This window comes from Lacticaseibacillus baoqingensis (genome assembly GCF_003946165.1).
In the GTDB taxonomy this organism is placed as follows: Bacteria; Bacillota; Bacilli; order Lactobacillales; family Lactobacillaceae; genus Lacticaseibacillus; species Lacticaseibacillus baoqingensis.
In genome coordinates, this window is record NZ_RHOI01000026.1 from 1 (window position 1) to 40,626 (window position 40,626).

The following is a 40,626-nucleotide window of genomic DNA, read 5'->3' on the forward strand; positions in this document are numbered from 1 at the left end:
AAAACACTGGAATGCCTTGATATCAGGCTTTCCAGTGTTCTAACGAAATCAATAAAGTTCTAAAAATGGAGGTGAGGTCCACATAACCCCTGCGTCACTAAAGGCGCTAGAGTAGCTTAGTGTACCGGTCGTGTACGTACCAATTAGTCCCTATTATGGGGGCTTATTTTTTTGCAATCAAAAAGCCCACCGGATGGCAGGCTGCGAGCAAAAAAAATAAGCCCGAAGGCTTAAATGACGCTAATCTTTTTGACGTATAAATGCTGTTTATTCACAGTGACGTGCGGTTGCATCCGATTCTGTCCCGAACCGTCCAGTACGTCACATAAAAAGACCAGCGACTACCCTCATGGATAATCGCCGGTCTCAAGCGCCCTCCGAGAAGGAACGCCGCTATTGTATCTATATGATATCATAGCAAGTCTCTGTGTCAATGAGTTCTACAAACATTCCTTCAATTTTTTGATTTTGTTAAACACGCTAGTGGACAAAACTAAATCGAAGATGTCCTGTGAACCCACCGACTTCTGAAACTCAGTTACTGCTTCGGCATATTCCTTAATGAACCTAGAAATTTCCCGTTTAGGCATTCTGAGAGCTCTTAAATAATAAACAAGGAGGGCTACATAGTCTGTTAGGGTTTCGAAAGTTATTTGACTGACACCCAGCTCGGATTCCAACTGGTGGGTAACTGTGTCTCGGACCTTGTCCTTCTTGAACCGGCAATCAAATACAATATTATTATGCGCAATGGCATTCCTAAGGTCTTTCAGAAGAAAAACATGCCGCACAATAAAAGTAGCATCCGTATCAATTGAGCCATCATAAACGCCAACGTTCTGGGACAGCTCAATACGTTTATTACCATTCATTACGTCCAAAAATGAGCCGAATTCCGCCATGCTGAAAAGCTCAAATATGGCCCAAATAGGAACACCTTCACCCTTATGCATGTAATGCTGAATCATCACTGAACTCCCATAGCGCTGAGCAATTAATTCATCAATTGTATTCTTAAGCCTGAGTCGATCGGTTATGCGCTCCTTATACTTCTTCTTGCTGGTCTCTTCCTTATACCGGTTAAGGCTGGTTTGGAAAACCGCATCAATTGAAGGATCAATTCCATTGGACACAATAGCAATAGTACGGTTTTTGAGGGCGGTTTCTACCCGCATCATTCGAGGATAGAGAAGAGACTTAACCGAGCTATCAAACTCATAGATTGCCTGGACTTGTCTAAACTCCGACAACTCCATCTTCTGGTTGTTGGAAGTCAATCGATAAGCTTTATATCCATGATAATAGCCCATATCTAATAAGGCCCTCTTATCAGAGCTTCCGCCAACGTCTATGCTATGCTTATCGCGAATGTGGCGCATCAGAGCGTCAGTCGATTTTCCCTTTTTCATGAATTATCTCCAAGACAATGTATTTAGATTAAGTGTATTCCAAATCTCCGATTAAGTCATGATATCCGGCATAAAAAATAAGCCCCACCCCGCGTTAGCAGAGTGAGGCAATAATGAGCTTGATAGAGTTTTAATGAGCGTAGTAAAGTACGACGCTTTTTACTACGCAATTGCTACGCTTTACCGCTTACGAGTCGTCCCGTAGGCGCCTTCCGACCCGTCAGTCGGGCAGTAGACGTCATGAGCGCCGTCCATGTGGTGCACCCACATGTGCCCGCCTACACGCTTTTTGGAGTCATAGGCGAAGGTCCCGTGCGGTGGCAGGTAACCAGCCGGGGTGTCCGCCGTGGACGCTGTGTTGTAGCGCATCATCACCGGGGTGTCACCATTGATAAAGGTACCGTTCTCAGCGGTGAAGCCTTTCGGCACACGGAAGTGTATGCCAGATTGATCAGGCTTAGCAGCAGCCGCACCAGCCAGGCGATAGACGTAGAAGTAAGGTCCGCCGTTCATCTCCCAGCGCGCGTCGTGGTTCTGGATCGTCTCACCTAAGTCTTGCCATGCCGTGCATTCCAGCCAGCGCTGGCCATCGATACAGATGCCAGTGTGACCACCAGCACCAGCAGACTGACCCTTGCGACCCCAGATGACCACGTCGCCACGCTTCATCTGCCAGTCAGCGTTCTCGGCGATCAGCTTGAACCCGTTGCTGATTAGCCAGCCGTGTAGCGTTTCAGTGCTGGCGATGTAGCCGAGGTTGCTTGCCCCGCCTTTACGCAAAGCCGTGTAGACGGCCCCGGAGCAGTCACAGGTGCCGTCACTAAAGTTCCGGCTGCCGTACATTGAGTACTCCGTGTGCCCGATTTGGGCCTGCAAAAATGAGATGGCCTTCTCGATATTAATAGCCATTTACTTGTCCTCCTTAGTGGTCGTTGGTTGGTCATCTGCTTTGTCATCTTTTAGTTCGTCGAGTTGTTCCTGTAAGGCCGCTAGCTTAGCCGCCTTGGTGGTAATGAGTGGTGGGTAAGCCAACGCTCGCTCACTGTCACCGATTCCTTGGGTCGTTGGGTCAACTGCTACCCCTAAGATAGTTAGTACTGCAAACACCGCGTTGATCACCCCGGTTAGCTGTTGCCCTAGGTTAGCGAAGTCCCAATTGTACCCGAAGACTGCTAATACCGCTTGACCAACCAATAAAGCAGCTGGCACTAAGGCCAGCCAGAACTTGACACTCAATAAGCGCACTTTCCAGTTAATATTCATCATCATTATCTCCTTTGATGCCTACATGGTCTTCCAATCGAGTAAGCCTAGTTGAATGGCTCCCCAGTTCCTGACTATGAACCTTTTGCGTATTCAGAATGTCATCAATTACTTTCTCCTCATTCTGGAACCTTTGGTCAAACTTAAAGCCCAAATCTTTAATATCTTCTCGCAGCGGATCCAGTGCAATCCTTTTGAATATCCAACTACACAGGCTAACCAGTGTAGCGATTAAAGTTGCAAGCCCTACCCAATCGCCAATTCCATAACCTAAAAAATTCACATCATTTCACTTCCTTCCACAAAAATACCGCTAGGCATTTGCCCCAGCGGCGTAGTCATTACCAGTAATTTGTTTATACTCATCAGACGTGATTGCTCCAGATTCTACATAGCCCTCTATCGGGCAGCCCCACGCGTACATCTGTTTTACAAAGTCCCGCATCAGCTCTCGCCCCCTAACTTTTCTGTGAGCGCGGTGACTTGTGCCGCCAATTGTGCGTTTTGCAAGCCCAGTGCGTTGATCATCTGTTGCTCAGGAGTGGGAATCACCTTGTTAGCTTCGGCTTCGAGTTCTGCTTGCTTAGAGGTGTCCAACACAAGCTGACCATCTATAAGCTTAGTGGCGCTGAGTGAAATACCATTCAAGTCTGATTGAGACACCTCGATAGCATTCGTGGTATCAAATGGCGTTTGCCACGCTTTACCGTCGTAGAACTCTTGCTGATAGCCAATGATATAGCCATCAGCGTCGATGCTGAACAGCACCTCGATTTTATCTTTGGTTTCCATTTTGCCCTCCTATACTGCAAATACCCTGCTCATGATTGCATGAGGCGCCTGAGTGCCTGCGTTATTAGCTGCTACACCAGTAATCTGAGTGTTAGTCACAATCAGTTGCTTAAAAAATGTGCCAACCCCTGGCATAGATAGCTGCATCATTAAATCCCTACCTGTGTGGTATTCCGGCCAAATATTAGGCACCAGTGTGTAGTTGTAGTGGCTATCTTGTCTACCGGAATTAAAATATTGCCATTCAACTAGCCATCCCGAGAAAGTCTGGTCTAGATTGATTGACATTGTGGCTACATCACCTGCTTGGGGATAAATTGTTCCCTGCCAAGCTAAGGTACCGCTTCGCATCATCGCCAAAAGCTGAGATGCTGTTAGCGTTCCGGTTACCCAAGCGGCACTATTACCAGTAGGATTATATACTGCGCCAAGTGACATCATGCCTTGTCCAACATTGATTTCTGCCAGCTTTTGACCATTGGAAAAACCTCTGGCAATTAAGCTAGTTTGATTTAGCTCGGTATGTGAAACCTGTACGTTAGCGTCATTATAAGCATCGGTAATCAATGCCCCGCTTGCTAAGGTCGAAGTCCCATGCATTTTATAAGCAAAACCGTCCGGCTGAACATTGGCAAATGTGCTATTGAACGTAGACCCATTGAAGAAAACACCTGTAAAAGTTAGCCCATTGAACGTTGCGGCATTGATTGCAGAAGCTGAAATTTGTTGCTCAACCCATGCCGTGCCATTTGACTTGTAAAATTTGATTGCCACACCCGCAGAGTTCGTCAACCAGAATTGACTATTGGCAGGTGCAACAGTGGTTGGCAATGCAGTGCCACTAGCATAACTGGTAATGTCATTACCAGCAGGCCCTTGAGGCCCTTGCAACCCTTGAGCGCCTTGAGGTCCCTGTGGCCCTTGTGGTCCTTGTGCGCCAGTATCACCTTTGATTTGTGACCAGAGATAGGATGTCGGGTCTAAACTATCGGCTTGTGTATAGTCAGTGTAGGTTCCCATGTAGATAGGATGTGCTTCTGATGGTGCTGGTGACCATGGGGTAGCTACACTGCCTTGTTCCAGCTTAAGATGACTTACCGTCCCAGTCCCAGAGCCAGGAAATTCAATATATCCCATGCTTTCCTTGATACCCGTTATATTTTTTGGTACCACAAATGTTGCGGACATTCTTCCTGAACCCGAATCATTAGTAGGATAGTACCATGGGCCAACATATGGTAAGGTATCGCCTAATATATGTGCTTCCCACCCTAGACGGTCAGTATACGCTGTTGTGCCTCCAGCAACGAACCCTGAGTATTCATAATCAACTGATACAGTTACAGTTTGACCTTCTAGTCCTTTAAATAAGTTTAGCAGGTCATCAGTAGTTTCATTTGATAAGTAGCCTTGAACCATTGCTCCTGTACCTGTAACAGTATGACGCCCAGTACCAGTTAATAGATTAGTGCCGCCACCAACATAAAACCCACTCTTACCATCACTACTGTCGGCGTACGCAATGTGGAAGTAAGGTGTTCTGCCATCAGCACCCTTTGCACCCGGAATACCGTCAGCGCCATCGTTGCCCTTAACCAATACCCACTTGCCGGCATAATCAGCCGGATCATCACTAGGAACTGATGTCTTGTTTGACCAAACAACCGCCATATACTTTTTGCCAGCAGGCAAAGCGCTCATGTTTGTTCCTTGATCGTCATCAGCGTAGCGAACCCATGGATAGTATTGGATCGTCTTAGAGATATCCTTTAGCCTTTGAGCCAGATCTTGATACTGCTTAGCCACCTGACTCGTTTCAAGCAAATAGTCGCCAACAACCATTGTGCTGTTTGAAGGATTGCTATAGCACTTGTCTAATTCCAATACACGTGCGGATAAATAGAGTTGCCTATCTTCTTGCTCGATCTGAACGGTATCGCCGCAGTGAATATTTTGCGGCATCTTTGCCAGCTCGATTGTGTAGTTGACTGCCGGATGATTATTTTTCTTCAAATCTGCTAAAGCAGACTGCAATAATGAGGCTTGTGTTTTCGCTTCATAGTCAATGACGTGGTTAAGATAACTGCCATAAATCGTCGCAGTGCTGTTCTGGCGTAAGCGCGAGTATACTCGGTTGCTAACGGTGTCCAGCAAGAATCCTTCTTTAGTAAGCACGAATTGCCCTGTTGGGTCTGTGTAGCTATAGCCAACTAAATTGATAGGTGTGTTACTTCCGTCTGGTGTAGCACCTCTAGCATAGATGGCTGTCATCAAGTTGGTGCTATCACTGTCAACTGTGATTCGGTTGATTTCGTCGCCAACGCGAAGCGTGACGCCACGGTCAGCTCCACGTTTCTTGACTACATTCAGATAGCACTTCACCATTGTTGTTCCAACGATGCTAAAACTGAAGTAAGTTTCTACTCCAAACTGAGTAGCAACAGAGTTCATTCGGTCATAGCTGGTTTCTTCACTGTCAAAAGTGAGTGTCCGCACATCGGTGGGGATCTCATTGACGCCAATATCCCAGCCACTGTCGTCAGTAAAAAGGTTGAAATACTGCTCAAATGTCATCTGTTTGGTAGCTGTATAAGCACCCAAAATTTCATTTTTTAGATCATTACCGGCATCGGTGCCTTCAAAAGCAATGCTGTATCCAGTGCCATCAGCATGTGATGCCGTAATGGTGATCATTCTGCCATTGCCATCATCGTCCATATAAAGCATGTAGTTTAAATCTCGGCACATCGTTTCTGCTTTGGAGAGTTGCTTTTTAGGAAAGTATAGTGTCCCAGTAAAAGCAACCATAGCAACATCAACGTTGGTACGTTCAATTTCACCGCTAATTTTGAAATCATTTGTGTTATTGCTACCAGCAGTTGCAATTCCAAGCAAATTGTATGATCTATCAACAAAGTAAAAATCTTTCACAGCCACGCCTCCTGCCAAGATACTTCAGCCGTACACTGTTTTGCCCAGCTTGAAGTAAGCAGCTTGATTGTGTTACTTCCTGGCTGAACTTTGAACTCGTCCCAGTTGTTGCCGATTGTTTGTAACGTTGGGTCTTCTGCATCATTTACAAAGACACGTCGATTAGGAACATCAACTTGTACAACATCTCCATCTTTGAAGCGATTAGGCAAGTCTTTCCAGTAGTTGACATTAACCCATTGAAAAACACTGTCAGACCAGTTAATCGTCCACCCCGTCGTGTTGCTGAATCCAGCCATCCAAACAGTGAATGAATCAATTGGCGTGTCTGCCATTCCGTCAATAGTGACTGGTGGAAATACGGTTTGAGCAGACGAAACAATGCCAGAAGCAGTAAGTTGTTTGACTTTAGTTAGCCTGAACGTCGTGGTATTACCTAATTTAGATTCGACTATCTCATACATACCATTGGTAAAGAGTGCTCGATTAAGATTTTGCTTGAACACATTATTGCCATTTACCCACCCTTCAACGATCAACGTATCGGCGGCATAGGTGTTATCACGCATCACAAAACAAATCGCGATGTTATTACCAGATTGTAAGTTGAATTCAACTCGCCCTAGTGCGCCTACATTGGTTATAACGTTGAACCGATTTGACCAGATTAAGTTGCCCGTATTCACACCAGCCGCATTAGCTTTGATTGAGCCATGATAAGTTGGACCCGCCCAGTGCATTGCCACTGTGCGATTCAATATCGGTGTTGCAGCATCTTTTGCCTTCGCATAGTCCCAACTGCCCGCAATCGTGTTAGGACCGGGACTTGATCCATAAGGATATGTCGGGTAATTGATTGTCCCAGTATTAACAGCTACACCACTCGGCGCTGACATCAGATTGTAGTGAAACACAGTTTCCGAATCTGGAGCTTGAACCCCATCAACTTCCCCCGGATTGCCAAACTGTAGAATAGCGCCATTGTTCTCATTGATTAAAGTAAGCACCCCGTTGTCACCACGCATCGTCGCGTCAATGACGGGGTAGACGGGATAAGTGCCATCGTTTTGAACGGCAATTTCATCGGTCAAAGTGCCATTATCGCCCATGTTGTCAGCCGTCTGCGTGGCTACCGAGTGCGCAATGCCACCATCTGGACAGATAAAGGTGATAGAGATTGTCCCTGATCGGAAGCCTTCGGTGAAGGTAGGTTGACTGTCTACGATGGCAAGGTAATATTTATCAGGCTCGTCCCCAAAAATTAGTTGCTGTGGTTCGTCCGTATCAATAGCGGCGGCTAAGGAACGCCTTAGTGGTACCAAATCATCATTCATGACGATTCCAGTTACCACAATCGTCTTGACGTCACGTGACATGTACTGCCACATCTGACCATCGCTTACCCCAACTTTTTGCATTGTGCTGGCGTGCTTAGTCCCTATGTCACGTTGTACCATCTGCACATACATCCATTGGGTAATATATACCCCGGCGTATGCAATTTGCATACCTGCTTGTTTCAATTAAACGGTTCCTCCTTTCCAATAAGCATTGAACCTGTCTGTCCTGTCATTGTATTGCTTAACTTTTGGCGCAACTTTTGGATAAAACTGGTCATCACCAACTTGCAGTACAAAGCTAAGTTTCGTGAGAAGATCAGCAATATTGTCCAACTTCTTTCCTAAATCATCTGTACCGTTGTTTTTACTTTCAGCAACATCACCATTGCCCAAGTTGTGATTAATGTTGGTAACAGCCTGACCTAGTAGTTGCCAAGCACGACTCGTTTTGGTTAATGGCAAAATTGTCTCTGGCCCATCTTCACCAACAAGCGCATGAATTGGTCGTGTGATTAAGCCACCGTTGGCGTAACCGTGCCCCTGACCCAAGAAGCTAAGACTTGATCCATAGCGATGTTTCGCATAGTTTAGTCCTGCAAGCATGTTGTCATAGCCGTTCCAAATATTTCCATGTCCCGGAAAAGCATTAGCAAGAAACGTACTCATTTTGGTTTGCATTAACCCAAGTGCTGGGCCACTACCATCACCATCTGGATCTGCTCCAGGTTGCCGTGCTTTTTCGTTACCACCTGATTCTGTTTGAATTTGCCGTAACACACGGTTAACCATTGAATCACTAGTGCCTAAGCCATTAGCCTTTAAGGCATCTTTAACTTGACCAGCCCAACGCTGTACGCCAGAACCGCTAGGAGCACCTAGTGTGTCTTGCAACTTTGTCAGTTCTTTTTTAAACCAGTCAACGACACTGCCTGTCAACTTACCAATAACGCCACTAGCTAAGTTGCTAAACATTTCAATGCCACCGGAAATGCCGCTAACGCTAGATTTAATTAGCTTTCCAACATTTTGAATTGGGTGCGCTAACCAGTCAGCTACTTCTTTAGCTTTATCCCAAGCGCCGCTGAAGAACTTGCCAATGTTACCGACCACACCGCCAAGATTATAGTGTTCAATTCCAGCCATATTCATGATGGCTTTGGTTTCTTTCCCATTGAAAACACGTGTTCCTTCTGGCAATAGTCCTGTGGCATTACGCTGTTGACTCATACCAACTTGACCATTGGGAAGCTGATACAGTTCTTTCCAGTCAGGCCCATTGCCATCGTTGACCATGACCAGATGCATCTTGCGCTCAACAATACCGCCTTGTTCAAAGTGAACAGGTGATAATTTGTGCAGAGCGCTTTTGCCAGTAAACTTTTCCCAGACCCAGTTAATACCACTGATTGCGCCATTAATGACATTGATAACCGCATTCATGCCATCTGCTGCAGCATTTTTAATGCCATCCCATATGCTGCCGAAGAAAGACTTCATACCTGACCAAGCACTATTCCAAACATCACCAATTGCACCTAATACTGATTTGATAACATTATGAATACCGCCGAATACATCGCCAACAATCTTTTTCATGCCATTCCAGATATCACCCAGAGTGTGTTTTATATCAGACCATGCTTTCCCCCAGTTACCCGAAAGCAAATCCAGCCCGACTTTCAACACATCTGTGACAACTTTGATGCCAGAACTAATAACGTCTTTAATCAGCTTCCATGCGGCTTTCAATGCTGTTCCAACGGTGTCCCATGTGCCCTTCCACAGGCCACCAATAACTTTTGCTATTAGTTCAAAGCTGCCTTTCATTAAGCCAACAAGCAAGTCAACAATTGGCTTAATCGCTTTCCATGCCACTTGGATGACTTTAACAATCAAAGCCCACGTGGTCTTAAATAGTTTACCAATCTGGTTGAGAATTGGTTTAATACTTTTCCACATTGCTTGCATTCCAGAAATAACAGCCTTCAGAGCTTGTTTTAGAGCATTACCAATAGCTTTAGCAACGTTATTAACTGCATCGTGAAAAGGCTTAATGTGCTTGTAGGCTTCATAGAATGCTAGTCCAGCAGCCGCAATAGCTAAAACGATCCCACCGGGCCCAGTTAATAACAGCTTCAACGAGCCTAATACTTTACTTGCACCGCCCAATCCATTAGCGCTTGACAGCTTGCTAAGAGCGCCAAAGTCTTTGATACCTCTTAGAGCGGTTATCCCTTTGAAAGCTCCTGCAACCGCTGCTGTAAATTTAACAACTTTTGTCGTTGCCCATAACCCCAACAACGTTTTGGCAAGTGCCTGAATGCCGCTCTTATTCTTGGCAATGTTACTTAGGGCTGTTGCTACCTGATGTAGTGGGTTTACAGATTTTTGTGAATTTCCGGTTAAAGAGTTAAAACCTTTAGCCAATCCAGTTATGATAGATGCGATTGTTTTCCATACAGCTAATCCAAAAGTTTTTGCGATGTCCAACAAGTTGCTTGCGATGCCGGTTACGTCTTTCTTGTGAGCAGCGATGTAGTCTAGTCCCTTTTTCGCCATGTTCGCAATGTACGCCAGACCCTTGCCCAGACTGGTAGCCGCATTTTGTACGACTGGACTAGTAAGTATAGATGATAAGCTTTCCATACCCGTATTTTTTACGTCAAGAAGTGGCGTCGTCATCTTCTTCTTTAGTTGGTCCCAGCCGGCCGCCAGCTGTGCTTTTGCTCCCTCTGCGGTCTTGCCAAACTCTTTATATACCTCTCCTGAGTCCTTGCCTGCTTTAGAGACCAGATTCATAAAATCAGTACTTGAAACTTTACCGTCTGCAACCATTTTCGCAAAAGCATCTTGCGATACACCGGCTGCCTTAGCAAGCTGTGCACCCAGTGCGGGCGCTTGCTTTTCCATTCGTGCCAAAGCAGTAGAAGTTAGAGAACCGCTAGCGACCACTCTAGTCATTGACTTTGAGAGAGCTGATATTTGGTCTCCAGACATTCTAGACGCAGTGCCGATCGCGGTAACCCCGGCAGTGATATTTTCCGTCATCTGAGTGTTGCCATGAGTCATTGTATCAATGGTCTTTTGCATTCCACCAATCGTACTGATGGCTAAGCCAGACTTAGTAGTAAGGTCACTAACCTGACTACCTAATGATTTAACGTCACTAGCAGACTTGCCCATTGCTGACCATGCAGCAGCGGATTTTTCGCCTGCTTCAGCAAGGTCTAACCCACTGGAAATAGTTGTCTTCATCACGGATGTAAGAGAACTGAAGCCATTGCTAATTGCATTGGTGACTAGACCACCAGCGACTATCTTTTTGAACAGGCTTGGCGTCTTTTCTGCTTGTTTGTTTGTTCCTTCAATCGCTGACTTGACCCGACTGAACATAGACGGATTAGCCTTGTCCATTTCAGTTTGCAAGCCGGTCATAGAAGACTTAGCTTTTGCTAAACTGGTAGCCGTCTCATCAACACGCGTCTTCTGTGTACGCCATGCGGCTGAATCCTTACCACTAGCACTGGCAATCTTATCCAACTCAGCCGACTGCTTGGACAGTTGCTCATTCAGATTGGTAATGGATGACTTATAGCCTTCCATTTTGGCTTTGTTAGCATCTTGTTGCTTGCCTTCAGCCTCTAAGCGCGTCACATAAGCTTGGTTAGCACGTGCAGCAGCTGTGTACTCTTGCTGTAAACCAGCTAAACCGGACTTTTGATAGTCCATCGCTTGCTTAGCACGGTCTTGCTGAGCTTGCATACTGGCCAGTTGCTTAGTGGCACCATCAATTTGCTGTTGATACTTCAAAAACTGTTGAGCAGTTTCACTAGTGTTACCCTTGAGTTCACTCTGCTTAGACTTTAAAGCATCAATCTTAGCCTGTTGTGACTCAATAGATTTACTCAAGCCTTCATATTTAGCTTTAGCAGCGCCAACTGCATCACCAGCGGATTTCATCTCCGCTTCTTGAGCTTTCCAAGCATTTTGACTCGAACGAACAACCGCTGTTAATGATTTGACGGATTCGCTTGCCGACAATAGATCAAGGGCAATCTTGGTGCTCATTGTTGCGTTAATTTGTTGTGCCACTTTAATCACCCTTTCTCTTGGTATTGCTTCCACATAATTGCCGGATCAATTGGACGATCTTTCTTATCCTTGGCAGACATCATTTCCAGCATTTCAAAATAATCAGCATCATCAAAATCCTGCATTGACCAATGAAAATACATGACTGCCTGCTTTTTCATCCATCTAAAATCTTGCAGCTGATTTTCAAGCTCATAAACTTTGACAGCTGGATTAATCTTTGCTTTTGCTGGCGTCCTGCTTCTTGGCAGCTAAGTCAATATCCTCATCACTCATGCCCATCATGCGTTCAAAAGTGTAATTAACCACTTTAATGGTGTCAGCAAATTCTAGATCCCCAAGCTTGTCCGTTTCTTGCTTGTTCAGGTTTAAAACGGTGGTCAAGAAGTCGATTGAATCGTGCAGCATACCACGCTGCATTTTAATAATTTCTACCGGTTCCATATCAGCAATATCGTCTGCCTTGGCCATGAGCAATTGCAGATCATACATCTTTTCCATGTTGCGATTACTGGTTTTAACTTCGTGTACACGGTTGCTAAGTTGACTAACTTTAATTTTCATCTGTAATACCATCCTTTGTATTTGATAAGGTCGCTGTGGTGAATCGGACACCACCAAGTTCACCAGAAAGCGACTTTTGAGCATAAAAAAATAGCGCACGTTCGTGAGCCATTCATCAGTTGTTGCTATGAAATTGTGTCAGCATTATTTAGCTGGAGTTGTAGTGGTACCAGCTGGCAATACGTATCCGCCGAACACTTCTTTGTACATGTTGGCTTTATCAAACCCGCTATCAAGATCGCTATAAATCTTGTACGGCTGATTGTTAAAGGCCGTAGTAGAAAGCGCTGTGTAAGTCAAAGCGTCATCTACACGTTGTTCTGCTGCCGCATCAGTCTGAATGTTAGCTGCGGTTTCGGTCATGACGCCATCGCCAAAGCCATAGTAAACAAAGTGCAACCGATCAATGGTTTGAGTGGTAATAAGTAAGGCCACATGAGCCTTCAAATTCTCATCCGTATAGCCGCCCTTGCTATCACTGACAAATCCTTTGATTTGCTGCTTGATTGCAAAGTCCAAGTTGTTAATATCTAGAGCTACTGATGGCTCTGAAGTACCAACAGTAACGTCTTGGACGTTGTTGTTGCCATAAGTCTTAGCAATGGTACCTGCTAAGCCTGTAATGTTGGCAGTTTTAGCACCTAAATCTTTGTGATCGACAGTATAGATACCATCAGTGCCTAATCCTGCTCCAGTACCAGAAATAAGCTTTTGCGATCCATCTACCAAAGCTAACTGGATTTGATATAAACCTACTGTTGCCATTTGAATGCCTCCTAAATATTCTTTGTTCTGCTGAAATAAAACGTGTTAAAAAGTTGCTGTGTGTCTGGATCTAATGTACGTTGTCTAACCGCGGCTACCTGCCAATGCTGATGAGTAAAAGTCTTCATCATGGCTATCTCAATGGTTTCAGGATCAGAATCAAGCAATTGTGAGTACCAAATCTGTACTTCTACTTCCTGATTTAATGCCCATAAATCGTTGTCACCATATGCAGCCGGATCATTAGCAGCATCAGTAATCAGCACGACTGTTTTGTCCAAACTATCGACTAATTCTTGTGGCAAATTGTTGCCTTCAACTGCATCAATACCAGCAATACTTGATTGGCTAAGCATTTTTACCGCATCATCTACGGCGCTCATTCATCCCCACCACCATTCGCTTTGGCAATCATTGCCTGATATTTCTCAGCTTCAGCGGCAAATACAGCATCTTTGGCATCGTCACGGGCATCATCAACAAAATGGTCGCCATGAAGCTTCTTTGTCCCATCATTAAGGAAACGTGCAACGAATGCTTTCTTGCCAAATCCGACCGTTGAGCTGCCATTATGGTCACCGTCAATATCTCCCGCAGCACTACTGATGTCCTCGCTCAAATGTCCATACTTGCCACCGTCTCCCTTAGTGTTTGGGTGCTTTTCTTTGGTGGTCTCAGCTAGCTTTTTGGCGTAAACATCAGCACCAGCCTTGGTAATCTTCTCTTGGTCAGATACAGAAAGCTGTGCGGCCTTTGATACTTGCTTAAGCCACTGACCAAGTGCCTCATCCATATCCACGGTTACGCCCCCTTAGTTGTTTTGACTAGGGTCAGATAGTCATAACGAATAGCATCGTTACTGTCGTCCGGGCTAATATCCGAAATGTCATACACAACACCATCAAGGCGTGCCTGTTTCTGATTAATGTTTCTAGCATCATGACGGACTATGATGGTGATTGAATTATCCAAGCGTGTGCCCACAAGCGTGTACTGCTGTGTGAGTGTTCGTTTCTGCTGTTTGAAATGCAGGCTATAAGCCGGCACAAAGCTGGTTACATTAATGCCGGCACCAGTCTTGCGTGATTGTGGAGAGCCGAGATCAACCTTGCGGCTGAAATCTGCTACTTTAAATTTAGCCATTAGCCTCACCAGATTTCGCTGCTTGATCGCGCTGAATCTTCCAACGAATACTATTGATCATGTAAGCATAGCTGGGCGGATAGGCCTTGTTTTGATCGGATAGGGCACCGCGTGAGTAATACATGTAGTCAACAAGTACCCGAACCGCTTGATTAAACAACGGATATGCCCTATAAACATCAATCCCAATCGTGTCATCAATGGCCCCGGTAACTGCATCCTCTGCGGTACTGATCATATCGGCAAGAATTGAAGCATCGCCATCGGCGTCAAGGTTAAGATATTTTTGCATGTCTTCCGGGGTAACCCCTTGACCATCTGCCATATTCAGCCCTCCCTTAATAGCCGCCCGTCGTATCGACGAATTGTTTATTTCTTAGGCGACTAACAATCGTATTACTTACCAGCAACGGAACCAGATGCAGAATCTGTGTTGGTTACAAAATAGCCGGCATTGCTATCGGCCTTTTCGACGCCAAACCGGAAAGCAGCCCCAAGATATTGGCCCCAAATTTTGTCGTCAATCCATGCAAGCGTTACCTGTTGACGATCCGTAAACAGGACACCGCGCTTCAGATCACCAACGAATGCCTTTTGATCACCTGCAGCAGAGCCGAGAAGAGCATCGCCAACAACATATACGGGCACGCCAAGAACGGTGCCCTTAGCAGTTCCGTCAGTAATAGAATCGGAGGCGTCATGAAGCAAGTAACGGCCGTTCTTGTCCTTCAAAGTATCGAGTGTGTTGAACAAGGACTGAGTAACCACAAGCGTACGGCTATATGCTGGGTCAAGATCAACGTTCAGAATGTGCTTGAGGCTGTCTACCAAAGTGTCTGTGGTGGTAGCCTTGGCCGTGAACGACTGCAATACAGGCGCAATCATCGCATTGTAAGTGTTGACAGACTTTTCCTTAATAGATTGACCAACAAGCGCAGTCAAATCGACTTCTGAATCGGCGATGGCTTCTTCTGAAAGTGGGATGTCCCCGCGATACGTGGTCACCGACCAATCCACTTGAGTGAAATCAGGTTCAGCAAGCGCTGGGTTTTCAGCCAGCTCTGCCACGCTAGAAAAGCGATCGGTTGCCCGTTTCAAAATCGGGTATGTGCCCTTAAGAGTAGTAACCGGCGTCTTGGTAACCAAGGTGGACAAATCCACAACTGAATTTACTTCTGTGGTAGGGTCATAGATGATTTCTTCCGGAATCAGCACGCCTGCTTCTGTCGAAGTGACGTGACCGGCTGCAGCATCAACCACCTTGCCATGGCTATGGATGAAGTCGTTGATAGCTTTCTTCTTGGCGTCAATTGGCTTTTTCTTTAAGTCGGTACCATTCGGATTAGCCTTGTCGTTTGGCTTGCCAGAGTTAGAATCATCCTTATTTTCAGCTTCAAGTGCTTTAATCTGATCGTTGATAGCGTCCCGGCGTGCCTTCGCAGCGGTCAAGTCATCCTTGATCTTTTGAAAATCGTCAACCGAAGCGTTTTCGTCTTGTAGCTTTGCGTTAAGCTGAGCGTTCAAATCAGCGCACTTTGCGCTGACATCGTTAAAAAGCGTTTGTAATTTGTCCATTATTGGACCTCCTTTTTTTCATAAAAAATAGCCAGCTTCTTGTTTAGCAGATCGTTCTGCTTTGGAAGTTGACTACGTAGCTTTTTATTTTCATCTTTCAGATTCTTAATTCGTTGAACTGCTTGATGCGAAATAATCGGGCCCACCGCATTTACAATTGGCGTATCGAAGTCTAGCTTTTCATCTGCCAATCCTAGTTCGACAGCTTGATCAGCGTCTAGCCAAGTTTCTTTATCCATCAATGCTAAAAAGTCATCGGCAGGTTTCCCAGTCTTTGCAGAGTACAGGCTTGCAATTGCGCTATCGGTAGTTTGCAGCATTCCAGAAGCTGCATCCATCTCGTGCGAATTACCACTAGCATCACTTGATGCTCGATGAATCATCATCTTAGCACCGGGCGCCATCTGAACTTTGTCAGCGCCCATGGCAACAATTGTTGCGGCAGAATATGCATTTGATACGATCTTTGCCGTTACATTGCCTTTATAATCACGCAGTGCGTTGCATACTTCTGTAGCTGGGTCAACTTCCCCGCCATCTGACGCTATTTCTAATACAACATCAGACCCGTCATTTGGAAGTGATTGAACAATATCGGATGGAGATGTTACAGTCATTCCTAACCAATCACGATAAATAGGGGCAGAATCATCGCTTGTAATGTAGCCCTTAATAGGAATAATCACTTATCATCACCTCCCTTCGTTTGGTTAGTAAGTGGCTCGAACTCAGGTAAGTTGTCTGGCAAAAATCCAGATCGGGTGAGTATAAATTGTGCCTGTTCGGCACCTAGCACCCCAGACTTAGCAAGATTTGATACCTGGTTGATCAGTGTTGAGTCGTCAACATCCAACATGTCTTTGATATCCAATTCAAGGTCAGGTGCATTCATCTTCAAACGCAGCTCATCCACGATTGGATTTACATATGAGTTTAAGTTTGCCAGATATGTTGCCTTGATTTGGTCAATGTTGGAATGTTGGCTTTCAGTTGAAGTGCCGCCACCCAAAATATCGCTAGGTACACCAAAGGCCTTGGAGATTTGATCAGCAGAGTATGCTGAATTGTCAGCCAAGGCCTTAAATACATCCGTCTTCATTTCAAGCTGGGTGTAATCGAACCCATCGGGTAAAACCATCAAGCGACCGGAGTTATCACCAGTGTTGGCTTTCTCAAACTCTTCGCGGGCGGCTTCTAGGTCTTTACCATCGCTTAAATAGTTGCTGATTTTGAGCTGTCCGGCAGGATTAATCTGGTTTTCCATGGCACTCATGTTACTTTTAGAGGCTTTATCGTCCAAATTAAGAGCGTTTTGCAAGCTCTCTAAAGGCGATCGGCCAATCAAATACCGATATTGTGGGTCTGGCATGAGCCTAAAATGCAGCATTTGGTCTTGCCTAAGCACCATTTGAGGCCGATTATTGCTCTCTAAAACCGTGTAAATGATGCCTGTATTGCCTGGCAAGTAGTTAATTTGGACATCAGAGTTAGGAATATGCTCCAGATTCTGCCCAACTAACGGGATATAGTCGTTGCCCGACAAGCACAACTGCATCAACGCACCTTGCCAAAAAGAAAACCGGCCTATCAAGCCGCTAGGGCTCTCAAGTCGGTTCAATGTTGCGGTATTTTCGGTCTTGAAGTGCGCCGAGGCAACATCACTAGCAATACGGTTGATTACACTATAAACATTAGTGTTTTGCAAAGCCGACAGCGCCGAAACATAAGAAAGTTGCATACCGCCAACCGTTGTCGTGAAAAACGCAGGATTGCTTGGATAAGCCATGTTTTTGGCTTTACGTTTGTTGAAATTTTTAGGGGTTAGAAGTCCCATTTAGATTCACCCCCTTTCTTTGTCCAGAATATAGGCAGCTAAGCACAACTCAAAGCCCGATGCTAGATAACCAATAACAACATTAAAGGTGAATGCCGCCACTGCAATCAGTGCCAAGCCGGTGATGAATAGCATCACCGTGCCCCAACTGCTGAACAAATTGCTAATAATCTTTGCCATTATTTACCACCTCCAAACATTGCCTTGAAGAAGTCACGTTTTCCTTGTGTGTCTAGGTCATTCAGCGGGTTATATCCCTCATCATGATAGTTTTCGAAATAGAATTTTGCCTGCGCATGAGCATTAATAAGCGCATCAGTCGTATCAATATGATCACTCGTGCGATTTTGACGATCAATCTTGACCGAACCGCCGCGATCTTCTACCAATACAGCATTGTTTAGCCCATCGATCAGCAGCGGATCATTTAGCATCGAAATGTTGCCATTAATAAACAGATTCTGAAAGTCCTTAGTAGGCTCATTCAGCTTGAACGAGGTAGGAGGCAAAGGAAACCATTGCCACTGTGGTTGATAATTCTCCAGTTTCTTTTCAAGCCATTCACCATGGTTTGGATCAGCAATGATGAATTTGACCTTGAGCCGATGTTGATTAACATAATCAACCAACCACTGGTAAACCTGATCGGTGTTGATTACGCCTGATGCAAGATTGGTGATGTCAACGAATCCTTCATCTTGCAATTTAAGGTAATCTAATCCGTCCTGTTTCGACTTGGCTTCAATCGTTTTTGCCTGTGCGAAGGGAATAAAGCTGTGCTGCTGAACATGAAACATGTGTTTGTCATGATCAGTGTACGGATAAATGAAGCCAAAAGACGTATTATCATTTGTCTGTGACCCGTCAAACCCGATAAACACATCACGCCCGTTCACATCGAAGTGGTCAATAATACTGCGTTGAATGTTGTCTAGGGACAAATAGCTGTTCTGGAATCTCCGGCTCCACAGATTTAGTGACTTATTTACGAAGGTTTCAAGTGTTCCCTCACGTTCATTATCGTTGCGATCCTGATTAAGAGCATTTTGAAGGTTGTCCCGTTTACTCTTTTGCAGCTCAAGCAGATTAGGATTAGATTTTGCCCATGTTTCGGGTTCAAATACCTCATCCTCTGAGTCCTGAGCATAAATTACTTGGAATACGTTGTCAGCGTCTCGAACGGCGTCATGCTCAATGGCAGCCCTAGTTACGTCTTCATCATTCTTAAACTTAACCTTGATATCAGGGTAAGCTGTTGAAATCTTGACAAACATTCGGTTCTTAATGCCATTTTGTCCGGATGTAATCTGTTTTAAGGTCTCATTCAGTGCTGGCCTCAAGTTACCAATTTCATCATAAACAGCGATTGCATTGTGGAAACTATCAAAGCCACCACCTTGTGATGTGCCTTTTCGGATCGTATTCTTAGTGTTTTTTGCAATAACTTGCGTGGTATGAGCTTCCACGCCTCGCTCTCTAGCATCATCTGCAAAGTCCGGCAGAGACAAAATCGTCTTTGCCTGCAAAGACACGTCATTGAACAGCTTGGTTGCATGTTCACTATCGTAACTAGCCACTAGCAAATCCTGTGATGTCGCATTCCAGCAGACTACAAAGTAATAAAAGTTGATTAGAATTGATGCTAGCCAAGTTTTGCCTTGCTGCCGAGCAATAGAAATATTAGAGGTCGTGAATCGAGTGCCGTTGTCAACGGTTCGCCATCCAATCAAGCTATCAAGAATGAACGATTGCCATTTGAATGGTTGAATTGTTTTCGACGTATCGTCTGGATTAGGCAGCAGTCGTGAAAAGTATTCAATTGCGTTGACCATGTCTGAGTTGTATTGGTAGGGAAAATCATCATTGCCAATCCGCAATAAATCATTCAAGTGTCTAATACATGCCAGCTGAACATCTCTACCAGTCATGTATTTATTGCTGAACATAACGTCATAAGCGTATCTTGTTCCTGGATCGTGGTACTTATCAAACAGTTCTTGGTAATCTGATTGGTACGGCTTTACGTATCCACGAATATCAGTTACACCGGTAAAATCAAACGTCTGCACCGAACCCAACCTCCTTCAATGGACTGTTTTTCTTAGGCTTTTCCGGTTCTTCGACAGTTATCTGGCGTAATCCAGAGTCAAATGTAAGTCCTAAATCATGTCCTAACGACTTCATATTCTTCACACAAGAGTCCATTTGAACAGCTCCAGGAGAACGCTTCACCGCAACGTTATCGTTGTCATAAATCCACAGTCCCTGTTGTTCAATCAACTGCTCAGACTTAATGTAAAGTGAGTAATAACGGCAATACAGTTCAAGGCTTGGCTGGTCAATCTTTTTCAGGTAACCAAGTTTCTTGACTTCTGGAATAAGTGACTTCCACAATCGGCTTGCTTCGTCGTCAAGGTGAACAGGAGGCGTGTTCTGAATGTCCTTCATATCGTCGTTGCAATCAGAGCAACTTTTATCAGAATTTGCGGGTAAAATTGTCAATTTTGGGTGATTTTCGGGCACAAAAAACGCCTCCTTTCTATACTAAAATGGCTATGTTTCGGGATTTAAGGCTCAAAAAGTCTGAATTTTTTTGAAATTTGGTTTTTCGGCAAATGGACACTGGTGTGTGAGGTTCCCCTTAAACAACATAGGCCCCCCCTAATTTTTTGTGAGCGAGTACCCATTCGGAGATTTTGCTTTGCGTCCACTTAGTCGCGGTGTCAATATTTTCAATTCTGGACTGTGACGTGTATATCTTTTCCTCAAGCTGTGTCTTCCAATAGTGGCATCCCTTACAGAGCACCCATAGATTTTGAGGGTCTAGGCATCTCCGCCTATCAATTTTCAGTGGGACAATGTGATCAGTGACCAAATAGCCTGGTTTGTCATACGTTCTGCCACAGATTGCACATGTAAAAAATGATTTGGCCTTTACGGTACGTGCCGTGTGTTCCCATATCTTAGACTTATAGAATGCAGCAGACTCTTTGTCGCGCTTGTACTTGTCGTAATATGATGTGTCACGTTTAACATGCTTTGCAGTATCAGCGTAGCTAGGTTTATACAATCCTGTATGTTCAGAACAATATGGGTTTGCTTGAGCATAAGGGATTACATTATTGCATCCAGGCTTGCGGCATACCTTCACGCGCATAGCCTAGTCCTCATTCAATCCAATGACGATTGCCAGCCCAATCCAGAATACGATCCAGATGATCCAAGCAATCAACGGTACGAATACCAGTAACCAACTCCATGCAATCAAGCCGAATAGCTTGGCCAGCACAAAGACTAGCGTCAGCAGCAATAAAAAGTAATACATGGGTTCTTCCTCCAATATTGAGACAACGTGCTTTAAATAGACGATTTGTTTATTCTTCCTATTGCATCTGTTCACCTGCTGAAATATAATGAACCCGTGCAACACGATTAGGTGTTGTTCACCCCTGACGTCCGGTTTATTCACACGACGTATGCCCTTGGTCCCCCAACCGAGGGCTATTTGCTTGCATTATTTAATAAGTCTGTGAGATAATGCCAAGTAAATGGAGGTAATATCTATGAGCTTAGATGGTAAAATTGATAGCACTAAGGACAAGATCTCCGGTAAAGCAAAAGAAGTTGAAGGTAAAGTTACTGGTGATAAGGCCCGCGAAGCACAAGGCAAGGCTGAAGGCGTACTTGGCAAAGTAAAAGAAAAGTTAGACGATGCCAAAGATGCCGTTAAAGATACTGTTGATGATGTAAAAGAAAAACTTGATAAAGATTAGTCTTACGGCCGGCATTTGCCGGCTATTTGTTTGTATAAAAATAGCACCTCACCGTTTGGCGGAGTGCTTAGTATTCGACTATTATCAGCAACTATGCACGGATTTCCAGCAGTGCTCTCACTTTACTAGAAACCCTATTTGCGAGTTCGCTGTTTCCTTGATACCCATTATCATAAAACTCGGTATACTCAGACGAAATGTCCGCCGGAAGATGTTCACCATAATCTTCTTTAAAGCTTTCTCTGCTGCAAATTGTAATAACTTTTTTGCCAATTGTGTGACAAATACCGAGCTCATAAAACACATTTGGATTTTTATAGCTCAAATCAGCTATAGCAAAAGCCGATGTGCAAATATCTTGCCAAATATTTTCTACAATATCATTTCCTCTATTAGGATCGAACATATCCTCCGATTTTATGATACTGACGTCGTCTCCTACTTTATCAACAATCGCTGTCATTGCATTAAGTGGTTCTTCTTTAAAAGGCAATATATAAAAAATCTTATTCTTATTGACAACCATATTACGTGCCTTAAATTTCGGATCAATAATCATCATGTTGTTTTTCCTTTCGAAATACTTGATTATATTGGTAGAATTATATTCTAGGTTGGCTTTTAAATCTTTTGCATCATTTACTAGTTCTTTGAATTTTGCAAGCTTTGATTCGGTCGGTGTTACAGTAATGCTTGTCAATTGCTTAGAATATTTAGATATGAGGTTTACTGGTATTTGAACAAAGAATTGAGGACTGTACCCTCGGCATAGGCCCATATGAATACCTAATAATTCGTGTGCTTGAGATATGCTTTGTGCTTGCATATTCAAAAACGATATTTCTTCAAACCCATGTATGGCTTTTTGACTGGTTAATCCTAAAACCACCTGATTTGTCGCTAATAGCCCCCAAACATTATATGGTTGAACAAGCGATACTCTAGTAAGTCCCACTTGCATCAATGACGGGTCATTTTGAGCATAGTCAAGCAGACAGTCTAAATACGTGATTAAATTTTTAGCATCCAATCCATATATAAAATCATTTATTGTCGACACGTCTTTAATCCCGGATAAATTTGTTTTCATCATTTCTATCACCTCAAAAAAATAGTACCCCAGCACGAACTGGAATACTACATTGAGGTGATGTCTGTGCTTCATATCTAATGGTCTTGGAGTGACAGACTCCAAAGCGAGCGGGCGGAGTTGCACCTCCCTGTTTCAACATTGAGTAACCGGTATCAATGCCTTCCCTCATCTGTTGCTCGCATAATACGGTATTGGGTAATGTCAACCGCTTTGCCCTCTAGAAAGGCTCTAACCTAATGCAATCGCCGGGAATCGGACCCGGCACCATGAGGTGATCCATTTCGGTTGCACTGACACACTCCCGGATACCGCGCCGGGCCGCTAACGGTGGTACCACCATCCAGTGTGAGTGTGTCCGCCCACACTGGCCATTGTTGTGTTGATGGGCGAGATCTATACCAGTCCCATCATGGCCGCGTCCGGCACTTTCCAATCAGTCAATCGACATCATGGCTGCGGAGGTTAAAACTCCTAGCATCAAACATATGCAATCGGCAGGCATCGAACCTGCATCGTGTTCACATCGCGCTAACGTGCCGCTTTACTTTAAGCTACGATTGCACTCGGATTATCGCTACCCGAATCATTCAACACTATCAGAATAACAGTGAATTTTGTTCAAGTGGTTACTACTTAGTTGCAATTTAGTCACTTAGAAGTTGCTTGCTCGTCTCATTTCTTAACACGATCAGCTCATGATTTGGGTAAGATTCGGCAAACTCGAACAATGCGGCTGTCTTTTGGCGTTTAGCAGTGCCAACACTTCCAAACCCCATACGTTCTGCGACTTGCCACATTTCTAGCTCCTCTGGCGTGCAGTAGCAAAAGTACAATAACCATTTGCTTTGAAACTTGCACAGCGCTAACGCGTTATCAATCACTCCGATATGTGCCTCAGCATCCAGCACCTTATCCAGCCTAGCAACAAGGGCGGCTTCAGTACCGTTTTGAAATGATTGAGCTTTCGGCATCCCGTCCATAGATGGTGACTTGAGATCAGTCAACGGGCGACCTGCCAAGCGCGCATAGTGTCGATATTCTTTTAGCTTCTGGCGAGCCTTATCACAACTAGCCTTTTCATCAATTTCTGGAAACAATGCCATCAGTTAGCCACCCCTTGTGCTAGAATTAACTTATCGGGATAAATTCTAGGCTGCCATTAGGTGGCCTTTTTTCGTGTCTATTCATACGGATGCAGTGTCTTATAGACAAGCTCATCGATAGTCATCTTGCCGCCATACTTGGCACGCTCCTTGACTAATTCGATATGAGCTTCGTTATCGCGGCGTGCCTGCATCATACGGCGATGCTTCTTCTTGATAGCTGACTTATTTTTACCCATTCCGTTTCGCCTCCCTATATTTGGCAAGACTGTCGGGCTTGCCATTAGATCACCCCTCTACTTTTCCAGCCAATACAGCAAATTCGCACCAGCAATGAATGCCAGTATCGCTGCCGTTATCCAAAAGACTAAGCATACCCACCACATTGGATCGGCTATCAGCATCCATGTCAGAATTACAATGCCCCAGACAGTAAGAACGATTTCAGCCATGAAGATGCCAGCGCGAATTACCCGCGCAATTCCGTGTCTGATTTTGCGTCCCATCAGATCACCCCTCACCGCCACGCGCGCCATGCGACTAGGCAGATGGCTAAAGAAAGATTAATTACCATCATCGCCTGCCTCCTTCTCCAACGCATACCCTAGAATTTTGCTCCGTTCAAAAGCCGCGCGACGATGCTTGCTGGTGGATACACCGTCATACTCAAACTGGATGATCGTCTCAAAGCCACGGAACTCTGTCACATTTTCAAATTTCATCGTGTGGCCGTTTGGCATCCAAATAATCAAATCTTTTTTCATTCGACTTCCTCTTTCCTCAGCTTCTTGTCCTTGTGCATCCATATAACCGTCTTTGCGGGTTCAAACTAAACCGCGCCTATTCGTGTTGGTAGCTCGACAAAACCTGTTAGGCGCTCGCCTGTGGACGCTACGACGTGGTGCAGATACTCACGACCGACTTAACCATTAGGCTTCACCGCCATCAATAAAATCAATTTGCCCACTTGCCGGCGTTACATCGCGTGGCGGCTGTTGGTCATCTGGTTCATCATCAGTGTTAAGTTCCGTTTGCCGTGGTGTGAGCTTGAGGAACACCATGTCGGCAAGACAAGCGGCCAAAGCATCACGCTTGCCATCAAGTAGCTTAGCGTCAACTTGGAACTTGATTTCGACGAATTGACCATCTTTCGATTGTTTTTCTGCCGTGTTGACGATGTAGCCATAAACATCAATGCTGTTGTCTTTCATTTCAGTCATTATATTTGCCCTCCTAATAGGCCGTGGCATCTAGCCACGAATAATTTAAGTTGGTGCATATAAGTGGGTCGTCGTCTTTGCGCTTCTTCGTCACGCTTTGCGCAATTGACTTGAAGTCGTGCTTACGGACTACGACGGCTTCAACGGGGATGTCAAACTTGTGCAGGAACTCTGCAAACTTCTCTTTTGGCCCGCTATCAATGCCATACATGCCAAAGCTGTTTTTGACATCGTACACGTGAATCACGGCGTCCTTAGCATCAAAAATTACGAAGTCTGGCGTGTAGCGAATCTGTCGCGCTTTTACTGGCATCGAGATCACTTTCAGCGGTGCTAACTCAACCGTCGGATGCACGCGGAAATGAAAGCCTGAATTCTTAACGAATCGTGTGTAGAAGTCCGCTTCCTTTTGACTGTCGAACTTGTATCCGTCAAGACAGACTTTATTGCCACGTTTATTTAAAGCTGTTGGGCTTTTCATGAGGCATCCTTGATCCGTTCCGAGATTTCCCAAAGTGCGAATAGAATTGCCAATAGTAGCATGCAGATCATTGTATTCGCATTTGAATAGTTAGTTTTTACACCCAGTCGAGGGAACCACATTGCAAACATAAACACGGCAAACGAAGCTGCTCTAAAAAATTTACTCATCTCGTGCCTCCCCCTATATGAAAAAGTGTAGTACGAACATCATTATCCAAACGTACAGTGTCGTGAGTATGACGATTATTAGGTCTTCCCAAGTCATTCGGTTGTCGTCGGAGAAGTCTTTTTTCTTCATGATTAGGTAGTTTAAGAATACCAGAAGACCCCATGTACTGATTAACTTCATCTTTGGTACTCCGAAAGCGCTGACCATAAACGTGTTCCAGCCATACATCGAGACCACCGCATCAAGAAGACCCACAGGCACAATGACAAACAGCGTGCCAAGAATGCTAATTTCATGCCGTTTCTCTTTCATTTATCCGCCTCCATCTTGTCGTCCTTCATCATCTCGTGCTTGATTGCGTCGGAAGCTTTAGACCACATCGCCCAGACCACAATAATCGCAATCACACCCAAAACAACAATACCGCCGAAAATGATCAACACTACCGCTTGCCAGCTCATTTATCCGCCTCCAGCAGCTCCGGATTCTCAAATATATTCCCGATGACTTCATACTTTGCGCCTTCATCAGTCGCCCAGTCGCTCTGCCTGCAACGACGCTTGCCGAACCGAATTGAGTATCCATACTGAGCTGTGTATTCAACCCAACCAATCGTATCGTCCGGTGATAAAACCACTTGGTGCAGCTTCACGATATCGCCTTCGTAGATTTCCCGCCCGTTCTTGTCGCGAAGGCCGGTGTACTGCATGAGCACAAAATTGTGGTAAACGTCGCCGTATCCTTCTGCGGTATCAATGTGCCCACTGTCGTCAGCTTCAAGACGGACGACGTTATCCATCCACTCACTGTCTTTATCCCACACTCTGAACTTAATCTCTCTCATCTCGTGCCTCCACGTCATTTGTGTACACCTGCAGGATAGCAACGATCTCACCAATCGTGAACTCGTCAGCGTTCAGCCCAGCCAATGTTGTGTGACCGTCATTACAGTTGGCCCAAACTTTCAACTCGTTTACTGCCATCAGTCCTCTGCCTCAAATTTCACAATTTCTCCGCTTTCCTCAACACGCCAGACACCTAGCAACCATGCAATCGCGAAAGCATCGCTGTTGCTGATAATCCAATCCTCTACTTCATCGGTGAACTTACTAAATCCTTGCCTTCGAACGAACTTGAAGCTGTACATCATGTAGAGCTGAATATCGTATGACTTACCCCACTTGATGTATTCACCAACCGCTTTCGGAATCACCGGCGGATTATCTGGCAAGGCGGCTTCATAACGTTTTCTAAGGCCATCTGCAAATTCTGGACCATCTGGGGCAGAAGTCTCAATGTTGAATGCCGCGTCATCGAACACGTCCCGATTCGTCTCATTGCTCATCGTCAGTCACCTCCAACTGTTCCTTGTTGTCATCGATAATACGTTGATAGCCGTTGTGGGCTTGCCATGCGCAATCATACAGACCACACAGATCAAGCTTGCCGATTGCATTGTTCGCGGCATCGATGGCCTTTTGTGCCGCGTCTATGTCAGCTTTAGTCGTCATAGTGGATTACCTCTTCCCGTTCGCAGTCCTGCAAGCCCCATGTATTGATTTCTTCCATGGAAAACTTTTTAGCGAGATCTTGGATATAAGTAGCATCCAGCTTGTCGCTAGCATTGATTAAGAACCATAGGCCGCCTTGAGCCTGCACTAGTGGTACCTTGACGTTGTACAGGGCTTCTTTCCTAGCTTCCCAGCCGTAGCGGTAAGCGTCGGCGAGAATACCAATAAGCTGTTCACGATCACCGAGCATCCACACTCTCGTGGCGCGCAGTTCCTTCGAGTCAATCACGTCATGTAAGTAGTCGAGTAGATCGATGTCTTCATCCTGATAATCTTCGAGTTCTTCCCCCACCTCGCGCGGTAGTTTGACTTTTGGGTGATCAACGGTGAGACCGAAAATAATGTGCTCAAAATGTTCACGTAAGTCTGACTCCGTGATGCAGTTATCTGCCGCGATCATTAGCTCTTGAACAGCTTCTTCTTTACTGATTGTCATTTCGTTTCCCTTTTTTCGGCAATTCGCCATATTTACGGGCATCACTCACATGCCGCTGGACGACACTATAGCTGTACCCCATTTTTTCGACGACCAAGCTGAGACTGCCTAGCTCACGATACCCATTAACGATTGCCTCGTGCTTAGCCATTTCCCTTGCGCGATGAATAGCCGTCAGCCGTGCGATACGTTGCTGTGCCTCTGCGTGTTTTATCTATGCGTCAGTCCGACCACCGTTGGCAATCTTATGAGCTGCTAGTAAGTGTGGATCATCGTCGGGTGCATTTAAGATTGACCCATACACAGACTCAATCGCATGAATCTCGTGCATTAAAGGTGTTTCAGTGCTAATCATTCTCGCCATAATGACGCCTCCTGTGATTTTTATCTAATCTTGGCTAGATAGCCTTGCCACTTCTTTTCTGTCTCCCTAAGCCATTTCTCGGCCTTTGACGGCAAGTAGTCGAGCACTGGCTCAATCACTTGGCCGTGCTGTTTTTCAAACTCAGCCGTTTCCAGAGCGTCTAGCTGCGCCGCGTATGCCCTGGCGTACTCGGTGCGACTATCGTCACGCTTGGCTAGCTGCATGTGATCAGCCGCTTCATCTAGCTCGGCTATGACCAGGAGCGAGTACTTAAACCCGCCCTCGCGCATGTAGCCGTCAAACTCTTGCAGACTCATCTTTGGTGTACTAGCCATAAGCCACCCCAAAGCGCATCTTGTCGGCTTCAAAGGTCATGCGAATGTCTTGCAAGCTGCCTTCACGATTTTTCTGGACTGAGAAGATGACTGAACGAATCTTTTCATGCGTCTGGCTACGATCTTCGTTGTACAGGAAGCCCACCGCATTGCTGTCTTGCTCAATCGAACCTGACTCCCTCAGGTCGCTGAGCATTGGCCGCGTGCTTTGCCGTTGCTCGATATTGCGTGACAACTGGCTGAGTAACAGAATCGGAATATTTAGCTCATTTGTCATCACCTTGAGCTCACGTGTGATCTGCTCAATCTGCAAGCGCCGATCAGGCTGATGTGGCACGGTGATCAAGCCCAGGTAGTCGACTACTGCCAGATACTTGTCTTTAGCAGCCGCTGACCTTTGCCGGATCACCTTTTCAATTTGCTGTAAGGTGGTGACCTTATCCCAAAGTCGCAAGTCATACCCGCTTAGGACCGTCCCTGCTGTGCGCACGTCGTCTTTTTGCTTGGCCTGCAACATATCGGGATCAAGCATCGAGCGACCAGCTATGCCAAGATATGAGCTGATAAGACGGCTGTAATTTTGCTCGTTTGTCATCTCAAGGCTGAATAGGTCGATAGTCATTTCGGGTTGATGGCTCAGCGCCTGCAAAATCAGATTGATGGCAAACGCCGACTTGCCGACACCTGGTCGAGCACCGACTGTGATCAAGCGTCCTGGCATCAATCCACCGCCAAACACGGTGTCGATCGGAACCAGCGTCTTCACGCCGTCGTCGACGTGGTGGTCAAGTCGCTCATCCATCTCAGCGGCAAGGTCGGCCATTGTCACCTCGCGCACGTCGCCGTCATTGGCTGTGCTGTCCTGTGCGACCTGCATCAAGTCATCTAATCGCTCATCACTAGGGTCTTTGGCGTAGTCGATTGCCTTAGCCTTAGTACGCTCACGGAAGTACTGACGCTTGAGTGCTCGTGTCCAACTATGCAAGCCACTAATGACTACATCCCCAGTGATGATCCAATCCCACACCTCACGCGGCAATAAGCTTGGGTGAGTCGCATCTAATCGGCTGCGCATCTCGATGTAATCCATATCGCCGATGGATTCTTGCCGATTGATAAAGTCCACCAGCGTGCCCAGGGACTTGCTACGCATCCATTCCGGATCTATCCATTCGGACTTGACCAGCTCTGGCTTTTTAGTGATGCAGTAGAGCACGTGCCAGCGTGGATCATCTGGATTGTGATTCATTGTTCCCCGTCCTCCTTCGTCTGAAATTGTGTCAAAGCTGCGCGTATCTCAGCTTCTGACGCCGGCACTCCCTCGCTCTTGGCAGTTGCGACCACCTCATCAATCGAACGGCTTAGGCGATAAGCGTCAGTAGCCCACTCAGCCACAGAAAACGTGTGCGGGGTTTCAAGTACCGGTTGTTCAGGGACAAAGCCCCCACCCTCTTGATTCATCTTCGCAGTCAACTGATCGAATTTTTCTCGCAACTTTTTTGCGCTCAAGATGTTGGAACTCCAAAAGCTGTCATTCTGCGACCATTGGATCAACATGCCAATATCCTTCCACGATCGGTTATCACGTTCGTGCATTAGCCGGAAAACATCAGCCCACTTCTGCAAGTCCTGTTGCTTCGCCTTGGGATTATTACGTTGGATCAGCTCCCACAATTTGGTTGCCGCGCGAAGCTCCTTAGACTGTTCGTCGAAAGTCCGTTTTGCGGACTTGTGACTAGAAGGTTTTACTTCTTTACTTCTTACATTCTTGTTAGGTGTCAATTGATTGTCAGTTGATTGTCGATTAACTGTCAGGTCGTTTGTCGTTTCATCAGTTGAAAGCTGGTATTTTGCCCAGTTAGCAATGGTTACAAGGCGTCCTTGCTTTGTCGATTCGTTTGTCAAAAAACCAAGTTTTTCAAACTTGTCGAGAGATGTACGAATTGCCCTTACGCTGACACCGTTCCCCGCTTTTAGCTTGATTGAATCCAATGACGTTCGGAACTGGCCTGGCTTGGCATGAAACTTTTCGCCTTTCCACACCCACTTGCGTTCAGCGTGGTTTGCCATCAGCAGAAGGGTGATCATCACTGTTTTTTGAACCGGTGTGCAGTCCAGCCACAGCTCATCGTCAAGCAACGAACGATAAAGCTTTATCCATCCCCCGTCTGCCATGTGATCACCTCTACTTCCATTCGATTACGACCCGAAAGCCTAACACCTTGCCTAATGCGTTCAGGGTTTTCATCTTTGCGTTGCGTGTTGTTGTTTCAATTGTGCAGATAGTTGACTGGGGCACGCCGGACTTATCTGACAGTTCTGATTGCGACAATCCGAGTGCCAAACGACGGTTACGAATTTCATATCCTGTCATAGTTATTCACACTAACTTTTAGTAATTAAAACGGCAAATCATCATCTGACACGTCAATAGGTTGCCCGTCGTTTGCGAATGGGTCACTGGTGTTGGCGCTTGATTGCTTACCACCAAAACCACCATCAGCCACGTTACTTTGTGCTGGACGCTTAATGCCATCTGGCTTGCTGCCATCTTTGTCTAACTCGTTGAATCCAAAGACGTTCAGATAAATCTTGCCTTTGTTATTCGGCTTGCCCCATTCAGTGGTGACGTTGAGCTTCTTGCCACTGATTCCTTTGGCAAACGTTTCGATTGAATCAATCTTTGTGCCTTTCTTGACACCCATAGCTACAAGCATGGTGTTGAAGCGAGTTTCAGACTTCTTTTCAGTGTCCGTTGAAGTTTCATCCCAGACCAGATTTTGATAGCGAATTTGAGCGCCTTTGTAGGCACCATCTAAGACGGTGTAATCGATGCTGACCATCTCGTTACCGGACTGTGCCCGCTTAGGTTCTGCCTTCGATACAGTGACGTTGTAGGTGCCTGATTCTTCGACGAAACTCCCGAATGTGTTGTCGGGATCAACAGTAAATCCAAATGCCATGATTAATTACCTTCCTTTTCTTCTGTGCTTGGGTCTAACAGTTCATCGGCTGGAAACTCCAACCGGTCATCAATTCGGTTCTTGCCGTGATCACCTTGTTCAGTGTCACAGTTGATGGTGCGAACACCACCCTGTTTGTAAATGCGACCAACAAAGTCAAACGATGCAGTGAATCCAGAGAATGCGCCGAAATTCATGGCTGGCTCGAAGCCTGTACCATCTTTCTGATCGGCTTGGTGTGCTGTCGCATACACGGTCATACCGGATTCGCGCAAATAGGTGCCAAACTTGCGAAACCACATTTGCATATCACGATAGTTGGCTCGACCATCATTAGACGCCACCGTGTTGTCTAGCACCCAATCATGCAGAGCGTTGACACAATCGAAACAGATAGCCTGATATTTGCCACCGTCGATAGCCTTGGCCGTTGAGCGTTCCACCAGCTTGCGAATATTGGGCCCATCTGACTGCTCAAACACTAGTGCATCGATGTTGTCATCGGGCCTGATCGGGTTGGTTGACTGGTCAAAGCTGAACAGCATCTTGTGACCTGGAAACTTGCGAAACAGTGACGTCTTACCAGTGCCACCATCGCCATAGATGAAATACATGTGCGGCGTCACCGGTAGTTGTCCCGATGGATAATACTTCATTCGCGACCACCCTCTGACCAAAAGTCATAGCCCTTTAGCCGCATGTAGTTGGCAACGTCTTGAGCTTGGGCAAATGTGCCATTCATACCGAAGTGATAGTCGGTAACTACATCAGCCGCGCTCTTAGGCGTTTCGGTGACAACCTCACCCGTTTCAGCATCAATAGTCTTATCGCCTACCTGTTGCTGTTTTGCCTTGGCGATAGCTTCCTCAGCTTTCTTACGTTTGGCTTCTTGTTCAGCCTTGAGATCACGTTCATCAGCTGCCTGGGCGATGCCATCTTTGATGCGGTCAATCGAAACACCCTCATCGACTTGCACAAGCCAGCCACTAGGGTCAATGTTGTTGACCTTGGCGTACATTCCAACGAGTTCACGTTCAGTAGCCACGCGCTTACGTTCAGCGATCACACCATCCGCTGCGGCCGCCATCTGCTTGAGGCGTTCAATCTTTGACAATTGAGTGCCAAACCAAGCGTCTTGCATTTCGACGTCATCAGGCTTGAGGTCGCGAGCTTCCAAAATATCGTTGAGGTCTTTATTAGCCATTACACGGCGTTCACGCTTAGCTTCTTCGGCATACTGATCGAGTGCATCCTTGATAGGTTGCTTAGCGGCTTCCAACGACGCCTTGAGCTTGTCAGTAGACGCTTTGAACGCGTTGTAAGGCTCGTTGTACTCTTTCTTGATAGCTTTGCGAAAGTCCTCAATTTGCTTGATAGCGGCGTTTAATTCGGCCTGTGACTTGCGAGCTTCGGTAGTGGTGTCATCAGTGACGACCATGCCTTTATACTTATCAGCAAGCACGGTCACTGACTTAGCCAGGTCATCGAAATTGCTGATTTCGAGCTTGGCCGGTTTATAAATCGGTTTGATTTCTAACATTATTTTGTCTCCTTGATATAGCCTTTACGCGCTAAATACTTAACCAGCCATTTTTGCGCACCATTTCGAGTTCGAATGTTTCCGGGAAGCATAATGGGCGTTACTCTGTTTACGCGGTAATCTGTGAAAAACCAATCACCGTGTAAACAGTCCAAAAGTCCGAGCGCATCATCATTCAATTCGACATACGCGGAAAATTCATGATTAAGGTCAATTCCGCTGATGATCAATACATTCATGTGCTATACTCTCCTTGTTAGAGTTACCTGCCACTAGTTGCCGCTAGTGGCTTTTTGTTCCCAGTGAATCCAAGTTTTACTACCACCAACTTCGTCAGTTTCGAACCCGGAGATGATCAATTCTTTCAGTTCTTCATCGGTGACGTAGGCTAAGGTAATTTCGTTGCGACCATGGTAACTTGCCATCTGGATGGCTTGCTGGACGTTGTATGCATGCTGAAGTTTCAACGCTTCACTGGTTTTCTGCGCGGTTGCTTCAGCGGTAAAGCTTTCGTCGAATAATCTCATTTGTCTTCTTCCCCTTCAAAATCAAAACATTCACGCCAACCACCGGGCCAGGTGATAATCATGCGGATAAACCAGACCAACCCTGCTAATGCGATTAAATCCATCATTTACTTACCTCTCTTGCAATCTCACTAAAGTGATCTCGCATGAAGTCACTGAAAGCCTTTGGCTCAAACCGCCAGCCCATCTGGCCATGGTAGTTGAATGCGAACCCGTCAAGTTGTCGTTGGAACCGCGGCTGGTTGAGGATGTGCTCACTCAGCCAGGTTGGCGTGATGCCATAGCGTTCTTGCACTTCCTTCGCTGACCACCAGCGTCGGTAGTCAGGTTCGTGCTTGAGCTGGTCGGCAACGGCTCGATCCACGGCTGTTTTGATTGCCTCCTGAATTAATGGCATCAGGTCTAATGTGGGTGGCATATCTGATGCCTCCTTTTTGTGAGATAATTTTGATGAGGTGATTTCAATGGATCTTAGCAATGAACAAATTATGTGGTTAAAAAAAGTAAAAGCCGGAATGACAGAAGAAGAGCTTGCTACCGCTGTGAAGGATGATGTGTTTTTAAGCCTTGACCGAGATAGCCATTTAATCAGAGTTGCGTATCATCCAGAATTTAATAACGGCTGGAACTCAATGGTTGAAATTCCCAAAAAAGTATCATTAACAGCGGAGGGTATTTCCACTCTTGATGTCGAACTCGAAGCGAAGAAAACTGACGTTAGGAATCACTTGTGGTATCCGATTATTGTTGGCTTTATTACATATTTGTTAGGAGTAATTACTGGAGCCATATTTTTATAAGATCAATTCCGTCAGCAAGCCCAACAGCAGCCCCACTACCGCAGATAAAATAGCTTGTGCTCGGTTTTCATCCATCCATTTGCACAGGTCCAAACAGAATTCTTTCATCTATACGGCCTCCTTTCTTTCGGCCTCCCCTTGGCAGATAATCAGGTTATCTGATGATGGAAGGAGGTGAAAATTAATGGCACAAATTCCTTATTACGACAATCCGATCGGATCTTTAGCTGTTACGGTTGAACTCCAGCACGCTGCAGATGTTTACTTGGTGGATCAAGCAAATTTCAACGTTCGACAACGTGGCGGTCGTTTCCAGTATTTTGGCGGCCACTATGTCCAAACGCCTGTGACAATTCGGGTGTCTGGATCGGGGCGCTGGTATCTGATTGTCGATAACGGGTCAGGCGAACAATACCGTTACACCTGGTCTAAATAGTTGCATTGTCTTGAAAGTGAGACTTCACACGAGCCACAACGGATTCGAAATTGGCAAATGTGAAGCCTTTTTGCGCGAGCAGATCAATGACCATTTCAGTAACTTGGTCTTCGACTTCTTTGTCCTGTACCTTCTTTACCGAAGCAAGATGTTCAGCACTACGCTCACCCTTTGCATGTTCGTTCATATCTATACGGCCTCCTTAGGCTGTCTGTGGTTCGTTAGTTTGCTTTAGTGCCTTGGCGATCGCCTTGACGCCTTCATCGAAGTAAAGCCATTGCGGTACTTCTTTGTCGCTGTGCTGTGACTTGCTGTTAGCCCATCGGCCATACTTGTTCTGGCCCGGCTGTTCAGCCTTGATGCCAATTTGATTAGCAGTGCGGCCCACCTTGTTGGCTGTGGTTCCAAGCTTCTGGGCGACCGCCGTTGCGCTGTACTCCTTCTTGAGCAACACGGGAATGGTCATCTCACCGGTGATTGCCTCCGCAGCCTTGGCCAACAGTGCCTGCTTGGACGTTTCGGACTTGGTTTGCATGGCGATACGGTAAAGCAATGTTCCCTTGCGTGTCTGCGCATTCTCGCTCATGATCTCGAGCCGCTTGGCGGAATCGATACGCGGCTGTGTTGCCTTGGCCTCCGCCCGCATGGTGAAGTAACCATCAACCAACTGGTCATATACTTCCCATGCCTTGTCGTCTTCGAGAATTTTCAGAAGCTTGGAATAGCCACGCTCGGAAAGCAGATAGATATTAGCTGAGTTCGAAGCGGACTGTTTGGTGAACCCGAAACTCAATGGCTCAAACCCATCGAGTTTTTTTAGGTCTAGAATATCGATGCCATCTTTGAAACGTTTACGGTTGTCATTGATACGTCGATTAATCTCACCAAGTGGCTGTTCATGAATCAACGCGATGTCCTTAACCAACATCGCCTTTTTGTTCTTACCGAATCCGCCTTCGATACCGGTGAATTCGATATGGCCGATATGCTCACGACCGATTACTTTTAATTCGTTCATTACTATGCCTCCTTGTGTTCATGCAACGTGAACCTTTTTCTTAAAAAAATAATCTGGTATGTCTCTAACGTCTGCGTGCAGCACCGACATTGCTTTTTCAATATCGCTATCGCGCCATGATGTTTTCCCATTCAGCTTTAGAGATATGCTGCGTTCTGACAGCCCCATGGCAATCGCAAAGTTATATTGTGTGCCAAACTGCTCTGTGATCTTTCCCAGAAGTTTAGAATAGTCATAGCTCATTGTCCGTCCTCCTTTCCAGTTCATGACTCATGAACTTTATGAACTTATCATATCAGCGGCTAGTATGTCTGTCAACACAAATATTCATGTTTCGTGAACTTCTCTGTTGAACTTATGTTCATTCGCCGGTATACTTCTAATTAAGGAGGTGCTTTAGATGAAGTCAACAACAGCTCAACGGCTAAATCAGTTAATGACAGACCGCGGACTAAAACAGGTCGATATTTTGAACATGTCCAAGCCCTTCCAAAAGTCTCTTGGCATTAAAATGGGGAAAAGCACTCTTTCCCAATACGTTAATGGGGTTCAGTCACCCGACCAAGATCGTATTTATTTACTAGCACATACTCTTAACGTTAGTGAGCCTTGGCTGATGGGGTTCGATGTCCCCCAAGAACGTCGATCGAGCAAAAAGACCCGCGAGGCTTCCACTGACATACTCCCCATATACAACAAGCTCCACCCCGCCCGCCAGCAGAACGTGTACACCTATGCGGAAGATCAGCTCAAGCAACAGCAGAACGAGAATGTTGTCCCGTTACCAGAACAGCGCGAGGTTGTTTGCGGGCGTGGTACAGCTGCCGGTGCTCCTATCGATGGCGCCACACAGGACGCTGAGGTGCGTAGGACGCGCGTCAATGTTAACGACATCCCAGCTAGTGCAGATGAAATCGTGACCGTTGAGGGGGACTCGATGGAGCCAGACTACCCGAAGTATTCGCAGATATTTGTTCGATGGCAAGACACAATCGATGACGGCGATCTGGCTGTTGTCCGTGTGGCTGACGAAGGCGTCACATTTAAGCAGGTGTCCCGCGACTACCAGCAAAAGAAAATTGTTCTACACTCACTGAATGACAAGTATCCTGACCGATACTTGGATCCCGAAGATGTCAGCATCATAGGCGTTGTCATCAACTAACCCGCAACAGTATCAGGACGCGGCGTTGGCCTACTTACCCGATACAATCTAGTCAACAACAAATAAATGGCTTAGAGGTGACAATCAACCGTGAATACAAATAAACAAATGGTACCGGAGCTTCGCTTCAAGGGGTTCACTGACGCTTGGGAAGAGCGTAAGTTAAAAGAACTTGGTGATATACAGACAGGTAATACACCTCCAACAAGTAATTTGGATAATTATTCTACTGACGGCGTACTATGGGTTACTCCAACAGATATCAAAACGCTTGTTATATCTGATACTGCTAAAAAACTATCTGAAGTAGGTGTGACAAAAGCAAGGATTGCTAAAGCAGGATCGATACTAGTTACTAGTATTGCAAGTATTGGGAAAAACACCTTAGTAACAATGGATGCTGGTTTTAATCAACAAATAAATTCACTCACTCCAACGCCTAAAAATGACTCCTATTTTCTGTTGACTCAATCAGAAAAGTGGTCTGAAAAGATGAAGAAAACTGCAGCATCAGCAACCATGCAGATAGTTAACAAAACAGATTTTTCAAATATCTCCACCTTTGTTCCTGTACACAAAGAGGAGCAACAAAAAATCGGCTCATTTTTCAGGCAACTAGATGAAACTATCGCTCTTCATCAACGTAAGTTATATCTACTCAAGGAACAGAAAAAAGGCTACTTGCAGAAGTTGTTCCCCAAAAATGGAAGCAAGTTCCCGCAATTAAGATTTGCTGGATTTACTGACGCTTGGGAAAAGCGTCCTATCAAGAAAATCGCTAGCGTGAACGGTGGCAAGGACTACAAGCACCTTAACAAGGGTGACATTCCAGTCTATGGAACTGGCGGATACATGCTAAGTGTCGACCAGGCTTTATCTCAGGAAGACGGCATTGGCATTGGGCGAAAAGGTACAATTAACTCCCCCTACATTCTAAGAGCTCCATACTGGACCGTAGATACGTTGTTCTATGTGATACCTAAGGGGACACAAGATATAAATTTTCTGTATGCAATTTTTCAACGAGTTAACTGGAAGAAATACGACGAGTCTACCGGTGTACCATCATTGTCGAAACAAACAATCAATGCCGTGGAAGTTACAACTCCTACTCAAGCTGAACAAGAATTGATTGGAACGATGTTTAAGCAACTTGATAATCTCATCGCAGTCAACCAGCGTAAGGTTGAACTGTTAAAAAAATTGAAGCAAGCCTATCTCCAGAAAATGTTCGTGTAGTACTCAACTGTGGTTCAACTGTTATCAAAAACCCATTAAGCAGCAGGCACGGGCAGGACGTGCCGTGGGCTTACGTCCAAACTGGACGCAAAATAAAAAGCCCCTCAAAATGAGAGGCAGGAGGTGCTATGTATGGAAATGTACCATGCATATCTGTGCTACGACTGTAAAAAAGAAGGCTATATCTCTCAACTTAAGGCATCAGTAACGGAAAAAAGTTACCTAAGCGCCACCTGCCAACGTGGGCATCATGTCGATATTTTTACGAGCACGCCATTATTCGCACCATTATATGAACATGCCATGCAAGCTCATATTTCTCATAACTATTTTGAATCATTTTTAAGCGCATACTCTGCATTAGAAAACATTTTTAGGATTGCTAGTCAAGCTAATATCTGGATGTATTCAAATCGTGATATGACCGCGGTCGACAAAGCACTAAAGTTCGGGGCACTACTGTCCTCAGAACGGTGTCAGGGAAATTTTTACACAGTTGCAGCGGAACGCTTTCCAAAACGCTTCGAGACAATTACTGAAGAGTTCAACCGGCTGGTTTCCGTACGTAATAGAGTGATGCATGGTAGTGTGATACCCGATGAGGGGCGTTCAATGCAGGCGCTAATGACTGTTTGGAAGGTCGGCGTGATCTGTCTTTATGGGTGGATGGAAAATGGAGGTAGCGTTATTCAATACTACCAAATGACCCGTAGCAATTATGATTTGAGTAAACGTTCAGAACATGTCTCGGCTCAGAAAGAAATTGAAGCAATGCCACATCCCGATCCAATGAAGATAGGAAATCTGTGTTACTATCTCTCACCCCTGAGCGAAGTCCGTGGACTGCTTGGATCAATCAACTGGGATCATAAATTTGACGATGCAAACGGTCAGCCAGACTTTGAGGCAGTTATTGATAGTCAGCTGAAGGTTACGTTCGAACAATTAATACAGCAAACTCCTCCACTCGACACCATCATAAAGCAATCAATCAAGCGTTAAAACATCACCCCAAAAAGTTAACAACTCCCGACTTCGATCGTAAATAAAATTTTCATTTAGTGTTGGCGTTTTATCCGTAATGGATCCCGAGATAATGATTCTTGTGTTTCTCGGCAAAGTCTGCAAAAAGTCTGCTAGCTCGCCTGTGGTTCGTAATTCATGATTGCAGTTCATATTGTTTACCTCCTAATATATATAAAGATAATAATCTGAGGTTTAATATCCTAAATTGCTGTGTAATATTATGAAACATCACCTTTGAAAGCCAATAAATTAATTTTATTCATCACAATTATACCACGAAAAAGCGCCTGTCCCCATACCTTGACCGGTCAGGACAGACGCTAGGCAAGAACTCGCTCGATGAGTGCGCTCTTTGTGTACTCTATTTTAACCTAAATGGAGGAAATTATCATGGCATCTTACGAAAAACGTGGGACCGGTTGGCAGTTTCGTATCTCATGGCAGGACGAACAGGGCAAACGACATACCAAATCCAATGGTGGTTTCCGCACTAAGAAACTCGCCGAAAATGCTGCACACGATCTAGAGGTAAAACTCGCACACGGCTCGCATATTGACCGTGCGGATCTACCCCTAGTTGATTACTGGCATCAATGGTGCACCACTTATAAAATCGGTAAACGCGCTGTCGCCACAGAATACTTTTATCCAATCATTGAAACGACACTCAAAGATTACTTTGGTGATACGCCACTCGGCAAGATCACGCCCTTAAAATGGCAAGCCTTTCTAAACGACTATGGCGACACTCATGCGCGATCAACTAGCTCAAAGGTCAATGGATATATTCGTGCCATGGTACGCACCGCTATCAACGAACAAACTTTACACACCGACTTCACCTTTGATGCTGAAATTTCCGGTGAGCGTGGTGTTGATGAAGCCGACAAGTACCTTCAGCTTGATCAGTTTGCCGAGCTAGTTAACTTAGCACATGAAACGGCGGACTTTAATCACCTTGCAACTGTCGCCGTTTATGTCGGCGCAGAATCAGGAATGCGAGTGGCCGAAGTGCTTGGTCTTACGTGGGATTGTGTGGATTTTGAAGCCAATACACTCACCATTAATAAATCATGGGACTATATTCATCATACGGGTTTCAAGCCAACGAAAAACGAATCCAGTAATCGAACCGTCGAAGTTCTACCCGCAGTCACTGATTTACTCCGCCAAGTCAAAGTCCAACAAGCGGCTTGGATGCTGAAAACGGGCCAGCGTGACAAGCACAACTGCGTTTTTTATTCTAAGTATTCTCAGGTCCTTACTGGTGCGGCGTGTAATAAGGCACTTAAAAATATGGAGACCAAAATCGGCATCCCCAATGACGATCAAATCACCTTCCACGGCTTGCGTCATACCCATGTCTCTTATCTCCTATCCGAGGGTATCGATATTTACTATATCTCAAAGCGACTTGGCCACGCCGGCATCCAGATCACGATGAGCACTTACAGCCACTTATTGGACGCACAGAAATCTAAACAGGCATCAAAAGCAATGGTGGCGCTGGATAAGCTTGCCCGATAACGTGTACCAAACGTGTACCGAGTGCGTAAAATCAACCAAAAACAAACTAAAACAAAAACACTGGAATGCCTTGATATCAGGCTTTCCAGTGTTCTAACGAAATCAATAAAGTTCTAAAAATGGAGGTGAG

General features: G+C 45.5%; 59 protein-coding genes and 1 tRNA gene. 7 read left to right on the forward strand and 53 right to left on the reverse strand.

Going from position 1 to position 40,626, the window contains the following annotated elements:
• Positions 1 to 440 precede the first annotated feature (440 nt).
• The 24 genes from EKM91_RS10115 to EKM91_RS13905 form a co-directional block, all read right to left on the reverse strand.
• On the reverse strand, positions 441 to 1,409 hold the full coding sequence (locus EKM91_RS10115) for an Abi family protein (RefSeq protein ID WP_125753637.1): 969 nt from the start codon (positions 1,407 to 1,409) through the stop codon (positions 441 to 443).
• Positions 1,410 to 1,589: 180 nt separating this feature from the next.
• On the reverse strand, positions 1,590 to 2,318 hold the full coding sequence (locus EKM91_RS10120; RefSeq protein ID WP_125753640.1) for a peptidoglycan amidohydrolase family protein: 729 nt from the start codon (positions 2,316 to 2,318) through the stop codon (positions 1,590 to 1,592).
• Positions 2,319 to 2,672 (reverse strand): phage holin, encoded by a 354-nt coding sequence (locus tag EKM91_RS10125; RefSeq protein ID WP_125753779.1) that lies wholly within the window; start codon positions 2,670 to 2,672, stop codon positions 2,319 to 2,321. It abuts the gene before it with no gap.
• Entirely contained in the window at positions 2,662 to 2,955 is a 294-nt protein-coding gene (locus tag EKM91_RS10130; RefSeq protein WP_125753643.1) for a hypothetical protein, read from the reverse strand. The genes EKM91_RS10125 and EKM91_RS10130 overlap by 11 nt, the downstream gene beginning before the upstream one ends.
• A 30-nt stretch (positions 2,956 to 2,985) precedes the next feature.
• A complete protein-coding gene (locus tag EKM91_RS10135) occupies positions 2,986 to 3,117 on the reverse strand; it encodes an XkdX family protein (RefSeq protein ID WP_125753646.1) in 132 nt (43 codons plus the stop codon).
• Positions 3,117 to 3,464 (reverse strand): phage infection protein, encoded by a 348-nt coding sequence (locus tag EKM91_RS10140; RefSeq protein WP_125753649.1) that lies wholly within the window; start codon positions 3,462 to 3,464, stop codon positions 3,117 to 3,119. The genes EKM91_RS10135 and EKM91_RS10140 overlap by 1 nt, the downstream gene beginning before the upstream one ends.
• A 9-nt stretch (positions 3,465 to 3,473) precedes the next feature.
• Positions 3,474 to 6,395, reverse strand: coding sequence for a phage tail spike protein (locus EKM91_RS14195; protein ID WP_274379982.1), 2,922 nt, complete (start codon positions 6,393 to 6,395; stop codon positions 3,474 to 3,476).
• Complete coding sequence (locus tag EKM91_RS10150) at positions 6,392 to 7,918, reverse strand: distal tail protein Dit (RefSeq protein WP_125753652.1); 1,527 nt, start codon at positions 7,916 to 7,918, stop codon at positions 6,392 to 6,394. Before EKM91_RS10150 ends, EKM91_RS14195 begins: the two co-directional genes overlap by 4 nt.
• Positions 7,919 to 11,836, reverse strand: a complete 3,918-nt coding sequence (locus EKM91_RS10155; protein WP_125753655.1) for a tape measure protein — start codon at positions 11,834 to 11,836, stop codon at positions 7,919 to 7,921.
• Positions 11,833 to 11,988 (reverse strand): hypothetical protein, encoded by a 156-nt coding sequence (locus EKM91_RS14100; protein WP_223602754.1) that lies wholly within the window; start codon positions 11,986 to 11,988, stop codon positions 11,833 to 11,835. The genes EKM91_RS10155 and EKM91_RS14100 overlap by 4 nt, the downstream gene beginning before the upstream one ends.
• Positions 11,989 to 12,040: 52 nt before the next feature.
• A complete protein-coding gene (locus EKM91_RS10165; protein WP_125753661.1) occupies positions 12,041 to 12,391 on the reverse strand; it encodes a phage tail tube assembly chaperone in 351 nt (116 codons plus the stop codon).
• Positions 12,392 to 12,535: 144 nt separating this feature from the next.
• Complete coding sequence (locus EKM91_RS10170) at positions 12,536 to 13,156, reverse strand: phage tail protein (protein ID WP_125753664.1); 621 nt, start codon at positions 13,154 to 13,156, stop codon at positions 12,536 to 12,538.
• An 11-nt stretch (positions 13,157 to 13,167) separates the two neighbouring features.
• Positions 13,168 to 13,539 carry a DUF806 family protein gene (locus EKM91_RS10175; RefSeq protein WP_125753667.1) on the reverse strand — a complete coding sequence of 124 codons (372 nt, stop codon included), beginning with the start codon at positions 13,537 to 13,539 and terminating at the stop codon, positions 13,168 to 13,170.
• A complete protein-coding gene (locus EKM91_RS10180; protein WP_125753670.1) occupies positions 13,536 to 13,955 on the reverse strand; it encodes an HK97-gp10 family putative phage morphogenesis protein in 420 nt (139 codons plus the stop codon). Before EKM91_RS10180 ends, EKM91_RS10175 begins: the two co-directional genes overlap by 4 nt.
• A gap of 2 nt (positions 13,956 to 13,957) precedes the next feature.
• On the reverse strand, positions 13,958 to 14,299 hold the full coding sequence (locus tag EKM91_RS10185) for a phage head closure protein (protein WP_125753673.1): 342 nt from the start codon (positions 14,297 to 14,299) through the stop codon (positions 13,958 to 13,960).
• A complete protein-coding gene (locus EKM91_RS10190) occupies positions 14,292 to 14,624 on the reverse strand; it encodes a head-tail connector protein (protein ID WP_125753676.1) in 333 nt (110 codons plus the stop codon). Before EKM91_RS10190 ends, EKM91_RS10185 begins: the two co-directional genes overlap by 8 nt.
• A gap of 71 nt (positions 14,625 to 14,695) precedes the next feature.
• Positions 14,696 to 15,874 carry a phage major capsid protein gene (locus tag EKM91_RS10195; RefSeq protein ID WP_125753679.1) on the reverse strand — a complete coding sequence of 393 codons (1,179 nt, stop codon included), beginning with the start codon at positions 15,872 to 15,874 and terminating at the stop codon, positions 14,696 to 14,698.
• Entirely contained in the window at positions 15,874 to 16,560 is a 687-nt protein-coding gene (locus tag EKM91_RS10200; protein ID WP_125753682.1) for a head maturation protease, ClpP-related, read from the reverse strand. The genes EKM91_RS10195 and EKM91_RS10200 overlap by 1 nt, the downstream gene beginning before the upstream one ends.
• Positions 16,557 to 17,708, reverse strand: a complete 1,152-nt coding sequence (locus tag EKM91_RS10205) for a phage portal protein (RefSeq protein ID WP_125753685.1) — start codon at positions 17,706 to 17,708, stop codon at positions 16,557 to 16,559. The genes EKM91_RS10200 and EKM91_RS10205 overlap by 4 nt, the downstream gene beginning before the upstream one ends.
• Positions 17,709 to 17,714: 6 nt before the next feature.
• Positions 17,715 to 17,888, reverse strand: coding sequence for a hypothetical protein (locus tag EKM91_RS13900; protein ID WP_164508536.1), 174 nt, complete (start codon positions 17,886 to 17,888; stop codon positions 17,715 to 17,717).
• Positions 17,888 to 19,777 carry a terminase TerL endonuclease subunit gene (locus EKM91_RS10210; protein WP_125753688.1) on the reverse strand — a complete coding sequence of 630 codons (1,890 nt, stop codon included), beginning with the start codon at positions 19,775 to 19,777 and terminating at the stop codon, positions 17,888 to 17,890. The genes EKM91_RS13900 and EKM91_RS10210 overlap by 1 nt, the downstream gene beginning before the upstream one ends.
• Positions 19,764 to 20,231 (reverse strand): phage terminase small subunit P27 family, encoded by a 468-nt coding sequence (locus EKM91_RS10215; RefSeq protein WP_125753691.1) that lies wholly within the window; start codon positions 20,229 to 20,231, stop codon positions 19,764 to 19,766. Before EKM91_RS10215 ends, EKM91_RS10210 begins: the two co-directional genes overlap by 14 nt.
• A gap of 118 nt (positions 20,232 to 20,349) precedes the next feature.
• Positions 20,350 to 20,865 carry an HNH endonuclease gene (locus EKM91_RS10220; protein WP_125753694.1) on the reverse strand — a complete coding sequence of 172 codons (516 nt, stop codon included), beginning with the start codon at positions 20,863 to 20,865 and terminating at the stop codon, positions 20,350 to 20,352.
• A 3-nt stretch (positions 20,866 to 20,868) separates the two neighbouring features.
• The gene (locus EKM91_RS13905) at positions 20,869 to 21,033 is read right to left on the reverse strand and encodes a hypothetical protein (protein ID WP_164508537.1); all 165 of its coding nucleotides are present in this window, start codon (positions 21,031 to 21,033) and stop codon (positions 20,869 to 20,871) included.
• A 238-nt stretch (positions 21,034 to 21,271) separates the two neighbouring features.
• Between EKM91_RS13905 and EKM91_RS10225 the strand changes: the two genes are divergently transcribed.
• On the forward strand, positions 21,272 to 21,481 hold the full coding sequence (locus EKM91_RS10225) for a CsbD family protein (RefSeq protein ID WP_054722786.1): 210 nt from the start codon (positions 21,272 to 21,274) through the stop codon (positions 21,479 to 21,481).
• 91 nt (positions 21,482 to 21,572) lie between these two features.
• Here EKM91_RS10225 and EKM91_RS10230 read toward each other — a convergent pair whose 3' ends face one another.
• The 26 genes from EKM91_RS10230 to EKM91_RS10325 all read right to left on the reverse strand — a co-directional run bounded on the left by EKM91_RS10230 (position 21,573) and on the right by EKM91_RS10325 (position 33,703).
• Positions 21,573 to 22,574, reverse strand: coding sequence for a hypothetical protein (locus EKM91_RS10230; protein WP_225419495.1), 1,002 nt, complete (start codon positions 22,572 to 22,574; stop codon positions 21,573 to 21,575).
• 486 nt (positions 22,575 to 23,060) lie between these two features.
• A tRNA-Ala gene (locus tag EKM91_RS13910) sits at positions 23,061 to 23,135 on the reverse strand.
• Positions 23,136 to 23,218: 83 nt separating this feature from the next.
• On the reverse strand, positions 23,219 to 23,677 hold the full coding sequence (locus EKM91_RS10235) for an ArpU family phage packaging/lysis transcriptional regulator (protein ID WP_125753700.1): 459 nt from the start codon (positions 23,675 to 23,677) through the stop codon (positions 23,219 to 23,221).
• A 77-nt stretch (positions 23,678 to 23,754) separates the two neighbouring features.
• Positions 23,755 to 23,916 carry a hypothetical protein gene (locus tag EKM91_RS13915; RefSeq protein WP_164508538.1) on the reverse strand — a complete coding sequence of 54 codons (162 nt, stop codon included), beginning with the start codon at positions 23,914 to 23,916 and terminating at the stop codon, positions 23,755 to 23,757.
• A 57-nt stretch (positions 23,917 to 23,973) separates the two neighbouring features.
• Positions 23,974 to 24,183 (reverse strand): hypothetical protein, encoded by a 210-nt coding sequence (locus tag EKM91_RS10240; protein ID WP_125753703.1) that lies wholly within the window; start codon positions 24,181 to 24,183, stop codon positions 23,974 to 23,976.
• Positions 24,184 to 24,240: 57 nt separating this feature from the next.
• Positions 24,241 to 24,483, reverse strand: coding sequence for a hypothetical protein (locus EKM91_RS10245; protein ID WP_225419496.1), 243 nt, complete (start codon positions 24,481 to 24,483; stop codon positions 24,241 to 24,243).
• Positions 24,484 to 24,606: 123 nt separating this feature from the next.
• Complete coding sequence (locus EKM91_RS10250; protein WP_191987997.1) at positions 24,607 to 24,897, reverse strand: hypothetical protein; 291 nt, start codon at positions 24,895 to 24,897, stop codon at positions 24,607 to 24,609.
• Positions 24,898 to 24,910: 13 nt separating this feature from the next.
• Positions 24,911 to 25,378 (reverse strand): DUF1064 domain-containing protein, encoded by a 468-nt coding sequence (locus EKM91_RS10255; protein ID WP_125753709.1) that lies wholly within the window; start codon positions 25,376 to 25,378, stop codon positions 24,911 to 24,913.
• A gap of 183 nt (positions 25,379 to 25,561) precedes the next feature.
• Positions 25,562 to 25,861, reverse strand: coding sequence for a hypothetical protein (locus EKM91_RS10260; protein WP_125753713.1), 300 nt, complete (start codon positions 25,859 to 25,861; stop codon positions 25,562 to 25,564).
• Entirely contained in the window at positions 25,858 to 26,010 is a 153-nt protein-coding gene (locus EKM91_RS13920; RefSeq protein WP_164508539.1) for a hypothetical protein, read from the reverse strand. Before EKM91_RS13920 ends, EKM91_RS10260 begins: the two co-directional genes overlap by 4 nt.
• Positions 26,007 to 26,393: a YopX family protein gene (locus EKM91_RS10265; protein WP_125753716.1), complete on the reverse strand. Its 387-nt coding sequence runs from the start codon at positions 26,391 to 26,393 to the stop codon at positions 26,007 to 26,009. Before EKM91_RS10265 ends, EKM91_RS13920 begins: the two co-directional genes overlap by 4 nt.
• 138 nt (positions 26,394 to 26,531) lie before the next feature.
• The gene (locus EKM91_RS10270) at positions 26,532 to 26,894 is read right to left on the reverse strand and encodes a hypothetical protein (protein ID WP_125753719.1); all 363 of its coding nucleotides are present in this window, start codon (positions 26,892 to 26,894) and stop codon (positions 26,532 to 26,534) included.
• Positions 26,884 to 27,060 (reverse strand): hypothetical protein, encoded by a 177-nt coding sequence (locus EKM91_RS13925; RefSeq protein ID WP_164508540.1) that lies wholly within the window; start codon positions 27,058 to 27,060, stop codon positions 26,884 to 26,886. The genes EKM91_RS10270 and EKM91_RS13925 overlap by 11 nt, the downstream gene beginning before the upstream one ends.
• Positions 27,050 to 27,556, reverse strand: coding sequence for a hypothetical protein (locus EKM91_RS10275; protein ID WP_125753723.1), 507 nt, complete (start codon positions 27,554 to 27,556; stop codon positions 27,050 to 27,052). Before EKM91_RS10275 ends, EKM91_RS13925 begins: the two co-directional genes overlap by 11 nt.
• Entirely contained in the window at positions 27,543 to 27,707 is a 165-nt protein-coding gene (locus EKM91_RS13930; RefSeq protein ID WP_164508541.1) for a hypothetical protein, read from the reverse strand. Before EKM91_RS13930 ends, EKM91_RS10275 begins: the two co-directional genes overlap by 14 nt.
• 63 nt (positions 27,708 to 27,770) lie before the next feature.
• The gene (locus EKM91_RS13935; protein WP_164508535.1) at positions 27,771 to 27,920 is read right to left on the reverse strand and encodes a hypothetical protein; all 150 of its coding nucleotides are present in this window, start codon (positions 27,918 to 27,920) and stop codon (positions 27,771 to 27,773) included.
• 20 nt (positions 27,921 to 27,940) lie between these two features.
• On the reverse strand, positions 27,941 to 28,255 hold the full coding sequence (locus EKM91_RS10280; RefSeq protein ID WP_125753726.1) for a hypothetical protein: 315 nt from the start codon (positions 28,253 to 28,255) through the stop codon (positions 27,941 to 27,943).
• Positions 28,248 to 29,504, reverse strand: coding sequence for a DnaB-like helicase C-terminal domain-containing protein (locus tag EKM91_RS10285; RefSeq protein ID WP_125753729.1), 1,257 nt, complete (start codon positions 29,502 to 29,504; stop codon positions 28,248 to 28,250). Before EKM91_RS10285 ends, EKM91_RS10280 begins: the two co-directional genes overlap by 8 nt.
• On the reverse strand, positions 29,501 to 30,430 hold the full coding sequence (locus EKM91_RS10290; RefSeq protein WP_125753732.1) for a DNA replication protein DnaD: 930 nt from the start codon (positions 30,428 to 30,430) through the stop codon (positions 29,501 to 29,503). The genes EKM91_RS10285 and EKM91_RS10290 overlap by 4 nt, the downstream gene beginning before the upstream one ends.
• A gap of 10 nt (positions 30,431 to 30,440) precedes the next feature.
• Positions 30,441 to 30,629: a helix-turn-helix domain-containing protein gene (locus tag EKM91_RS14270; protein WP_125753735.1), complete on the reverse strand. Its 189-nt coding sequence runs from the start codon at positions 30,627 to 30,629 to the stop codon at positions 30,441 to 30,443.
• Between the two features lie 25 nt (positions 30,630 to 30,654).
• Positions 30,655 to 31,218 (reverse strand): DUF669 domain-containing protein, encoded by a 564-nt coding sequence (locus EKM91_RS10300; RefSeq protein ID WP_125753738.1) that lies wholly within the window; start codon positions 31,216 to 31,218, stop codon positions 30,655 to 30,657.
• A gap of 2 nt (positions 31,219 to 31,220) precedes the next feature.
• The gene (locus EKM91_RS10305) at positions 31,221 to 31,874 is read right to left on the reverse strand and encodes an AAA family ATPase (RefSeq protein ID WP_125753741.1); all 654 of its coding nucleotides are present in this window, start codon (positions 31,872 to 31,874) and stop codon (positions 31,221 to 31,223) included.
• Complete coding sequence (locus EKM91_RS10310) at positions 31,871 to 32,758, reverse strand: DUF1351 domain-containing protein (RefSeq protein ID WP_125753744.1); 888 nt, start codon at positions 32,756 to 32,758, stop codon at positions 31,871 to 31,873. The genes EKM91_RS10305 and EKM91_RS10310 overlap by 4 nt, the downstream gene beginning before the upstream one ends.
• Positions 32,758 to 32,997, reverse strand: coding sequence for a hypothetical protein (locus EKM91_RS10315; protein ID WP_125753747.1), 240 nt, complete (start codon positions 32,995 to 32,997; stop codon positions 32,758 to 32,760). The genes EKM91_RS10310 and EKM91_RS10315 overlap by 1 nt, the downstream gene beginning before the upstream one ends.
• Positions 32,998 to 33,030: 33 nt before the next feature.
• A complete protein-coding gene (locus tag EKM91_RS10320) occupies positions 33,031 to 33,285 on the reverse strand; it encodes a hypothetical protein (protein WP_125753750.1) in 255 nt (84 codons plus the stop codon).
• Positions 33,286 to 33,388: 103 nt separating this feature from the next.
• A complete protein-coding gene (locus EKM91_RS10325) occupies positions 33,389 to 33,703 on the reverse strand; it encodes a DUF771 domain-containing protein (RefSeq protein ID WP_125753753.1) in 315 nt (104 codons plus the stop codon).
• A gap of 46 nt (positions 33,704 to 33,749) precedes the next feature.
• Here EKM91_RS10325 and EKM91_RS10330 point away from each other — a divergent pair, with 46 nt between their 5' ends.
• Both EKM91_RS10330 and EKM91_RS10335 read left to right on the forward strand, forming a co-directional pair.
• Positions 33,750 to 34,085 (forward strand): hypothetical protein, encoded by a 336-nt coding sequence (locus EKM91_RS10330; RefSeq protein ID WP_125753756.1) that lies wholly within the window; start codon positions 33,750 to 33,752, stop codon positions 34,083 to 34,085.
• Positions 34,086 to 34,269: 184 nt separating this feature from the next.
• Positions 34,270 to 34,521, forward strand: coding sequence for a DUF1883 domain-containing protein (locus EKM91_RS10335; RefSeq protein ID WP_125753759.1), 252 nt, complete (start codon positions 34,270 to 34,272; stop codon positions 34,519 to 34,521).
• Here EKM91_RS10335 and EKM91_RS10340 read toward each other — a convergent pair.
• The 3 genes from EKM91_RS10340 to EKM91_RS10350 are packed head-to-tail and all read right to left on the reverse strand — an operon-like array spanning position 34,514 to position 35,782.
• Positions 34,514 to 34,708: a hypothetical protein gene (locus EKM91_RS10340; RefSeq protein WP_125753762.1), complete on the reverse strand. Its 195-nt coding sequence runs from the start codon at positions 34,706 to 34,708 to the stop codon at positions 34,514 to 34,516. The genes EKM91_RS10335 and EKM91_RS10340 overlap by 8 nt on opposite strands.
• Before the next feature lie 15 nt (positions 34,709 to 34,723).
• Positions 34,724 to 35,539, reverse strand: a complete 816-nt coding sequence (locus EKM91_RS10345; protein WP_125753765.1) for an ORF6N domain-containing protein — start codon at positions 35,537 to 35,539, stop codon at positions 34,724 to 34,726.
• Between the two features lie 18 nt (positions 35,540 to 35,557).
• Positions 35,558 to 35,782: a DUF739 family protein gene (locus EKM91_RS10350; RefSeq protein ID WP_125753768.1), complete on the reverse strand. Its 225-nt coding sequence runs from the start codon at positions 35,780 to 35,782 to the stop codon at positions 35,558 to 35,560.
• 157 nt (positions 35,783 to 35,939) lie between these two features.
• On the opposite strand from EKM91_RS10350, the gene EKM91_RS10355 reads away from it, so the two are divergent.
• The 4 genes from EKM91_RS10355 to EKM91_RS10370 all read left to right on the forward strand — a co-directional run bounded on the left by EKM91_RS10355 (position 35,940) and on the right by EKM91_RS10370 (position 40,496).
• Positions 35,940 to 36,704 carry a S24 family peptidase gene (locus tag EKM91_RS10355; protein WP_125753770.1) on the forward strand — a complete coding sequence of 255 codons (765 nt, stop codon included), beginning with the start codon at positions 35,940 to 35,942 and terminating at the stop codon, positions 36,702 to 36,704.
• A 90-nt stretch (positions 36,705 to 36,794) separates the two neighbouring features.
• A complete protein-coding gene (locus EKM91_RS10360) occupies positions 36,795 to 37,943 on the forward strand; it encodes a restriction endonuclease subunit S (protein ID WP_225419497.1) in 1,149 nt (382 codons plus the stop codon).
• Positions 37,944 to 38,075: 132 nt separating this feature from the next.
• Positions 38,076 to 38,945, forward strand: a complete 870-nt coding sequence (locus EKM91_RS10365; RefSeq protein ID WP_125753773.1) for a hypothetical protein — start codon at positions 38,076 to 38,078, stop codon at positions 38,943 to 38,945.
• Positions 38,946 to 39,359: 414 nt separating this feature from the next.
• Positions 39,360 to 40,496 (forward strand): site-specific integrase, encoded by a 1,137-nt coding sequence (locus EKM91_RS10370; protein ID WP_164508542.1) that lies wholly within the window; start codon positions 39,360 to 39,362, stop codon positions 40,494 to 40,496.
• Positions 40,497 to 40,626 lie beyond the last annotated feature (130 nt).

What these genes read in the sequence shown, in the direction of transcription:
- EKM91_RS10115 (WP_125753637.1), bottom strand. Translation starts at nt 1,409, where the DNA reads ATGAAAAAGGGAAAATCGACTGACGCTCTGATGCGCCACATTCGCGAT.
- EKM91_RS10120 (WP_125753640.1), bottom strand. Translation starts at nt 2,318, where the DNA reads ATGGCTATTAATATCGAGAAGGCCATCTCATTTTTGCAGGCCCAAATC.
- EKM91_RS10125 (WP_125753779.1), bottom strand. Translation starts at nt 2,672, where the DNA reads ATGAATATTAACTGGAAAGTGCGCTTATTGAGTGTCAAGTTCTGGCTG.
- EKM91_RS10135 (WP_125753646.1), bottom strand. Translation starts at nt 3,117, where the DNA reads ATGCGGGACTTTGTAAAACAGATGTACGCGTGGGGCTGCCCGATAGAG.
- EKM91_RS10140 (WP_125753649.1), bottom strand. Translation starts at nt 3,464, where the DNA reads ATGGAAACCAAAGATAAAATCGAGGTGCTGTTCAGCATCGACGCTGAT.
- EKM91_RS14100 (WP_223602754.1), bottom strand. Translation starts at nt 11,988, where the DNA reads ATGAAAAAGCAGGCAGTCATGTATTTTCATTGGTCAATGCAGGATTTT.
- EKM91_RS10165 (WP_125753661.1), bottom strand. Translation starts at nt 12,391, where the DNA reads ATGAAAATTAAAGTTAGTCAACTTAGCAACCGTGTACACGAAGTTAAA.
- EKM91_RS10170 (WP_125753664.1), bottom strand. Translation starts at nt 13,156, where the DNA reads ATGGCAACAGTAGGTTTATATCAAATCCAGTTAGCTTTGGTAGATGGA.
- EKM91_RS10175 (WP_125753667.1), bottom strand. Translation starts at nt 13,539, where the DNA reads ATGAGCGCCGTAGATGATGCGGTAAAAATGCTTAGCCAATCAAGTATT.
- EKM91_RS10185 (WP_125753673.1), bottom strand. Translation starts at nt 14,299, where the DNA reads ATGGCTAAATTTAAAGTAGCAGATTTCAGCCGCAAGGTTGATCTCGGC.
- EKM91_RS10190 (WP_125753676.1), bottom strand. Translation starts at nt 14,624, where the DNA reads ATGGCAGATGGTCAAGGGGTTACCCCGGAAGACATGCAAAAATATCTT.
- EKM91_RS10195 (WP_125753679.1), bottom strand. Translation starts at nt 15,874, where the DNA reads ATGGACAAATTACAAACGCTTTTTAACGATGTCAGCGCAAAGTGCGCT.
- EKM91_RS10205 (WP_125753685.1), bottom strand. Translation starts at nt 17,708, where the DNA reads ATGGGACTTCTAACCCCTAAAAATTTCAACAAACGTAAAGCCAAAAAC.
- EKM91_RS13900 (WP_164508536.1), bottom strand. Translation starts at nt 17,888, where the DNA reads ATGGCAAAGATTATTAGCAATTTGTTCAGCAGTTGGGGCACGGTGATG.
- EKM91_RS10220 (WP_125753694.1), bottom strand. Translation starts at nt 20,865, where the DNA reads ATGCGCGTGAAGGTATGCCGCAAGCCTGGATGCAATAATGTAATCCCT.
- EKM91_RS13905 (WP_164508537.1), bottom strand. Translation starts at nt 21,033, where the DNA reads ATGTATTACTTTTTATTGCTGCTGACGCTAGTCTTTGTGCTGGCCAAG.
- EKM91_RS10225 (WP_054722786.1), top strand. Translation starts at nt 21,272, where the DNA reads ATGAGCTTAGATGGTAAAATTGATAGCACTAAGGACAAGATCTCCGGT.
- EKM91_RS10230 (WP_225419495.1), bottom strand. Translation starts at nt 22,574, where the DNA reads ATGATGAAAACAAATTTATCCGGGATTAAAGACGTGTCGACAATAAAT.
- EKM91_RS10235 (WP_125753700.1), bottom strand. Translation starts at nt 23,677, where the DNA reads ATGGCATTGTTTCCAGAAATTGATGAAAAGGCTAGTTGTGATAAGGCT.
- EKM91_RS13915 (WP_164508538.1), bottom strand. Translation starts at nt 23,916, where the DNA reads ATGGGTAAAAATAAGTCAGCTATCAAGAAGAAGCATCGCCGTATGATG.
- EKM91_RS10240 (WP_125753703.1), bottom strand. Translation starts at nt 24,183, where the DNA reads ATGGGACGCAAAATCAGACACGGAATTGCGCGGGTAATTCGCGCTGGC.
- EKM91_RS10245 (WP_225419496.1), bottom strand. Translation starts at nt 24,483, where the DNA reads ATGGATGCACAAGGACAAGAAGCTGAGGAAAGAGGAAGTCGAATGAAA.
- EKM91_RS10250 (WP_191987997.1), bottom strand. Translation starts at nt 24,897, where the DNA reads ATGACTGAAATGAAAGACAACAGCATTGATGTTTATGGCTACATCGTC.
- EKM91_RS10255 (WP_125753709.1), bottom strand. Translation starts at nt 25,378, where the DNA reads ATGAAAAGCCCAACAGCTTTAAATAAACGTGGCAATAAAGTCTGTCTT.
- EKM91_RS10260 (WP_125753713.1), bottom strand. Translation starts at nt 25,861, where the DNA reads ATGAAAGAGAAACGGCATGAAATTAGCATTCTTGGCACGCTGTTTGTC.
- EKM91_RS13920 (WP_164508539.1), bottom strand. Translation starts at nt 26,010, where the DNA reads ATGAGCTGGCAAGCGGTAGTGTTGATCATTTTCGGCGGTATTGTTGTT.
- EKM91_RS10265 (WP_125753716.1), bottom strand. Translation starts at nt 26,393, where the DNA reads ATGAGAGAGATTAAGTTCAGAGTGTGGGATAAAGACAGTGAGTGGATG.
- EKM91_RS10270 (WP_125753719.1), bottom strand. Translation starts at nt 26,894, where the DNA reads ATGAGCAATGAGACGAATCGGGACGTGTTCGATGACGCGGCATTCAAC.
- EKM91_RS13925 (WP_164508540.1), bottom strand. Translation starts at nt 27,060, where the DNA reads ATGACGACTAAAGCTGACATAGACGCGGCACAAAAGGCCATCGATGCC.
- EKM91_RS10275 (WP_125753723.1), bottom strand. Translation starts at nt 27,556, where the DNA reads ATGACAATCAGTAAAGAAGAAGCTGTTCAAGAGCTAATGATCGCGGCA.
- EKM91_RS13930 (WP_164508541.1), bottom strand. Translation starts at nt 27,707, where the DNA reads ATGGCTAAGCACGAGGCAATCGTTAATGGGTATCGTGAGCTAGGCAGT.
- EKM91_RS13935 (WP_164508535.1), bottom strand. Translation starts at nt 27,920, where the DNA reads ATGGCGAGAATGATTAGCACTGAAACACCTTTAATGCACGAGATTCAT.
- EKM91_RS10280 (WP_125753726.1), bottom strand. Translation starts at nt 28,255, where the DNA reads ATGGCTAGTACACCAAAGATGAGTCTGCAAGAGTTTGACGGCTACATG.
- EKM91_RS10285 (WP_125753729.1), bottom strand. Translation starts at nt 29,504, where the DNA reads ATGAATCACAATCCAGATGATCCACGCTGGCACGTGCTCTACTGCATC.
- EKM91_RS10290 (WP_125753732.1), bottom strand. Translation starts at nt 30,430, where the DNA reads ATGGCAGACGGGGGATGGATAAAGCTTTATCGTTCGTTGCTTGACGAT.
- EKM91_RS14270 (WP_125753735.1), bottom strand. Translation starts at nt 30,629, where the DNA reads ATGACAGGATATGAAATTCGTAACCGTCGTTTGGCACTCGGATTGTCG.
- EKM91_RS10300 (WP_125753738.1), bottom strand. Translation starts at nt 31,218, where the DNA reads ATGGCATTTGGATTTACTGTTGATCCCGACAACACATTCGGGAGTTTC.
- EKM91_RS10305 (WP_125753741.1), bottom strand. Translation starts at nt 31,874, where the DNA reads ATGAAGTATTATCCATCGGGACAACTACCGGTGACGCCGCACATGTAT.
- EKM91_RS10310 (WP_125753744.1), bottom strand. Translation starts at nt 32,758, where the DNA reads ATGTTAGAAATCAAACCGATTTATAAACCGGCCAAGCTCGAAATCAGC.
- EKM91_RS10315 (WP_125753747.1), bottom strand. Translation starts at nt 32,997, where the DNA reads ATGAATGTATTGATCATCAGCGGAATTGACCTTAATCATGAATTTTCC.
- EKM91_RS10320 (WP_125753750.1), bottom strand. Translation starts at nt 33,285, where the DNA reads ATGAGATTATTCGACGAAAGCTTTACCGCTGAAGCAACCGCGCAGAAA.
- EKM91_RS10325 (WP_125753753.1), bottom strand. Translation starts at nt 33,703, where the DNA reads ATGCCACCCACATTAGACCTGATGCCATTAATTCAGGAGGCAATCAAA.
- EKM91_RS10330 (WP_125753756.1), top strand. Translation starts at nt 33,750, where the DNA reads ATGGATCTTAGCAATGAACAAATTATGTGGTTAAAAAAAGTAAAAGCC.
- EKM91_RS10335 (WP_125753759.1), top strand. Translation starts at nt 34,270, where the DNA reads ATGGCACAAATTCCTTATTACGACAATCCGATCGGATCTTTAGCTGTT.
- EKM91_RS10340 (WP_125753762.1), bottom strand. Translation starts at nt 34,708, where the DNA reads ATGAACGAACATGCAAAGGGTGAGCGTAGTGCTGAACATCTTGCTTCG.
- EKM91_RS10345 (WP_125753765.1), bottom strand. Translation starts at nt 35,539, where the DNA reads ATGAACGAATTAAAAGTAATCGGTCGTGAGCATATCGGCCATATCGAA.
- EKM91_RS10350 (WP_125753768.1), bottom strand. Translation starts at nt 35,782, where the DNA reads ATGAGCTATGACTATTCTAAACTTCTGGGAAAGATCACAGAGCAGTTT.
- EKM91_RS10355 (WP_125753770.1), top strand. Translation starts at nt 35,940, where the DNA reads ATGAAGTCAACAACAGCTCAACGGCTAAATCAGTTAATGACAGACCGC.
- EKM91_RS10365 (WP_125753773.1), top strand. Translation starts at nt 38,076, where the DNA reads ATGGAAATGTACCATGCATATCTGTGCTACGACTGTAAAAAAGAAGGC.
- EKM91_RS10370 (WP_164508542.1), top strand. Translation starts at nt 39,360, where the DNA reads ATGGCATCTTACGAAAAACGTGGGACCGGTTGGCAGTTTCGTATCTCA.